General features: G+C 60.9%; 48 protein-coding genes (2 of these 48 running past the window's edge). 28 read left to right on the top strand and 20 right to left on the bottom strand.

Annotation, left to right across the window (positions count from 1 at the left end; all coding sequences use genetic code 11):
• Positions 1-2,366, bottom strand: partial view of a magnesium-translocating P-type ATPase gene (gene mgtA, locus DW211_RS01180; protein WP_118258728.1) — the 5' portion only. It extends 403 nt beyond the left edge of the window; 2,366 of the gene's 2,769 nt are visible here — the first part of the coding sequence; it begins with the start codon at positions 2,364-2,366; the stop codon falls past the left edge of the window.
• A gap of 435 nt (positions 2,367-2,801) precedes the next feature.
• Between mgtA and pyrE the strand changes: the two genes are divergently transcribed.
• Complete coding sequence (pyrE, locus tag DW211_RS01175; RefSeq protein WP_118258727.1) at positions 2,802-3,482, top strand: orotate phosphoribosyltransferase; 681 nt, start codon at positions 2,802-2,804, stop codon at positions 3,480-3,482.
• Between the two features lie 442 nt (positions 3,483-3,924).
• Here the strand turns inward: pyrE and DW211_RS01170 are convergent, their stop codons facing one another.
• Positions 3,925-4,779: a MurR/RpiR family transcriptional regulator gene (locus tag DW211_RS01170; RefSeq protein WP_118258725.1), complete on the bottom strand. Its 855-nt coding sequence runs from the start codon at positions 4,777-4,779 to the stop codon at positions 3,925-3,927.
• A 166-nt stretch (positions 4,780-4,945) separates the two neighbouring features.
• Complete coding sequence (locus DW211_RS01165) at positions 4,946-7,537, bottom strand: glycoside hydrolase family 2 (protein WP_118258724.1); 2,592 nt, start codon at positions 7,535-7,537, stop codon at positions 4,946-4,948.
• A gap of 114 nt (positions 7,538-7,651) precedes the next feature.
• Here DW211_RS01165 and DW211_RS01160 point away from each other — a divergent pair, with 114 nt between their 5' ends.
• From DW211_RS01160 to DW211_RS01145, 4 genes are all read left to right on the top strand, one after another.
• Complete coding sequence (locus DW211_RS01160) at positions 7,652-8,644, top strand: helix-turn-helix domain-containing protein (RefSeq protein ID WP_117766210.1); 993 nt, start codon at positions 7,652-7,654, stop codon at positions 8,642-8,644.
• A gap of 167 nt (positions 8,645-8,811) precedes the next feature.
• Positions 8,812-10,260 (top strand): glycoside hydrolase family 1 protein, encoded by a 1,449-nt coding sequence (locus DW211_RS01155; protein ID WP_118258722.1) that lies wholly within the window; start codon positions 8,812-8,814, stop codon positions 10,258-10,260.
• A 140-nt stretch (positions 10,261-10,400) separates the two neighbouring features.
• Positions 10,401-10,937, top strand: a complete 537-nt coding sequence (locus DW211_RS01150) for a PTS glucose transporter subunit IIA (RefSeq protein ID WP_117806548.1) — start codon at positions 10,401-10,403, stop codon at positions 10,935-10,937.
• Positions 10,938-11,172: 235 nt separating this feature from the next.
• On the top strand, positions 11,173-11,730 hold the full coding sequence (locus DW211_RS01145; RefSeq protein ID WP_117634513.1) for a hypothetical protein: 558 nt from the start codon (positions 11,173-11,175) through the stop codon (positions 11,728-11,730).
• Between the two features lie 491 nt (positions 11,731-12,221).
• Here the strand turns inward: DW211_RS01145 and DW211_RS01140 are convergent, their stop codons facing one another.
• Together DW211_RS01140 and DW211_RS01135 are read right to left on the bottom strand one after the other, a co-directional pair.
• Complete coding sequence (locus tag DW211_RS01140) at positions 12,222-12,890, bottom strand: HAD family hydrolase (RefSeq protein ID WP_233540912.1); 669 nt, start codon at positions 12,888-12,890, stop codon at positions 12,222-12,224.
• A gap of 181 nt (positions 12,891-13,071) precedes the next feature.
• Complete coding sequence (locus DW211_RS01135; protein WP_118258718.1) at positions 13,072-15,042, bottom strand: transcription antiterminator; 1,971 nt, start codon at positions 15,040-15,042, stop codon at positions 13,072-13,074.
• A 302-nt stretch (positions 15,043-15,344) separates the two neighbouring features.
• Between DW211_RS01135 and DW211_RS01130 the strand changes: the two genes are divergently transcribed.
• From DW211_RS01130 to DW211_RS01105, 6 genes are all read left to right on the top strand, one after another.
• Positions 15,345-15,674 (top strand): PTS sugar transporter subunit IIB, encoded by a 330-nt coding sequence (locus DW211_RS01130; RefSeq protein ID WP_117803548.1) that lies wholly within the window; start codon positions 15,345-15,347, stop codon positions 15,672-15,674.
• 11 nt (positions 15,675-15,685) lie between these two features.
• Positions 15,686-17,005 (top strand): PTS sugar transporter subunit IIC, encoded by a 1,320-nt coding sequence (locus DW211_RS01125; RefSeq protein WP_118238421.1) that lies wholly within the window; start codon positions 15,686-15,688, stop codon positions 17,003-17,005.
• Between the two features lie 96 nt (positions 17,006-17,101).
• Complete coding sequence (locus DW211_RS01120; RefSeq protein ID WP_199569964.1) at positions 17,102-17,428, top strand: PTS lactose/cellobiose transporter subunit IIA; 327 nt, start codon at positions 17,102-17,104, stop codon at positions 17,426-17,428.
• Between the two features lie 72 nt (positions 17,429-17,500).
• Positions 17,501-19,039: a glycoside hydrolase family 1 protein gene (locus DW211_RS01115; protein WP_117803551.1), complete on the top strand. Its 1,539-nt coding sequence runs from the start codon at positions 17,501-17,503 to the stop codon at positions 19,037-19,039.
• 9 nt (positions 19,040-19,048) lie between these two features.
• Positions 19,049-19,315, top strand: coding sequence for an HPr family phosphocarrier protein (locus tag DW211_RS01110; RefSeq protein ID WP_118238422.1), 267 nt, complete (start codon positions 19,049-19,051; stop codon positions 19,313-19,315).
• 184 nt (positions 19,316-19,499) lie between these two features.
• Positions 19,500-19,865 carry a hypothetical protein gene (locus DW211_RS01105; protein ID WP_147357227.1) on the top strand — a complete coding sequence of 122 codons (366 nt, stop codon included), beginning with the start codon at positions 19,500-19,502 and terminating at the stop codon, positions 19,863-19,865.
• 235 nt (positions 19,866-20,100) lie between these two features.
• Here DW211_RS01105 and hypE read toward each other — a convergent pair whose 3' ends face one another.
• The 7 genes from hypE to trxA all read right to left on the bottom strand — a co-directional run bounded on the left by hypE (position 20,101) and on the right by trxA (position 26,493).
• On the bottom strand, positions 20,101-21,135 hold the full coding sequence (hypE, locus tag DW211_RS01100; protein WP_118258714.1) for a hydrogenase expression/formation protein HypE: 1,035 nt from the start codon (positions 21,133-21,135) through the stop codon (positions 20,101-20,103).
• A gap of 48 nt (positions 21,136-21,183) precedes the next feature.
• Positions 21,184-22,296 (bottom strand): hydrogenase formation protein HypD, encoded by a 1,113-nt coding sequence (gene hypD, locus DW211_RS01095; protein ID WP_118258712.1) that lies wholly within the window; start codon positions 22,294-22,296, stop codon positions 21,184-21,186.
• A complete protein-coding gene (locus DW211_RS01090) occupies positions 22,296-22,556 on the bottom strand; it encodes a HypC/HybG/HupF family hydrogenase formation chaperone (RefSeq protein WP_055250830.1) in 261 nt (86 codons plus the stop codon). Before DW211_RS01090 ends, hypD begins: the two co-directional genes overlap by 1 nt.
• 130 nt (positions 22,557-22,686) lie before the next feature.
• The gene (gene hypF, locus DW211_RS01085; RefSeq protein WP_118258710.1) at positions 22,687-25,146 is read right to left on the bottom strand and encodes a carbamoyltransferase HypF; all 2,460 of its coding nucleotides are present in this window, start codon (positions 25,144-25,146) and stop codon (positions 22,687-22,689) included.
• Between the two features lie 42 nt (positions 25,147-25,188).
• On the bottom strand, positions 25,189-25,701 hold the full coding sequence (gene nikR / locus DW211_RS01080; protein WP_118205863.1) for a nickel-responsive transcriptional regulator NikR: 513 nt from the start codon (positions 25,699-25,701) through the stop codon (positions 25,189-25,191).
• Between the two features lies 1 nt (position 25,702).
• Positions 25,703-25,951, bottom strand: a complete 249-nt coding sequence (locus DW211_RS01075; protein WP_006235225.1) for a hypothetical protein — start codon at positions 25,949-25,951, stop codon at positions 25,703-25,705.
• Positions 25,952-26,172: 221 nt separating this feature from the next.
• Complete coding sequence (gene trxA, locus DW211_RS01070) at positions 26,173-26,493, bottom strand: thioredoxin (RefSeq protein WP_055250861.1); 321 nt, start codon at positions 26,491-26,493, stop codon at positions 26,173-26,175.
• Between the two features lie 136 nt (positions 26,494-26,629).
• Here trxA and DW211_RS01065 point away from each other — a divergent pair, with 136 nt between their 5' ends.
• Positions 26,630-27,205, top strand: a complete 576-nt coding sequence (locus DW211_RS01065) for a hypothetical protein (RefSeq protein ID WP_117778738.1) — start codon at positions 26,630-26,632, stop codon at positions 27,203-27,205.
• Positions 27,206-27,269: 64 nt separating this feature from the next.
• On the opposite strand, the gene DW211_RS01060 is transcribed toward DW211_RS01065, so the two are convergent.
• Together DW211_RS01060 and DW211_RS01055 are read right to left on the bottom strand one after the other, a co-directional pair.
• On the bottom strand, positions 27,270-28,547 hold the full coding sequence (locus tag DW211_RS01060) for a sensor histidine kinase (protein WP_118258708.1): 1,278 nt from the start codon (positions 28,545-28,547) through the stop codon (positions 27,270-27,272).
• Positions 28,547-29,269: a LytTR family DNA-binding domain-containing protein gene (locus tag DW211_RS01055; protein WP_118258706.1), complete on the bottom strand. Its 723-nt coding sequence runs from the start codon at positions 29,267-29,269 to the stop codon at positions 28,547-28,549. Before DW211_RS01055 ends, DW211_RS01060 begins: the two co-directional genes overlap by 1 nt.
• Before the next feature lie 293 nt (positions 29,270-29,562).
• On the opposite strand from DW211_RS01055, the gene nadA reads away from it, so the two are divergent.
• The 4 genes from nadA to DW211_RS01040 are packed head-to-tail and all read left to right on the top strand — an operon-like array spanning position 29,563 to position 33,429.
• Entirely contained in the window at positions 29,563-30,588 is a 1,026-nt protein-coding gene (nadA, locus tag DW211_RS01050) for a quinolinate synthase NadA (RefSeq protein WP_118258704.1), read from the top strand.
• Between the two features lie 28 nt (positions 30,589-30,616).
• A complete protein-coding gene (locus DW211_RS10180; RefSeq protein WP_199576621.1) occupies positions 30,617-32,020 on the top strand; it encodes an FAD-binding protein in 1,404 nt (467 codons plus the stop codon).
• Positions 32,021-32,023: 3 nt separating this feature from the next.
• Complete coding sequence (nadC, locus tag DW211_RS10175; protein WP_199576619.1) at positions 32,024-32,884, top strand: carboxylating nicotinate-nucleotide diphosphorylase; 861 nt, start codon at positions 32,024-32,026, stop codon at positions 32,882-32,884.
• The gene (locus DW211_RS01040) at positions 32,884-33,429 is read left to right on the top strand and encodes a transcription repressor NadR (protein ID WP_118258702.1); all 546 of its coding nucleotides are present in this window, start codon (positions 32,884-32,886) and stop codon (positions 33,427-33,429) included. Before nadC ends, DW211_RS01040 begins: the two co-directional genes overlap by 1 nt.
• 87 nt (positions 33,430-33,516) lie before the next feature.
• On the opposite strand, the gene DW211_RS01035 is transcribed toward DW211_RS01040, so the two are convergent.
• The gene (locus DW211_RS01035) at positions 33,517-33,702 is read right to left on the bottom strand and encodes a DUF362 domain-containing protein (RefSeq protein ID WP_006235216.1); all 186 of its coding nucleotides are present in this window, start codon (positions 33,700-33,702) and stop codon (positions 33,517-33,519) included.
• Positions 33,703-34,245: 543 nt separating this feature from the next.
• Between DW211_RS01035 and dnaK the strand changes: the two genes are divergently transcribed.
• From dnaK to DW211_RS01010, 5 genes are all read left to right on the top strand, one after another.
• Entirely contained in the window at positions 34,246-36,138 is a 1,893-nt protein-coding gene (gene dnaK / locus DW211_RS01030; RefSeq protein WP_118258700.1) for a molecular chaperone DnaK, read from the top strand.
• 2 nt (positions 36,139-36,140) lie between these two features.
• Complete coding sequence (locus DW211_RS01025; RefSeq protein WP_118258698.1) at positions 36,141-36,983, top strand: nucleotide exchange factor GrpE; 843 nt, start codon at positions 36,141-36,143, stop codon at positions 36,981-36,983.
• 107 nt (positions 36,984-37,090) lie between these two features.
• The gene (locus tag DW211_RS01020; RefSeq protein ID WP_118258697.1) at positions 37,091-38,056 is read left to right on the top strand and encodes a DnaJ C-terminal domain-containing protein; all 966 of its coding nucleotides are present in this window, start codon (positions 37,091-37,093) and stop codon (positions 38,054-38,056) included.
• Positions 38,057-38,128: 72 nt separating this feature from the next.
• Positions 38,129-38,545 (top strand): heat shock protein transcriptional repressor HspR, encoded by a 417-nt coding sequence (locus tag DW211_RS01015; protein ID WP_006235210.1) that lies wholly within the window; start codon positions 38,129-38,131, stop codon positions 38,543-38,545.
• A 389-nt stretch (positions 38,546-38,934) separates the two neighbouring features.
• Entirely contained in the window at positions 38,935-41,235 is a 2,301-nt protein-coding gene (locus DW211_RS01010; RefSeq protein ID WP_118258695.1) for a hydratase, read from the top strand.
• A 407-nt stretch (positions 41,236-41,642) separates the two neighbouring features.
• Here the strand turns inward: DW211_RS01010 and DW211_RS01005 are convergent, their stop codons facing one another.
• Positions 41,643-42,290, bottom strand: coding sequence for a hypothetical protein (locus DW211_RS01005; RefSeq protein WP_118258693.1), 648 nt, complete (start codon positions 42,288-42,290; stop codon positions 41,643-41,645).
• A 672-nt stretch (positions 42,291-42,962) separates the two neighbouring features.
• On the opposite strand from DW211_RS01005, the gene DW211_RS01000 reads away from it, so the two are divergent.
• Positions 42,963-44,078 carry an ATP-binding protein gene (locus DW211_RS01000; protein WP_158568459.1) on the top strand — a complete coding sequence of 372 codons (1,116 nt, stop codon included), beginning with the start codon at positions 42,963-42,965 and terminating at the stop codon, positions 44,076-44,078.
• 245 nt (positions 44,079-44,323) lie between these two features.
• On the opposite strand, the gene DW211_RS00995 is transcribed toward DW211_RS01000, so the two are convergent.
• Positions 44,324-44,992: a hypothetical protein gene (locus DW211_RS00995; protein ID WP_089573291.1), complete on the bottom strand. Its 669-nt coding sequence runs from the start codon at positions 44,990-44,992 to the stop codon at positions 44,324-44,326.
• Positions 44,993-45,473: 481 nt separating this feature from the next.
• Between DW211_RS00995 and clpB the strand changes: the two genes are divergently transcribed.
• The 3 genes from clpB to DW211_RS00980 all read left to right on the top strand — a co-directional run bounded on the left by clpB (position 45,474) and on the right by DW211_RS00980 (position 49,989).
• Positions 45,474-48,101, top strand: a complete 2,628-nt coding sequence (gene clpB / locus DW211_RS00990; protein ID WP_118258689.1) for an ATP-dependent chaperone ClpB — start codon at positions 45,474-45,476, stop codon at positions 48,099-48,101.
• A 130-nt stretch (positions 48,102-48,231) separates the two neighbouring features.
• The gene (locus tag DW211_RS00985) at positions 48,232-48,426 is read left to right on the top strand and encodes a hypothetical protein (RefSeq protein WP_232049598.1); all 195 of its coding nucleotides are present in this window, start codon (positions 48,232-48,234) and stop codon (positions 48,424-48,426) included.
• 210 nt (positions 48,427-48,636) lie between these two features.
• Positions 48,637-49,989 (top strand): ATP-binding protein, encoded by a 1,353-nt coding sequence (locus DW211_RS00980; protein WP_118258687.1) that lies wholly within the window; start codon positions 48,637-48,639, stop codon positions 49,987-49,989.
• A gap of 44 nt (positions 49,990-50,033) precedes the next feature.
• On the opposite strand, the gene DW211_RS00975 is transcribed toward DW211_RS00980, so the two are convergent.
• The 3 genes from DW211_RS00975 to DW211_RS00965 form a co-directional block, all read right to left on the bottom strand.
• Positions 50,034-51,530 carry a hypothetical protein gene (locus DW211_RS00975; RefSeq protein WP_118258685.1) on the bottom strand — a complete coding sequence of 499 codons (1,497 nt, stop codon included), beginning with the start codon at positions 51,528-51,530 and terminating at the stop codon, positions 50,034-50,036.
• A 239-nt stretch (positions 51,531-51,769) separates the two neighbouring features.
• Positions 51,770-52,777: a DUF5692 family protein gene (locus DW211_RS00970; protein WP_118258683.1), complete on the bottom strand. Its 1,008-nt coding sequence runs from the start codon at positions 52,775-52,777 to the stop codon at positions 51,770-51,772.
• Positions 52,778-52,840: 63 nt separating this feature from the next.
• The gene (locus DW211_RS00965; RefSeq protein ID WP_099432536.1) at positions 52,841-53,503 is read right to left on the bottom strand and encodes a TetR/AcrR family transcriptional regulator; all 663 of its coding nucleotides are present in this window, start codon (positions 53,501-53,503) and stop codon (positions 52,841-52,843) included.
• A 189-nt stretch (positions 53,504-53,692) separates the two neighbouring features.
• Here DW211_RS00965 and DW211_RS00960 point away from each other — a divergent pair, with 189 nt between their 5' ends.
• The 3 genes from DW211_RS00960 to DW211_RS00950 form a co-directional block, all read left to right on the top strand.
• Positions 53,693-56,470 (top strand): FAD-dependent oxidoreductase, encoded by a 2,778-nt coding sequence (locus DW211_RS00960; RefSeq protein ID WP_199576617.1) that lies wholly within the window; start codon positions 53,693-53,695, stop codon positions 56,468-56,470.
• Positions 56,471-56,500: 30 nt separating this feature from the next.
• Positions 56,501-56,926: a hydrogenase maturation nickel metallochaperone HypA gene (locus DW211_RS00955; protein ID WP_117803572.1), complete on the top strand. Its 426-nt coding sequence runs from the start codon at positions 56,501-56,503 to the stop codon at positions 56,924-56,926.
• 383 nt (positions 56,927-57,309) lie between these two features.
• Positions 57,310-57,671, top strand: the beginning of a protein-coding gene (locus DW211_RS00950; protein ID WP_117637934.1) for a PTS sugar transporter subunit IIB. It continues 628 nt past the right edge of the window; 362 of the gene's 990 nt are visible here — the first part of the coding sequence; it begins with the start codon at positions 57,310-57,312; its stop codon lies beyond the right edge, outside the window.

Genomic DNA, 57,671 nt, shown 5'->3' with positions numbered 1-57,671 from the left:
GTCGCGATATCAAACAGTGAGCTCACGGGGCCCAGCTCGAGCATAAAGCCCTTGATGGACGCGGCGTCCCAAGCACGCGGACGGGCAGTCCAGGCGTCGTCGACGGTGTCCCACGGCAGCGCGATGCACACGATCTCGTAGACCAGCGACAGCAGCACCAACTGCAGAGCGCTCATGGGCAAGAATGGCAAGAACAGGCTCGCGACGGTCACGGATAGCACGTTGCCAAAGTTGGAGCTCACCGTGGTCTTGAGGTACTTGAGCAGGTTGCCGTAGGTGCGGCGGCCTTCGATGATGCCGCGCTCGAGCACGCCCAGGTCTTTCTGGAGCAAGATGATATCGGCGGATTCCTTGGCGATGTCGACGGCCGAATCGACCGAGATGCCGCAGTCGCTCGCACGCATGGCGGCGGCGTCGTTGATGCCGTCGCCCATAAAGCCCACAGTGTGGTCGAGCAGCTCGCGCATGACGCGCACCAGGCGCGCCTTCTGCAGTGGCGAGAGCTTGGCGAAGAGGTGGGTGTGCTCGGCGCGCTCGGCAAGCTCGGCATCGTCGAGCGCATCGATCTCGGAGCCCAGCAAGACGTTGCTCGCGTCGATACCGATCTGCTCGCAGATGGTGGCGGCGACACGGTCGTTATCGCCGGTCAGGACCTTAACGGCGACGCCCTTGGCCTCGAGGGTGGCGACGGCGCCCGTGGCACTTGCTTTGGGCGGATCGAGGAAGGCCAAAAAGCCCATCAGCACCATGTCGCACTCGTCGGCGATGCCAAATTCGCCCACGCAGCGCGGATTGGTCTTCTGCGCCACGGCAATCACGCGCAGGCCCTCGGCGTTGAGCCCGGCGACCTGCTTGCGAATCTGGGCGAGCTTATCTTCGGTGAACGGCTGGGCGGCGCCGTCGACCTCGACAAAGGAGCAGATCTCGAGCATTTCCTCGGCAGCCCCCTTGGTGACCATCTGGGTTTTGCCCTGGGCGTCGGCGACAACTACGCTCAGGCGACGGCGCGAGAAATCGAAGGGCACCTCGTCGACCTTGGTATAGCGGTCGCGCAGGCTCTGGCCCAGCATAGAATCGGGCACGACGGTCGAGGGCGTCACATCGGCACGGTCGATGACGGCCAGGTCGATAAGGTTTTTGAGGCCGGTCTGGAAGAAGCTGTTCAAAAACGCATGGCGCAGCACGCGCGCATCCTCGTTGCCGTCGGTGTTGAGGTAGCGCTCGAGCACGATGCGGTCTTCGGTGAGGGTGCCGGTCTTGTCGCAGCACAGGACGTCCATCGCGCCGAGGTTTTGGATCGCCGGCAGCTCCTTGACGATAACCTGGCGGCGGGCGAGGTCCTTGGCGCCCTGCGACAGGCTCGTGGTCACGATGACGGGAAGCATCTGCGGCGTGATGCCCACGGCCACGCTCGTGGCGAACAACAGCGCATCGATGACGTTGCCCTTGGTGGCGGCGTTGATGGCAAAGACGGCCGGCGCCATAACGAGCATGAGGCGCACGAGCAGCATGGAGACGCTCGAGACGCCGCGGTCAAACGCGCTCTTCTCGCCGCGCCCGTTGAGCATCTTGGCGATGCCGCCCAGGTAGGTGTCCGAGCCGGTGGCAACGACAAGCGCCATGGCGGTGCCGTTTTGCACGGAGGTGCCGGTAAAGACGATGTTCTTGCAGGCAGAGAGTGGTAGCGCGGAGCCGTCGGCACCCTCGACGACGGTGATGGCAGCGGTCTTCTCGACGGCCTCGCTCTCGCCGGTGAGTGCGGACTCGATCACAAACAGGTCGCGCGCGGTGATGATGCGGGCATCGGCCGGCACCATGTCGCCGGCAGAGAGGCGGATTACATCGCCGGGGACGAGCTCGTCGAAGGGGATCTCGACGCGCTCGCCGTCGCGCAGGGCACAGCAGGTGTTGGAGACCAGGTCCTTAAGGGCCTCGGCCGCATTGCCGCTGCGGGCTTCCTGGATAAACTTCATGCCGCCCGATACCAGCAGCATGATGCCGATGACGATGACCGTGGAGGGGTCACGCTGCAGCTCGGGCACGGCGAGCACGTCGATGTAGAGCGAGACCAGTGCGAGGGCGGCGAGGATACCAGCGAAGGGATCGACGAACGCGTCGGCGATGCGGCGGGCGAGCGTCTTGGTCGGCGCTTCGATGGTGTTGGGGCCGACGGCGCTCAGGCGCTCGGCGGCGTGCTCGGCGGTGAGGCCGTCGGCTATGGCGTCGAGCAGCACGAGGGCATCCTCGGCGCTATGGGTGGCGGCGAATATGGTGTTCTTGGACATGCCGGTATGAGCGGCGGGGCGCGCCGTGTGGCGGCGCTTGGAGATGGCTTCGAGTACCGTGGCGGTTTTGAGCATCAGCATAGGGTCCTCCTTGTTGAAGGGAGTTAGCGTACGTGTCGTATGTGCTTCAAAAAACCTAGATGTCGCTCACGTCATGCTTTCGAACCGCCACAAAGGGACAGGCACCTTTGTGGTGGTTTTGACGATCGGCTGTTGGCGCTTATGCGTGCGCGGAATCCTCGCGGCGTGCCGAGGGCGACATGCAGGTTTTTCGACTATGACTGCCTTCCATGGCACACCTCCTTAAGGCCGGGCGCGGCGCGCTTTGGGTATCTCGTACCCGTTACAATCCGCCCGTATTCTTGATGAGGGGGTTTGCCGTGTCAACCCCAATGTTTGGAAAACCATTGCCCCTGACAAAGCCTTTACAGAATGCCGAGGCCCCAAAGCGCGCCCGCAACGCGCCCTGCCTGCGCTAAACTGGAAGGCACGTACGCGATTACGAGAGGAGCCCGCATGGAGGCTTACAAGCAAGAGTTCATCAAGTTCATGGTTGAGTCCGACGTTCTTAAATTCGGCAGCTTTACGCTCAAGAGCGGCCGTCAGTCCCCGTTCTTTATGAACGCCGGCGCCTATGTGACGGGCTATCAGCTCAAAAAGCTGGGCGAGTATTACGCCCAGGCCATCCACGATAACTATGGCGACGACTTTGACGTGCTGTTTGGACCGGCCTACAAGGGTATTCCGCTGGCCGTCGTGACCGCAATTGCCTACCACGAGCTGTACGGCAAGGAGGTCAAGTACTGCTGCGATCGCAAGGAGGCCAAGGACCACGGCGCCGACAAGGGCAACCTGCTGGGCTACGAGCCCCAGGACGGCGACCGCGTGGTCATGGTCGAGGACGTCACTACCAGCGGTAAGTCCATCGACGAGACTTATCCCAAGGTCAAGGCTGCTGCCGATGTCGAGATCAAGGGCCTCATCGTGTCCCTCAACCGCATGGAGGTCGGCAAGGGTGGCGTGACCACCGCGCAGAAGGAGATCGAGGCCAAGTACGGTTTCCCCGTCGCGAGCATCGTCTCCATGGCCGAGGTCGTCGAGACCCTCTACAACCACGAGATCGACGGCAAAGTCGTCATCGACGACGAGCTCAAGACCGCTATCGACGCCTACTACGAGCAGTACGGAGCCAAGTAGGTTCCGCGGTTTTACCAAACCGCGGAACCGGCCGACGCTACGCGGGCCGCATTTGGACAATCTGACGTTCAACTTCAAGGGCGCGACCAGAAGGTCAGCGCCCTTTCGTTTCACGTCACCTTGTCTCAAATGCGACCCGCTCGCTGTCCGTCCTCTACTTGCGGCGTCGTCTTGCTCCGGATGTGGCACCTGGGGACGTTCCTTTTCTGCCGGCACCTTGGGGACGTTCTTAAACGACTAGTCATTTAAGAACGCCCCCAATGACTAGTCGTGCAGGGGCAAGCTGCTTTTCGCCATGGTGCCACATGTGAGCCTGGTCTCCTGCGTCAGATTCTAATAACGAGTTTACGGAATAAATAGTTATTAGAGTTGATATGGCCGACCTAATGACGAGAAGTCGTTATTAGGTCGGCTGTTAGCCATCGGGGACGTTTTTAAATGGCTACTTGAGTCCGGGCAGGCGGGTGTAGGGGAACGAGCGCTCTAAGAACTCGGAGCAGCGGGCGAAATCTTTGGCAAAGTAGCTGCTATAGAGCGAATCGAGTACGTATTGCACGGCGATATGGCTGGCGAACTGCGTGATGCGGTGCGTCATGCTCTCGTGGTCGCTTACCGTGAGATAGGCGGCAAAGCCGGGGTGAATGCGGGCACAGTACGGCGTGCCGATGACGATGACCGGGACATGTCGACTGCTAAGGATCGGCAAGATCTCCTTGAGGTTGGGGGCAAGGCCGCTGTAGGAGATGATGATTGCCACATGGTCGGGACCCGAGGCGAGCGCCGTGCGCACCTGCGCCTCGACGCTGTCGTGGCACGTCGCGCTTTTGCCGGCGGAAAGCAGGCGATCGCGGAACATTCCCGCTGGATACAGGTTATGCGAGCCCGTGTAGATGTCCACGGTGCCGGCGCGCATGATGAGCTTGGCGGCGTGGTCGAGCTGTGCAGGGTCGAGCAGCTCCTGCGTTTCGGCCAAGGTGGTCTGGTAGAGCCCCTCCATGCGCTCCATCACCTGCGCAGGGGTGGAGGTGGCATCGAAGGGAAAGTTGATGTCCACGTCGCGCCGGTTGCCCGCCTCGGTCGCCTGGCGGATGAGCTCGACCTTGAGGTCTTTGAATCCCTCGAGGCCGAGCTTTTTGCAAAAGCGGTGCACGCTCGCGACCGAAACGTTGGCGCACGCGGCAAATTCCTTAATGGAAAGCCCGCGCACATCCTCGCCCATGGCGAGGGCCGTTCGCCCAAGTTGTTGCTCGGTGGGGGTGAGGCTTTTGCCCTGCGTGATCTTCCGCCTGATATCCATATGGCTCCTATGCGTTTGCGTCGCGATAAACCAATCATAGCGATAAATAAAACGTTCGGCTTGGCTGGGAGTTTTGGTCCGCCGGTCTATGAACGACGGACCGCTCGACGCTGCGCGGGCTCAACATAGGGGCGCTGTCCTTGTTGGGCCGTTTGCGCCCGGGGCGTTACCCGAGCACGCGTACGGGCCCCAAGAGACCGCTGGGCTCGGAGGGCTCGGTCATGCCGAACACGTCGGGGACGGCGTGGTCGAGGGTGTTGATGATATCGATCGTGAGCGCGTGCTCACTGGCTAAAAGTGCGGCGGCCTCAAAGCGGTAAGGCGGACAGATGCGGGTGCCGAGGGATTTGCCGTCGAGGGTGACGGTTGCGGTCTCAAAGACCTCCCCAAGGTCGATGACAGCGCGGCTGGCCGCTTCGCCCAGGACAAAGGAGGCCTGGTAGCGGAACGTGCCGGCCTTGCCGGGGAACTCGGCCGAGGAAAGGTCGTGCAGGTCTGCAAGCTCAACAGACTCGCCAAAGGCATCGGTACCAGGGGCAGAGAAGGCAACCGCCCAGGGCCCGTCGACGCATGTGGCTTCGTCTTCGGCGGTTGCCACAGCAACGGAACCTGTAGCCCCAAGGACCACGATGCAGCTCTCGTAGGGAGCCAGCTCGAGCGTGCCGTCAAAGGCGGCGGGCTCGGTGCCGTTGAGCAGATCGAGGCGCGCGCCTGCAACGGGTGTGCCGTCGGCAAGCGCAATCTGAGTGGAGATACCCTGCTTGGGATGCTCGTTGACGAGCATCAGATAGGTCTCGCCCGCCCGCTCGTAGCGCAGTGCGCGCAGCCAGGGCTGGGGCTCGGCGCAAACCACGGTCTGCATGCCGGTGTTGGCAAGTGTGTCTGCGAGCTCGGTGGTCGCCAGGAGCTTGATGCCGGCGACCGCGGCTGCATCCAGGGAGGCAAAGCCCTCGCGACCTGCAGTGTCACCGTCGTAGCGCTTGTTCGGCAACTCATCCAGCGCGTACACGGCAACACCTGCGGCTGCGGCACGCACGGCAAAGTCGAGCACGGCTTCGCCGACAAACTCGGCTCCGGGCATCACCAGGCAGCGGTATGCCTGGCCGTTCACGCTAAAGCCACTACCGTCTGCGGCAATTTCAACGGCATAGCGCCCTGCGTCCTCAAATGCCTCTGCCGGCACGATGTCAAAGTCGACCTGCGCGCGCATAAGCTTGGAGGCGGCATGCTGCATAAAGTTCGCCTCGCCTGCCCACTCGGCGTCCGCATGGTAGAGAAGCGCCACCGGGGTCGTTGCGCGCCCGCCGCTCAGCAGGCTCGCCGTACGGTTCATGTAGCTCATAAGCTGCCCAAAGTGTGCAAACTGGGGGTTTTGGCCATGCGCATAGAAATGCGGCGGGCAGTCCCAGTCGGGGAAGGCGGCCATGCTAAAGGCATGCGGCACAAACCAATTGACGCCGCGCACCAAAAAATGATCGGCGATCCACTTCATCTCGCGTAGGCCTTCGTGCCATCCAAATGCGCCAAAGACCTCGGCCATGCAGCGCCCCTGCTTTTTGGGGTCGAGGTGTGCTGCCGAGGAGCCCAGCTTGGGCAGCACGTAGTTATAGAACTCGAGGTCCCACACGCCGCGTCCGTAGCTGTGAAGGCCGCGGTCCATGCCGGGTACCAGCTGGTTGATCACGATGTCGACGCCCGCCATGTCCTGACCGCCCACGGCGCGGAAGTAGTGCCCGGCGCCCACGCCCAGGCGCGCGTGGCAGTCCTTGTCCTCGATAACGTGGCCGATGTACTGCACGCCGCGCGCGCGGCACCAGTCTCCGAGCTGGTCGCAGAAGCACTCCTTATAGAGGGTGCTCGCGATGTCCATATAGACGTGGCGTACGTGCGCGCCGGCCGGCTCGCGGTCCCACAGGTGCGGGAGCTCGGCCAGGTAGCGCTCGCCCAGTGCCGCGCGCAGGCGACGCTCAAGCTCGGCCGACCAGGGTAGGGGCGCGGTGGCCTTGCCGATGAGCGTGTCCGAGATGCCATCGGGGCCCGTGGTGCCCTTCTCGTTGGCAAATCCGGGCTCATCGGAGAAAAAGCCCAAGATGGTCTTGCCAAACTCATCGCCCAGATGCTCAAAATGCGGCTCGTAGACAGCATCGATGAGCTGCGCCACCGAGGCGCGGTCGACCATATTGATGTAGTCCTCGTTGTAGGAGGTCTTGCCGCTCGTGAACATCACGCATGCCTGCGTGAGGCCCGCAGGTGCATCGAAGACCAGGCGGCTGGGGTTGCCGTCTGCATCGTCGATTACTCGGTAAGCGACGTCGACGGGGCTGCCGTCCTGCATAAATGTCACGCCGTAGAAGCGCTCCGTTTTGTCGAGCATGTTGGCGAGCGCGATGCTCGCGGCGGACGTGGGGCCCACGATGTCGAACGTGCGGTGCGTGAGCACGATCTTGCGGAGCTCGGGCACGGCCTCCTTGACGGCGCCGTTGGCAAAGCCCGTGGGGAAGTGCGCGTCGTCCAAGATCCAGAGCTTAAGGCCCAGCTGCCTGCACTCGTCAATGACAAAGCGCAAGTTGCGCCACCAGCCCTCGCCGCAAAAATCGGGGTGTGGGCGGCTTTCGAGACAGACCTCGTGGATGTCGGCGCCGGCGATCTTCTCCAGATACTCGGCAATGGTCTTATGGCTCTCGCCCTTCATCCACAAAAACGGAAGCACATGGTTGTCGTATGTACCCTCGAGCACCTGCTGATAGTGCGCGGTCATGGATCCTCCTTGGCTCGATCGATCTGCTGCATAGCACAGATTATGGACGCGTCGGCGCGTTCTGCTAATATCTGAATCACGATGAACTATGACTAAATCAACGATTGGCAAGCCATGGAGATCGACGAGCTCGAGCGTAGGCTCAGCGAACTGAGCGCCAGTGAGATCGCTTATAAAGACGGCATGGCATTTGATTGGTCGATTATGACCGAGCATGTCGAAATCGACGGATGCCCAGTGCGCAAGATTGGGCAGCCAGGGTTTGCCTATGCCCAGCCCGGCATGCCGCGTGGCCTGACGATAAGGAAAAACTCGCGCTTTAATGCAGTTCCCGAGCACGTGCATGATTACGTGGAGATGAGCTATGTGTATCGCGGGCGCTGCCCGCAGACGGTGGCGGGGGAGAGGCTCGAGTTGCGCCGCAACGAGGTGCTTTTGCTCGACGCCCTTTGCCCTCATGCCGTGGCGGCGCTCGGCGAGGACGACATCATGCTGAGCATGACCGTTTCACGCTCTTTTTTGCGCCGGAGTCTCGAGTCGAGCCTCTCGCGCGAGAGCGCGGTCTCGCGGTTTTTGTTCAACGCGCTCAACAGCGAGACGGACCATCGGGGCCATGTCCGTTTTTACTGCGGCGAGAGCCGTCGGATTCGGCGCTACATGCAGGAGATGCTCTGCGAGCTGTACGACCCGAGCCCCAACGGTCCCGAGATCGTCTTGCGTCTGTTTCAGCTGTTTTTGGCCGAGCTCATGGATTGCTACGAGCGCGAGCTGGTGCGCGGCGCGGCGGACGGCACGGCGGGGCCCACTGCCCTGGTGACGGGAATGCTTGGCTATATCGATTGTGAATTCGCTGCATGCTCCCTCGAGGGGATGGCGGCGGAGTTTGGCTTGAGCCCTAATTATGCGACGGCGCTTCTCAAGCGCCATGTGGGCAAGACCTTTAGGCAGCTTGTGCAGGAGCGACGCCTGGTACGTGCGGCCGAGCTTCTGCGCGGCGGCGCCACGGCCGGGGCGGCTGCGCATGCGGTGGGCTATGAAAACATGAGCTTCTTCTACCGTAAGTTTCACGACAAGTATGGCTGCACCCCCGCGGCATACCGCCGGTAAGCGCGGGGCGGATCGTCTTCGCTCCTTCGGTGTCAAAAAGTTTCAGCTGCAGCGCTGTTGCAGCGCGCGTCTGCGAAAAGAAGTGTCGGGTTTGGCACCCCTGCCCCTGCCTGTCGCGTGCGTGGGCGATACTCGGCCTATCGACCCGCAATGCAAAGGAGATGCTCATGGCAAACATCAAGTTCCCCGAGGGTTTCTATTGGGGCGGCGCCACGGCCGCCAATCAGTTTGAGGGCGCTTGGAACGTTGACGGCCGCGGTCCGTCGGTCGACGACCACTTCTTGGGTGGCAGCTACAAGGAGCCGCGCCAGATTACGATCGACATCGACCCTAACCGCTTCTACCCCAACCATGACGGTATCGACTTTTACCATCACTACGAGGAGGACATCGCGCTGTTCGCCGAGATGGGCTTTACCATGTTCCGCATGTCCATCTCTTGGAGCCGCATCTTCCCCAACGGTGACGACGCCGAGCCCAACGAGGCCGGCCTCGCCTTCTACGACCGCGTCTTCGACTGCCTGCGCGCTCACAATATCGAGCCGCTCGTGACCCTGTCGCACTACGAGATGCCCTATCACCTGGTCGAGAAATACAACGGCTGGGCGAGCCGCGAGCTCATCGGCTTCTTTGAGAAGTACTGCCAGACCGTCTTCGACCGCTATCAGGACAAGGTCAAGTTCTGGCTCACCTTCAACGAGATCAACTGCGGCACTCAGGACATGGGCAACCTCTTTGAGACCAGCATGATTCAGGGCTTTGAGGGCCCGGCTTCGGCGGTCCATGCTACGCCGCAGGCTCGTATGCAGGCGCTGCATCACCAGTTTGTCGCCAGCGGCCGCGTCGTGCGCTATGCCCACGAGCATTACCCGCAGTTTAAGATGGGCAACATGGACTGCTTCATCCTTTCCTATGCCGCCACGTGCGATCCGGCCGACGTGTTCGCCGCGCAGCAGGAGATGAATACCATGAACTGGTACTGCTCCGACGTGCAGGTGCGCGGCAAGTATCCGTTCTATGCCAAGCGCTTCTGGGCCGAGAACGATGTCGAGCTTGTGATGGAGGACGGCGACCTGCAGGATATCGCCGACGGCAAGGTCGATTTCTACACCTTTAGCTACTACATGTCCGGCACCGTGGGCACCCACAAGGATCACGAGATGACCGAGGGCAACATGACCTTTGGCGGCAAGAATCCCTATCTGGAGTCCACAGACTGGGGCTGGCAGATCGATCCGCTGGGTCTGCGCATCGCCCTCAACGAGATTTACGCCCGCTACGAGATTCCGCTGATGGTGGTCGAGAATGGCATGGGCGCCTACGATGAGGTCGAGGAGGACGGCTCCATCCACGACCCGTATCGTATCGCCTACTTGCAGAGCCACGTCAAGGCCATGGGCGAGGCCATTGCCGACGGCGTCGACCTGATCGCCTACACCTGGTGGGGCCCCATCGACCTGGTTTCCGCCGGCACCGGCGAGATGCGCAAGCGCTACGGCTTTATCCACGTCGATAAGTACGATGACGGCACCGGTACCTACGAGCGCCGCCGCAAGGACAGCTTCTACGCCTACCAGAAGATCATCAAGTCCAACGGTGCCGAGGGCCTGGATTAATCGACAATATGAGTGCCACCGGGGAAAAGCGTTGGGATGGGCTCGCGATTCGAGTCCCCACCTTAGCATTTGAACCATTTGGCACTATAATCACCATAGGCATGCGCACAACGTTGCGCTTAATCAAGAGGAGAAAACGTATGGGTCTGTTTGACATGTTCAAGAAGAAGGCTGAGCCCGCGACTGCCGCTGCTCCGTCCTCCATCTCTGCTTCTGCCGGCGCCGACGTGCTGTGCTCGCCCGTCAAGGGCAAGGTCATCAAGATGGCCGACGTGCCCGATCCCGTCTTTGGCGGCGAGGTCCTGGGCAAGGGCTGCGCCGTGTGGCCCGAGGACGATCTGGTCTACGCTCCCTGCGACGGCAAGGTGACCGTCACCATGGGTCACGCCGTGGGCCTGCAGTCCGATAGCGGCATCGAGGTTCTGGTGCACGTTGGCGTCGATACCGTCAACATGAACGGCGACGGCTTCGAGGGCTTCGTCAAGGCCGACGACGTCGTGAAGGCCGGCCAGCCCATGCTCAAGATCGACCGCGCCAAGATCGCCGCTGCCGGCTACAAGGACTGCGTCGTCGTTGCTGTGTCCAACACCGCCGAGTTTGCCGATGTCGAACTCGCCGTCGAGGCCGACTCCGCTGTCGCCGCCGGTGACGCCATCGTTAAGGTCGTCCGCAAGTAAACTTCGGCATCCAAAGGATGTGCAAGGGTGGTCGGGTTATCCGGCCGCCCTTTTTTATTACGATGCGGCGGAACGTTTTATTGCGCGTTGGGCGCACCGGTAAACCGTTCGGACGTTAAATCGAGCCGATTGCGCCTTTGCTTTCCCGGGGGTGTTCGTTATCGGCTAGTATGGCCTTATTGTTACGACGTGCACCGCGTCGGGAAGCGCGGTGCCGCTTGTTGGGAGGAATGTCATGAAGAAGAAGCTGCTGCTTGCGCCCCTGATGGCTGTTCTGGTCGCGTGCGTGGTTGTGCTTTCCGGCTGCGGAGGTCCTTCGGTTGAGGAGCTCATCACCGAGGATCTTACGACGCAGTTTGACGAGGTCAAGAACGGTGGCGACGACTTCCTCGCCGGCCTGGAAGAGGCCTCGGGCGACGAGTTCGAGCAGCTGGGCATCGATCCCAAGGAGTACGCCAAGAGCTATCTCGAGGGTTTTGACTACAAGATCGGTGACGTGACGGTCGACGAGGACAAGGGCACCGCAACTGCCGAGGTCACCATCACCTGCAAGTCCATGAACCAGATCGTTGAGGATTTTGCCACCCAGTACCAGGAGAAGGTCGCCGCGCTCGATTCGATGCCTTCCGATGACGAGCTGTACAAGATGGCCGGTCAGGTTATGGTCGATGTGACCAAGGCTGCTAAGACCAAGGACACCAAGGTCACCTTCAAGTATTCCTGCAATGACGACGGCGAGTGGTCTGCCGACGATTCCGCAACCAACGAGATGATGAATGCCATGATGAGCTAGGGGAGTTACGCGGTAGTTCGTTACGTCGTTTTACCAAACGCCGTAACTGCCCGACGCTGCGCGGGCACCAGAGCGACAACTTGTCATTCAAAGAGGACGGCATGACCAGAAGGTCTATGCCGTCCTCTTTTCATGCCAATTTGTTCGCTCTGGTGCCCGCTCGCTGCCCGTCCTCTACCTGCGGCGTTGCCATGGTAGTCATTGAGGTGGCACTTGGGGACGTTCCTTTTCTGCCGGCAGTTGGGGACACTCCTTGTATCAACGCCGCATCAAATGCTCGGGAAAATGCGACCCGGTTTTTGGCCGAATTCCGGGTCGCGGTTTCCGGATGGGGTGGGTTGCGGAAAGTGCGACCCGGAATATTGCTCCACAACGGGATGCTGTTTCCCCGACAAGGCTCAACCGGAAAGCGCATCCCATTCTGAGGCGGCAAAACGGGATGCGCTTTCCGCGCGACAGAATCTATCCAGCCGTGTTGAGCGACAGCCCCGCTACTCGCCCAGAATCAGCGCCGAGAGCTCGTCTTGGGTGTCCACCACGTAGTCGGCGCCGGCGGACTCCAGCTCTGCGCGGCCGCGGAAGCCCCAGCTGACACCGGCGCTCTTGAGGCCGGCATTGTGACCGGTCAGGACGTCGACATTGGAATCGCCCACATAGAGTGTGGTTGCCGGGTCGGCGCCTAGCTCTTTCATCACATGCAGCGTAACAGGTGCCTCGGGCTTGGGAGGAAGCGCATCGACGCGGCCCTGCACCAGCGCAAAGCGCTCGGAACCAAAGTATTTCTCGATAAGCGGAGCGGCCGAGACGTGGTCCTTGTTAGTGAGCACGGCAAGCTGCACACCCGCGGCGCGCAGGCGGTCGAGCATCTCGATCGTGCCGGCGTACGGTGCGGTGTGGTCCTCCTTGTGCTCGCCGTAGTAAGCCCTAAACTCGGCAAGCGTCTGCTCAAACATACGGCTGTCGCCCGCGTACTCGGCGGGCATAAAGCGCTCAACCAGCTTGAGCATGCCGTTTCCCACCTTGTAGCGGTACTCGTCTACGGCAAACGTGGGCCAGCCGTGCATCTCGCAGGTATGGTTGCCGGCGGCCGCCAGGTCCTCGAGCGTGTTGAGGATGGTGCCGTCAAGGTCAAAGATCACGGTGGAAAAAGCTGCTGCCATGAAAGCTCCCGTCATTGGGTTTAAAACGCACCTCATAATACTGGGCTTACGCGTCTGGCGTGGCTGGAATCTGAACATCTCCAGGGATATCAAGCCACATCGCGCCAGCCGTGCAATTCCGCCCTAGTAAATTCTCGGCAGCTGCTCTCCCACGAGCATGTCGAGGATGCGGGTCGAGCCTTTATCCGATATCGTGCGTAAACGCAGCCAGAAACTCTTCGAAGGTGTCGGTCTGCATGAGCCTCATCGTGGTCTCTACCGAGGAGAACACTTCGATAATCAGGTCGAGCACATCTCTAAAGAGCCCCATGTCTTCCTGCGCGGTACCTATAAGCAGCACAAATCGCACGTCGTGGCGTCCCCAAGGAATCGGGGCGTCATTGTGGACCACGGCAATAAACGAGCGCTTGGGATACACCGAGATCGCATGGGGTATGGCAAGGCAGTCAGTAAACGCTGTCGATGAGACGTTCTCGCGCAGATGCACGTTGGCGATAAATTCGGGCGTTACGAGCTCCTGAGCAGCCAAAAGCTCTCCCATTCGGTCGATGCAGCTTGTGGCGTCAACCGCGTCTATGTTGCGTATAAATAGCTCCGGCCGCAGCAGGTGCCCCAAAAGGCCCTGAGCGTAGAGGCGCCGTCGCCGCTCTTGGATGGCACAAAGCCGGTCGCGGATCTTTCGCACGTTCTGTTTAGTGAGGATGGGCCCGATCAAGATCTTGGTGCTACCGCCACAAACCGGCACGTCGACCGTAGTGACCACCACATCGCTCTCGGGAGGATCGGCCAGGTAGCTATCACAGCTTCTCACGGCAACAACGCTGATGTCGTCTCCAAACTCGGCCTTAAGGTCGTCGACAAGCCTGCGCGCAAAGTCGTGATACTCCTCGATGATGACCGTGCAGGTGATGGCGCCGTCGGGTGCGGAGAACTTCTCAAAATAGGCGCCGATGTGAAAGGCGATAAACGCGATTTCGTTCTCGCCTACCTCGATATCCATGGCCGTCGAGAAGCGATGGGCGATATAGACCGCCATATCGTAGACCGGTGCGTACTCGCTTTTGATCTGCGCAGCGAGCGGGTTGGGGTAGCTTACGTGGTAGACGGCTCGTTGGTAGGCGTTAAACATATGCAGGACGAGCTGCAGGCGCATGGGCTCGTCGATAAAGCGCGGTAGGTTGTAGCGCTTGCCGCACTCGTCGAGAATCCCCAGAACCATGTCTACAAAATCGCGGTCAATGATGCTTGAGAGCTTCTCGCGGTTGAGCTCGTCAAAATCGCAACGTTCGACGGAAAGCGCCAAAAGCAGCAGGATTTGCTGAAAATCGGCGCATGGGATGGCGCAACCAAACTCCTTCTCAAAGTAGGCGGCGATGCGCTGGGCGCAGCGTACGATCTGCTCGCGCTGCCCGAGTTGTGCCACTAGGCCGTCTGCATCGATGGGGCCGTCCACCTCGCTGAGCTCGTTGTTCGAGGTGAGCCTGATGATGATCACTAACAGGTGCACGAGCAGGTTGGAGAGCGCGTAGTCGTTGATAAATAGATCCGAGCGCTGGCAGATCGCGACCAAGCTCGAGAGGGTTGCCTGCACGTCAAAGTCGGGAAACATGTTTTCGAGCGTTTTGGTTGAGGTGAAATAGCCATAGGAGTTGTGGGTGGCTATGCGGCCGAGAAGCTTGCGCTTGTCGGCCTCTCGCCCCGTGAGTTTCATGCGGTAGTCGTGTGTCTCGACATTGAGGTCGAACTGCCGAACGAGCGCGCGCACCTGCGGCATCACGGAGCTCTGAAACGTGCTCTCGCTGATAAAGAGCTCATCGGCGATATCAAAGACGGAGAGTCCATCGCATGCGTTGACAAGGCGGGAGATAGTAAAGTCGCGCCTGGAGTCCGCGTTCGCGGGGAGGGTATTGACACCTTCGCAAGGACTAGCGGAAGCGCTGGCGGCAGCCGGCGCCGCCGTGGCAAGGCGATAGCCCTCTTTAGACGATTCGATATGTCGCGTACCGGTCTCGTTGACCTCTGCAACATAGTTGCGGATGCTTCGCTCACTCGCGCCCAAAAGGCCGGCAAGCATCGAGGAAGACACCCATGAGCTGCTGTTTTCGAGCACGTCGATCATGCGGTTGATGCGGTTCTGCTTGGCGCTCGCCATGGCTTTCCTCCAAGAGATGAACGGCAGACAGGGTGTACCGCCCCATGGTATCTCAGGTTAAGAAAGGGTGTCTTTTCTAATTTGCCGCCCAAGCGGAAAATCGCCCGGCTTGCCGTGCGGGCGGAAAATCTGCTGCCTTGCCGCTATGCGGCAAAAAGTCGGTTGGCGGCAAGAGCCCTCCGCCGCGTATAGTGCAGTCACGGTCAAGGGCGGCCGGGTCGACACGGGCGCCCAAGAACACAGCGGGGATCGCAGCGGCATCGGAGCTGCCTCGAGCCCGCTTATTGGGAAAGGAGTACCCCATGGCAGATGAGAACGGCACCGTTCGCATTCTCCTCGCTTGCGGCATCGGTGCCTCGACCGGCTTTATGGCGGCAGGCATGCGCAAGGTCGCAAAGTCCAAGGGTCTTGACTGCACCATCAAGGCAGTCAGTAAGTCTGAGATTATGGACTACGCCGACAAGATCGACGTCCTCCTGCTCGGTCCGCACTTCGCCTCCGAGGTGCCCGAGATCCAGTCTCAAGTGGCATCTCACGGCGTGAAGGTCATGGCCATCGACCCCGACTATTACGCGGCACTCGACGGCGAGAGCATCCTCGAGGATGCCTACGACCTGCTTGACGAAGACTAGGAGGGGACAACATGCTGCAAAAGTTCATGGAAGCGATCCAGGCGTGGATTACCGAGCATGTCGTCCCCGTGATGAACAAGCTTACCTCAACCTACTGGTTTGGCGTTATCTCCGACGCAGTTCTCTACATCGTCCCCTTCTCCATGGTCTCGGCCATCCCGAGCCTGTGGAACATTATCCGTCGCTTTGTCCCGGCCCTGCCCGACCTGTCGCCGCTCACTACGTTCTCGTTTGGCCTCGTGGGCATGTTCATGGCGTTTATCATCCCGCATAACGTTGCGGTCAAGGAAGATCGCAAAGACCGCAGCATGATTGCCGGTTTTACCGGTATAGGCGCTTTTATGCTGTGCATGAACCCCACCATCACCGATCAGGGCTATGTCTTCCAGATGGCCAAGTTTGGCGCGGGTGGCATGTTCACCGCGATGGTCGTGGGATTTGTCGTTGGCTTTATCTACAAGCGCATGGCGCGCATGACGTTCTTTTCCGAGGACAGCCTCGTGCCCGACTTCGTCAAGAACTGGTTCGATAACATCATTGCGGTGCTGCTGTCGCTTTTTGTGGCTTGGCTCTTTACCAACATGCTCCAGGTCGACGTTTTTAGCGCGGTCGCGATCATCCTTTCGCCCGTTACCGGCTTTGCCCAGACGCTGCCCGGCACCATCGCCATCCCGCTTGTCATGGACACCTTCTACTTCTTTGGCATCTCCGGCTGGGTGTTCTCGCCGATCCAGCAGTCCATCCAAAAGTCTGCTCTTGCCGAGAACATGGCCGCCTATGCCGCAGGCCTCGCTCCCACTAACATTAACGCGTACGGCATTACTCGCTACATCATGATCGGCGGCGAGGGCGCAACGCTTCCGTTGGCCTTCTACATGCTCTTTGCCAAGTCCAAGAAGAACAAGACGCTCGGCCGTGCAACGATTATCCCGTCGCTGTTCAACATTAACGAGCCGCTGGTCTTCTCCACGATCGTTGCCAACCCCTTTATGTTCATCCCCATGGTGCTGCAGTCTATCCTGCTGTCTGCCAACGCCTACCTCTGGATGAGCATGGGCTGGGCGAGCCTGCACGTCGAGAATTTCGATATGAACTTCCTGCCCAATGCGGTCTCGGCGTTCTTTATGTCGGGCGGAGACGTGCGCAATATCGCACTTGTCTGCGTCAACCTGCTGATCGCCGCGATTCTGTGGTTCCCGTTCTTTAAGGCTGCCGATAACTACCAGTGCAAGATCGAGGAAGAGCAGGCTGCCGAGAAGGCTGCAAAGAAAGCGGCCAAGAAGGCTGCCAAGGAAGCCGCCAAGGCCGCTGCCGCAGCTGCTGTCGAGTAAACCTCTACGGGCGACTCAGAGTTCGTCGCCTAGTTGCTACCAGATGTTTCAGTACCGGCCGTGGAGGCGGCCGGTACCCAAGAATAGGAGGCCATGATGGCTGATGAGACAATCAACGTTCCTGCGGTCGCGATGAACGTCATCATCAACGCTGGCGACGGCCGCGCCTGCATCGACAAGGCGATGGATGCCCTGGCGGAGTTCGATTTCGATGCGGCAGACGCGCATCTTGCCGAGGCTGATGCCAAGATCCTTGAGGCGCACAAAGCGCAGACCGAGATGATCCAGCGCCAGGCGGGCGGCGAGGAGGTCGAGTACTCCCTGCTGTTCGTGCACGCCCAGGATACGCTTATGACCATCAGCGCCGAGCTGCACATGGCCAAGAAGATGATGCCCGTAGTGCGCGCGCTGACCGCCCGCTAACGCGTCTCCCGATTGCGGGTCGCGCCCTGCGGCTCGCATCCCCAACCCAACCAAGAGAGATGAGGACATACCATGATCGACCTTTCTACCTATGACTTTGGTGAGACTTTTCCCGAGGGTTTTCTATGGGGCGGCGCTACCGCTGCCAACCAGATCGAGGGCGCATGGGACGAGGGCGGTCGCGGCCCTGCGGTCTCCGACTATGTGATTCTGCTCGACCGCGAGACCTGCGCCCGCGAGGGCATCGTCGAGGGCGGCCCGCTCAACTCCGTTACGCGACAGTCACTCGCAGCTCGCAAGGCAGACGAGATGGCCTATGATTTTCCCAAACGACGCGGCATCGACTTCTACCACACCTACAAGGAGGACATTGCGCTTTTGGGCGAGATGGGCTTCGGCGTCTTTCGCATGAGCATTTCCTGGAGCCGTATCTTCCCCAACGGCGACGACGCCCTGCCCAACGAGGAGGGTCTGGCCTTCTACGATAAAGTCTTTGACGAGTGCCATAAGCACGGGATCGAGCCCATGGTCACCCTCAACCACTTTGATATGCCGCTTCACCTGGCCGAGGAGTACAACGGCTTTGCGAGCCGTCACGTGGTCGACGCCTTTGAGCACTATGCTGAGACGCTTTTCCGCCGCTACAAGGGCAAGGTCAAGTATTGGATGACCTTCAACGAAATCAACCACGTCTACGCCAACCCCTGCACCTGCTGCGGCGTGATTTGGGACGAGAAAGAAGACGGCTCCAACCCCTATGCCGGCCGTTGGCCCGAGAAGTTCCAGGTCGCTCACAACCAGCTCGTGGCTTCCGCCAAGGCGGTTATCAAACTGCGCGAGATTGACCCCGAGGCTCACATCGGCAACATGCTCTGCCGTCTTGAGAACTACGCTGAGACCTCCAAGCCCGAGGATCAGCTCCAGGTGCTTTTTGAGGACCACTTCAACTGGTTCTTCACCGATATCCAGGCCAAGGGCGAGTACCCCTACTACGTGAAGCGTTTCTTACGCGACTACGGCGTCGATATCAAGATGGAGGACGGCGACCTCGAAACCCTCAAGGCCGGCGTGGTTGACTACATCTCCATCAGCTACTACATGACCTACATCATGCGCTACAAGGGCAAAATTTCCCCCGAGCCGAGCGGCAAGCTGGTTACCGAGATCAAGAACCAATACCTCGAGATGACCGAGTGGGGCTGGCCGATCGATCCCGTGGGATTCCGCATCACGCTCAACCACATCTACGATCGCTACCACCTACCGATCTTCATCGCCGAGAATGGTAACGGCATGACCGAGAACCGCGATGAGAACGGCTTCTGCGACGACGACGCGCACATCGAGTATATGAAGGAGCACGTCGAGCAGATGCACCAGGCGATTCTCGACGGTGTCGACGTCTTTGGTTACGCCTGGTGGGGCCCTATCGACCTGATCAGCTCCGGCACCTCCGAGATGACCAAGCGCTACGGCCAGATCTCGGTCGACCAGGACGACCACGGCAACGGCACCGGCAAACGCGGTAAGAAGAAGAGCTTCTTCTACTATAAGAAACTTATCGCTAGCAATGGTGCCGATACCGCAACCGACAACATCGTGGTGGAGTAAGGAGCAGAGATGGTTTCCAAGACGACGGTCGTCAAGAATCCGAGCGGTATCCACGCGCGTCCTGCGTCGCTGTTTGTGCAGGAGGCAAGCAAGTACGAGAGCTCGATCACCGTTGGCAAGGTGGGCGGAGACGCCAAGGACGCCAAGTCTATCTTGATGGTCATGAGCCTGGGGATGATCTGCGGTTGCGAGATTGTGATTGCGGCCGACGGCGCCGACGAGGCGGCCGCCGTCGATGCCCTCGTGGCGCTTGTCGAGAGTGGCTGCGGGGAGTAGGCGGGCAAAAGCCGCGCCGATGCGCTTTGGGCCACCCAAGGTGGGCTGGCTCCAGAAAGATTGGCCCGCCGGTGCGCGCCGGCGGGCCCTTTGCTTAGGGAGGTTAACGATGACGGCAAGAAACGTTGGCGCTAGGGGCGCGGGGCGCGTTGGGGCGCGTTCGGCGCTTACGACCCTGGGGGTCATGTCACTGATTTATGCGGTGGGCGTTCTACTTATGGATGCGACTGTGGGCGAGCTTACGGGCTCTGCGGCGTCCTCTGCATCGATCGCGTCGATGCTCGTTACCTTGCTGCTCATCGTGGCGTTGATCTTCCTTGAGGTGCGAGCGTATCGGGCGGTGGTGGCCTCGGTGCCCTTTGAGCCTGATATGGGTGACAAGGTGCTGCTAAGTCTTTCGCTCTGGTTTGGCGGCGGCATGCCACTCGGCGTCGCCAATCTGGTTCGCGCCGCGGCGTTAGGAGGTGCCGGCGACGTGCGCCAGATTCTCATGCAGCTGGGCGTGAGCGTCGCGCTCATGCTGCTGACGTATCCAAAGTTCAGAGCGTAGACAACAGCAAAGCTTGAAAATGCAAAGCCCCGCGACCGATTTCAGCCCGGTCGCGGGGCTATTTGATATTTGGGGGAAATGCATTCGTCGATTTACATGCTCTCTGCCGCACGTGTGCCCCGCTCATTTCCAGGGTGAACATTTGGCTCGCTCAATCTTGGGGTGGCAGCGGGTCGGGCAGGGCGGGACGACGGCCTGGTGGCGGAGCGAAGCCGCGCCGGCCGGCGCTCGCCCGCTAGCAAATCCTCGGCAGCTGCTCTCCTACGAGCATGTCGAGGATACGGGTCGAGCCCCAGCCGGTGCGCACGCGCACGGCGGGACGGGCGCCCTCGGCAAGCGGCAGCACGCGACCGATGATGGCGGCGTTCTCGCCGTAGCGCGCGGCGCGCATGGCCGTCAGTGCGGCATCGGCCTGCTCGGCCGGCACCACGGCAACCATCTTGCCCTCGTTTGCTACCTGCAGCACATCGTAGCCGAGCATCGCACATGCCGCCTGCACGTCGGGGCGCACGGGCACAGCATCCTCGTCGATCTCCATGGCAACGCCGCTGGCCTGGGCAAACTCGTTGAGCGTGGATGCCAGACCGCCGCGCGTGGGGTCGCGGAAGCAGCGGGTGTCGGGGGCGGCGGCGAGCACGTCGGCAATCAGATGATTGAGCGGTGCGGCGTCGCTTTCGATGGTGCTCGAAAACGCCAGGCCCTCGCGCTGGCTCATGATGGCGATGCCGTGGTCGCCTAGCGTACCCGATACCAGGATGGCGTCGCCGGGCCGGCAGTTGGCACCGCTGAGCGTCACGCCTGCGGGCACCTCGCCCACGCCGGCGGTATTGATGTAGACGCCGTCGGCACCTCCACGCTCGACCACCTTGGTGTCGCCGGTGATAATCTTCACGCCTGCCTCATGTGCCGTTTCGGCCATGGTCTGAACGATCTGGCGGAGCTTGTCCATGGGATAGCCCTCTTCGAGGATAAAACCGCACGATAGGTAGCGTACGTTGGCGCCCGAGGTCGCGACGTCGTTGACGGTTCCACATACGGCGAGGCGGCCGATATTGCCGCCGGGGAAGAACTGCGGCGTTACCACAAAGCTGTCGGTCGACATGGCGATTCGCCCGCTTGCGGGCAGCGCGGCGACGCCGGCATCGTTGCCCGCAAGCAGCTCGGGCGACCCAAAGGCATCCAGAAAGACCTCATCGATAATGCGCTTCATCATCTGGCCGCCGGAGCCGTGGCCCAGCAGGACAGTGCTATCGGTGGCGGTACGGGACATATCGAAAACTCCAATCGTGGGTGGTGCCGGTACGCGGGGGCGTCCGGGCTAGTCGCGGTATCTAAAGTACGCCGCGCAGCTGCCTTCGGAGCTCACCATGCAGGGGCCGACGGGGTGTTCGGGCGTACATGCGTGGCCGAACAGCGGGCAGTCGCTCGGCGTGATGGCTCCGCGCAGCACGTCGCCGCAGCGGCACCCGCGTGGCTCGACCGTCGCCTCAACGGGCACATCAAAGCGGGCGCCGGCATCAAAGCGCGCGAATTCGGGCCGGATGGAAAGACCCGAATTCACAATCGGTCCCAGCCCGCGCCACGTGGTGTCGCACGGCTCAAACACCTGCTCGACCAGCTGGCGCGCCACGGGGTTGCCGTCAGCGTTGACGCCACGGCGGTAGGCGTTGTCGATTGCGGGCCTGTGCTCGACAACCATCTGGACCAGCATACAGATGCCCTGCAAGATATCGACCGGTTCAAATCCCGTGACCACGCCGGGGGTCTCGAACTCGTCGACCAAAAACCCAAAGGGTGCCAGGCCTGTGATGGTGGCGACGTGACCCGGCAGGATAAAGCCGTCGATGGCGGTCTCGGGGTCGTTGGAGATCGCACGCAGAGCCGGCGGCGTGGTCTTGTGAGCACAGTAGACCGAGAAGTTCTGGAGCCCGCGCGCGTCGGCCTCCAGGATAGCGGCGGCGATGGTGGGCGTCGTGGTCTCAAAGCCGACGCCCATAAAGATGACCGGGCGATCGGGGTTGTGTTCGGCGATATCGAGTGCATCGAGCGGGGAGTACACAATGCGAATATCGCGCCCCGCCGCCTTTTGCGCGGCGAGCGAGGTAGACGACCCGGGCACGCGCATCATGTCGCCAAAGGTGGTGATGATGGCGCCGTCCATCTTGGCGAGCGCGATTGCATGGTCGATATCGCGGTTGGCGGTAACACAGACGGGGCAACCCGGACCGCTCAGCAGTTTGAGCCCGGCAGGCATAATGGAGCGAAAGCCATAGCGACCGATGCTCACGGTATGCGTACCGCAGACTTCCATAAGGTTGATGCTGCGGTTGCCGACAAGCTCATGAATACGATCGATGAGCTCGCGAGCCAGCTTGGGGTCGCGAAATGCCGAAAAGTCGATACCGGAGCGAACCGGCTGCGCCGCCGCCACTAGTATGCCTCGGCCGGGTTAGTGGCGAGCTGGTCCTCTTCGGCCAGCTCGGTCATGGTATTGACGAGCTCGAGTGTCTCTTGGGCTTCCTGCTCGTCGACAATCTGAATGCCAAAGCCGGCGTGCACGAGAATATAGTCGCCTACCTGTGCCGTCGGCACGAGGCGCAGCGAAACGGGGCGCTCGATGCCCATCATGTCGACGGTCGCCTTAAGGTCGTCGTCGCGTTTGACCACTTTACCGGGAACGGCAAGGCACATAATGTTCCCCTTTTATACGTTTTGCGCTGGATAGGCGCCTAATTACCCATCAGTTGATGGTAGCGCTCGCGGGAGTCACGAGCAAACGCGTTACACCTGTGAGACGGCGGCGCGCAGGCTGGCAAAACGCCTATCGCGATGCTGTCTGCGCGAGGCGAGCGCGAGCGATGGCGGCCTGACCGTAGGCGATGCAGCCGTCGTTAACGGGCACGGTTTGGGGAATCAAGACAGTGAGACCCATGCTTTTGAGCTCGCGGGTGAGGAGCTGGAGCAAAAGTCGGTTCATGAACACACCGCCCGAGAGCGCGACGGTATCGAGGTTTTCGCGATTGCAGATCTCGCACGCGATGTGGGTCGTAGCGTGCGTAATGGCGATGTGAAACTCGAGGGCGAGCCTGTCGGCCGGCGTGCCTGCCTCAATTCCATTCAGAAGAGATTCGATGAGCGGTTGGGGGTCCAAGATGGGGGAGTCGTCGGCAGACGTGAATACGCCTGCATGATTGCCGTCGAGACGAACGGTCTTACCGCCGAGCGCGGGCCAGGCGGCGGCTTCGAGTTCGATGGCGGGCTCGCCCTCGTAGGTTGCCTTGTCGCAGATGCCCAGAATTGCCGCCGCGGCATCAAAGAGACGCCCCATGCTGCTGGTACGCGGGCTGTTGATGCCGCGCTCGATCATGGTGGCTGTCACGCTGCGCGTTTGCTCGTCGAGGGCGCCCAATAGCCCCGCGGCACCCGGGTGCTCGAGCAGGCCGAGCTCGCTCAGCAGGGCAAAGGCATTGCGGCGGGCGTCGCGCACGGAGGCCGCCCCGCCGGGGAGCGCCCAGGTGCGCAGGTGCGCGGCGCGTTCAAAATCGGCAAGGCCGGCAACAAGAAACTCGCCGCCCCAAATGGTCCCATCGGTGCCGGCGCCGGTGCCGTCAAAGGCGATGCCAAGGACACGCGCGTCGGTTGTAAGCTGGCCCGCGGCGATGGCCTCGGCCATCACGCTCGCGATATGTGCATGATGATGTTGGACTTCGATAAGCGGCAGATTGTGCTTCCGTGCCAGTTCACGCGCCCACTGGCTCGACAGATAGCTGGGATGCATGTCACATGCCAAGGCGGCAGGCGCCAGGTCAAAGAGGTTTTCCAAGCGCGTGCGCGCGGCGTTCCAGGCATCGAAGGTCTCGCCGTTTTCGACATCGCCGATATGCTGCGACACAAAACAGGCCACATGGCCGTCGGCGTCCTCGCGCGTGAGCGCGATCGTAGCTTTTTGCTGCGGCCCGCAGGCGAGCACGCAGGGTGCAGTGCCGTCGAGCGCCGGCAGCGCTAACGGCTGCGGCGCATATCCGCGTGCGCGACGCACAGGCATGGCGGCGCCATCGACCACGCGTACCACGGAGTCGTCGTAGCGCGAGAGAATCGCGCGGTCGTTGCCGAGCAGCGCGTCGGCAATGCCGGCGGCAACGAGGCGCTCCCAGGCAAGATCGTCATCGGTCTCGATGGGCTCTTCGCTCAGGTTTCCGCTGGTCATGACGAGCGCGTGCATACCGCGGGCTTCTGCCGCGGCAAGCAACAGATGCTGAAGCGGGGTGTAGGGGAGCATAACGCCAAGCTCGGGCAGGTCGTGCGCGATGGACGGTACGAGTACGAGGGCGTCGGGAGAATCGCCGTCGCTCCCGCAAACAGCACGCCGGCGCAGCAGCACAATGGGGCGAATGCTGCCGGTCAGCAAGCCGCGTGCAACGTCGCTGACATGGCACAGGCGTTCAACGTCGGCAAGGTCGCGCACCATAACGGCAAGCGGCTTGTTACTGCGGCGTTTGCGGCGGCGAAGCTCGGCTACCGCCTGCTCGTTGGAGGCGTCGCATGCCAAGTGAAATCCGCCCAGCCCCTTGATGGCGACGATACCGCCACCGGCCAGCAACTCAACACAGCGGTCGATAATGGCGTCGCTGGCCTCGCGTGTGGTGCCGACGGCCGGTGTCGCGGACGAATTCCCGCACGCATTGCCGTTCACAGCCTCGCGCCACGTAATATGCGGCCCGCAATCAAAGCAGGCATCGGGCTGCGCGTGAAAACGCCGGTCGAGTGGGTCGGCATACTCCGCGGCGCACTTGGGACACATGGGAAAACAATCCATCGAGGTGGCCGCTCGATCGTAAGGCAGCGAGCGGATGATGGTAAAGCGCGGCCCGCAGTTAGTGCAGTTAATAAAGGGGTAGTGATAGCGCCGATCGGCGGGGTTGAACAACTCGCGCAGACAATCATCGCAGGTGGCGATATCGGGCGAGACGAGCGTCGTGTGCGCGGTCTGGTCCTGCGATGCCACAATACGAAAGCCCTGCTCATCGGTAGCGCTCCAGCCGCCAGGCTTCAAATCCGCAATATCGACTCGCTCAACGCGAGCCGCCGCGGGCGCATGCTCAGAAAGAGCAGCGACAAATCCGTCAACCGCCTCGGCACGGGCGTGCGCCTCGATATGCACGCCGTCGCCCGCGTTGAGCACCCATCCGCAAATGCCATGCGCCATGGCCTCGCGATACACAAACGGCCGCATGCCAACGCCCTGCACAATGCCCGTTACATGAATATGCACATGTCGCATGCGACACCCCTCATCAAAACCGACCAAATAGGGACAGGTGCGCTACAGCCCCAGGCTCTGCTTGGTGGCGGCACACGTGAGCTCGCCGTGCTTAACGCCGCGCAGGCCCAGCAGACGGTCGGCTAGTTCGTAGACGCGCTCGCCGCGACCCTTGAGCGCCAGAATCTCCAAGCAGTTGTGGTGATCCAGATGCACGTGCATGGTCGATACGATCTCGTCGGTGTAGTCGTGCTGCACTTCGTCCAGACGGCGCGTCAGGTCGCCGGTATGGTGGTCGTAGATCATGGTGAGCGACCCGATAACATGCTCATCGGGCGTGCGCATCTGCTCCTTGGCGATCGAGGCGCGAATCAGGTCGCGCACGGCCTCGGAGCGGTTGGCCACGTCGCCGCGGCGCGCGATCTGTTCGTCAAAACGGCGCAGCAGGTCGTCCGGTGCGGTAACCGAAAAGCGGACCAGCTCGGAGCCGGAACCACTACAGTGGCAGCCCGCGTCACCGTCCGCCCCGTGCGGATGCTCGTGCTCGTACCCGCAGCCGTGCTCGTGTTCGGCCACGTTACACCAGCTTCACGGAGCCGACGGAGTTGTGGTCGGCCTCGATGGCCTCTTCGTAGCCCTCGAGTGCGTCGTGGGCCTCGTGCAGCGCGGCCATGGCTGCCTCGAGCTTGGCGCCGATGCGCTCCATGTCAAAATTCTCGGTCGCATGCAGCAGCTGATGGCTCCACTCGTGGGCGAGCTCGATGGTGTCGTCGACCTGCTTGACGCTCATGGCAAGCTGGCTCATGTTCATTCCAACATCATGCATGGGAAATCTCCTTGTGTGGACGGTAATCCAGTGGTTCAGATTTTACTACGCCCGCTCTGCGCGCCGCTGCATAAGAAAACGGGTGCGAGTCTGTGCGACTCGCACCCGTTCACTGGGGGCTTTTTGTAACTACCATACTATCCGTGGTCGCACGCGCCGCACCCGGCAGTCCGGCGAGCGGTGCAAAACCGCTCATGGACGGCGGGCAAGTAACAAGCGTATTACAGATGCTTCTCCAGCAGCGCCTGCAGCCTCGCCTTGGGCAGAGCGCCAACCGAGCGGTCAATCTCCTCGCCGTTCTTAAACACAATCAGCGTGGGGATGCTCATGACGCCATACTTCATGGCCAGGTCCTGGTTGTCGTCGACGTTGCATTTGGCAACGGCAAGCTTGCCCGCCAGCTCATCGGCTACCTCGTCCACGATGGGCGAGAGCGATCGGCAGGGCCCGCACCAGGGCGCCCAAAAATCGACCAGCACGGGCAGGCTGTCGTTAACGATGGAATCGAAGTTCTCGGGGGTAATCTGCTTAATGTCAGCCATGGTGACCTCCATAATACGACGCGGTTCGGCCGCGTAAAACTCAGTACGACCGTGCTTATACCCAGCCGCCCGCAAAGCAACCACTCGCGGGCAGCTCTTTTATATAATGGTGGGCACGCAAACGATTGGAGAGCGCATGTCCACGTCACAAAGCCAGAAAAAAGAAGCCATCGCCCAGGCGGCCGAGCAGGAGCTCACATCGCTTGCGGTCCGTGGCGTGCGCATCGTGGGCAACGCGTGCTCGCCGATCGTGCTGGTCAAAGGCGATTTGGACGAGGCCGAGCGTTCGGGCGGCGAGCTGGCTGCCGGTCCGGACGGTGCTGCGCTGCGCAAGGCGCTTGGGGCCATCGGCTACGCGCCCGAGGATTTTTGCGTGCTGGCAAGCGTCGCCGGCGCAGGCGACGGAGCGGTCGCGGTGGGCGAGACTCTGCCGTGCGAGCTGTTCCGCGAGGCGCTTGAGGCTCTGGATCCCGAGGCGGTGCTGCTGCTCGATAACAGCGCGGCCGATGTCATGCGCGAAACCTACGCCGATATGCTCGTGGCGATTGATGACTTCGACACCGCCATGCTCAAGCCCGGCCTGGTCGCCCATGTGCAGGGCCGCCGCGTGCTCGCGCTCGATGGCTTTGAGGCGGCGCTGACCGACAAAGCGGCCAAGCAGCGCATGTGGGCCTACATCAAGCAGCTGACCCCGGCGGTCGCTCCACTGTAGCGGATCGGCACCGGCGAGCGATTGCCTGGCGGGCGAGGCGCGCCGCGAGATCGGCGCCGTACTTCTACATCACAGCGCGCAGCTCAAACCGATCGCCGTTAATGCGGAACTGGCAATTGCCGTTCATGCGCTCGACGGCGAGTTTGATGCTCTTGGTGCCAAAGCCGTGTCCCGCATGCTGGGTCACGGGCATACCGTCGACCATGCGCGGCGCGCGGTCAAACGTGTTGGAAACTAACAGCAGCAGCTGCCCGTCCTCAAACCGCAGGTCAAGATCGACAAAGCGCTTGCCCTCGGGGGCGGCGCTCGCCGCGGCAATGGCGTTTTCCAAGGCATTTGAGAGCACGCTAAACAGGTCGGCGTCGCCTACGTGGATGGTTTCGGGTACGGCGGCGCGCAGGTTGGCGGTAATGCCGTTTCTATTGATATCCGAGTTAAATGACGAAAGCGCGATGTTGACGGTTTCGTTGGCGCAGAAGCGGCGTACGGCGGTGCGGTCGCCGGCTTCGCAGAGTTCGTCGATGCGTTTGAGCGCCTCGTCGGTGTGGCCCTCCTCAATTAAGACGGCCAGACCGCGCAAGAAGTGGCGCATATCGTGGCGAAGAATCGACAGCTCGCGCCCGGATTGACGCCAAGCCTCGAGCTCTTTGATGGCGGCGCTGTCGCGTGTCTCAAGCATCCAGCGTTCACGCTCGGCGGTTTCCTTTTCTTCGTATTCACGCAGGTAGACGGCGAGGAACATAAGATAGAAGGCGCAGAGTGCAAAGGCCAAAAACTCAACCGTCACCACCGAGCCCGAGTGGAACAGCGTGGTGTAGACGTTGGTGGCATAGTCAAAGACGTAATAGACGAGCGGCAGGATTAAAAGGATGCCCAGCTCGGTGGGGCTTTTAATCGCCAGGCGGGGTCCAATGTCGCCGGCCCAATGCAGCAGGACGGCAAAGACGCCGAGCGTGGTAGCGATGCGTGCCAGATAGTACGCAATCTGAGAATCGGTTGCGGCAAATGCGGCGATACCCATCCAATTGCTGAACTGGCAGCTCAGATAGGCACTCGTAATGCCGAGCGCGGCAAGCAGTGGACTCAGGCGGTAGCGCGCGCACAGGTAGACGATAAGCGGCAGGTGCACGACAAGCGGATAAGCCTGGCGGGCAAATAGTTCGCCGCCAACGACATTGGCGATCGAGAAGGCGGCGCCGGTCAGAATGGTAACGACCACCAGCTCGAACGCATGGCGTCGGTTGATTTCGACACCGCACAGCGCTGCCGAGGCAAAAACGCCAAAGAGTAGCGTCGTGGCGTGGTGGATTGCCCAAAGGGCCATTTCGACCGAGGAGACCATCAGTGTCTCCCACCTTCGAAGCGCACCGCAAAGTAGGCGTCTTGGAATCCCTGCTTGCAGCTGCGCGAAAGCGGGATGCACGCGCCCGAGCGCATGACGATGTCCGTGCGATCGAAGTGGTCGATGTTGCGCAAGTTGACCTGGTAGCTGCGGTGGCATTTAAAGAAGACCGCGTTTTGCTCCAAGCGGTCCTCGACGCTGCGGAACGACTCGAGTGCCTCGATATCGCGTCCGTCGCGCAGATGGAAGACCACGTGCTTGTTGCGCGCCTCGGCATATTCGATGTCGGACAGGCGCAGGGCGTGGTAGCCAAAGGACGTTTTGATCACGAGCTCGTCGGTCGCTGCCGGACGCATGCTCGAAAGCTCGTCGAGCAGTTGCGCCAGGCGCTCGTAGGCCACGGGCTTGAGCAGATAGTCGAAGGCGCGGACCTCGTAGGACTCCAGTGCAAACTCGGGCGACGAGGTAAGGAACACCAGGCGCACGGCGGTGTCGGCCTGGCGCAATTCGCGTGCGGTGTCCATGCCGTTGACGAGCGGCATGATCATGTCGAGCAGGATGATGTCGGCGCGCGACGCGGCATGGCGCGCCAGCAGGTCCTCGCCGCGCGTGACGAGCGCAACATCGACCGCCGTGCCCGTCTCGATCGACCAACGGTCGATCATCCGGTGCAGTCTATCTAGAAAAGCGACGTCATCGTCGCAGGCAATAATCTTGAGCATTCTGAGCCCCCTTAGTAGTTCGATTTTGCCACATTGGGTGCGGACCGCTCGCGGAGGCGTGTCCCGTTTGCGCCCCACGGCGTGCAACTCGCGCCGAGCGGAATTGCGGTGGCGAAAGATGCCTCCTGCGCTATCGAGAGCTCGGCTATCCTCAGCTTGCCAGTTCGAATATGGACTTGCCGCATGGTCGAATCTTTATTTCAACTTTACACCTAGGTTTACAGCTGTCTTGTCAGTTGTAAACCTAGGTGTCATACTACAGCCCCAAGATTCGCCAAAAGAGAGGGGCCTTGATGGCACAGAGCGCGAACATGGATGCGTCGGAGCTTGCACGCGATATTGCGGCTGGCCTCGCATCGGCAACGACGGCAACGGAGCGCGCGGCATTGGTGCCCGCAGAGCTCGTCGAGGCCATTCAGCAACTAAAAACCCAACGTGATGCGGTGATCCTGGCGCACTACTATGTGGCGCCCGAGGTTCAGGCTGTTGCCGATTACGTCGGCGACAGCTTCTACCTGGCAAAGCTCGCCAAGAGCCTGCCGCAGCAGACTATCGTGCTGTGCGGCGTGGAGTTTATGGGCGAGAGCGCCAAGCTGCTCAATCCCACCAAGACCGTGCTGCTGCCCGAGCCGGGCGCGGACTGTCCCATGGCGCACATGGTCAAGCGCGAGACGGTCGATGCGGCGCGCGCCGAGTACGGCGACGACCTGGCCGTGGTCTGCTACGTCAACTCCACGGTCGAGATCAAGAGCTGGAGTGACGTGTGCGTTACCAGCTCAAACGCCGTCAAGATCGTCTCCGAGCTGCCGCAGCAGCACATCTTGTTCATTCCCGACCAAAACCTCGGCCGCTTCGTAGCCGAGCAGGTGCCGCAAAAGCACGTCATTCTCAACAACGGCTACTGCCCGCGCCATCACATCATCACCGTCGAGCAGATCGTCGACGCGACGGAGACCCACCCCGACGCGCTCGTGCTGGCGCATCCTGAGTGCAAGGCCGACGTTTTGGCCGAGGCCGACTACATCGGCTCCACCGCCGGCATCATCAAGTACGCCGAGGAGTCCGACGCGAGCGAGTTCATCATCGTGACGGTCCGCGGCGTGCTCTACGAGCTCGAGCGCCGCTGCCAGGGCACCGGCAAGAAGTTCTACTTCCCCGCGGTGCAGCCCACCTGCGTCAACATGGATCTCATCACGCTCGAAAAGCTCGTGCGCTGCCTGGAGACGGGCGAGGGCGAGGTGCAGATTGGCGTGTCGGACAAGGCCGCCGATCAGGCCAAGCTCACGCTCGACCGCATGCTCGAGTACGCAGTGCGCTAGAACAATGCGGCATGAGGGACGGTCCCTTATGTCACATTCAAGGGAGAGGATTCCTGTGGAAACCAAGCAATACCCCGATATGGAGTGCGACGTCGTTATTGCCGGCTGCGGTGTAGCGGGCCTGTATGCGGCTCTCAACCTGCCGACGAGCATGCGCGTGATCATGCTCTCCAAGGGCGCTGTCGACGAGTGCGATTCGATGCTCGCGCAGGGCGGCATTTGCGTGCTGCCCGAGGGCTCGGACTACGATGCCTTCTTTGAGGACACCATGCACGCCGGCCATTACGAGAACCGCCGCGAGAGCGTCGACATCATGATCCGCTCGAGCCGCTCGGTCATCAACGACCTGCTAGCGATGGGCGTGGATTTTGAGCGCAAGGCCGATGGCGGCCTCGACTTTACCCGCGAGGGCGCGCACAGCCGTCCGCGCATTGCCTTCCATGCCGACATTACGGGCAAGGAGATTACGACCAAGCTGCTTCAGGCCGTTCGCAAACTGGATAACGTGCAGATTTTGGAGCACGTGGCCATGACCGACATCCTGACGGGCGAGCGTGACGGCGCCACGGTGTGTGCCGGTGTCGTCGCCGTTCCCGTGGACGAGGACAACTCGGTTCGTCCCGCCGACGAGCTGGTAAATGCCGCCGAGGGCGCGCATGCCGGCGAGCCGTTTAAGATCCATGCCCGTCACACGCTGTGGGCAACGGGCGGCATCGGCGGCGTATACGACCACTCGACCAACTATCCGCAGCTTACGGGCGATGCCTGCTACATCGCTCAGGAGCATGGCATTAAGATGGAGCACCTGGACTACGTGCAGATTCACCCCACGGGCCTGTTCTCGCCGCAGCCAGGCCGCACGTTCCTGATCAGCGAGAGCTGCCGCGGCGAGGGCGCGATTCTGCTCAATGCCGCCGGTGAGCGCTTTACCGACGAGCTTCAGCCGCGCGATGTGGTCGCCGCCGCTATTCGCGAGCAGATGAAGCAGGACGGTACTGAGCACGAGTGGCTGAGCTTTGCCCCCGTCGAGCGCGATGTAGTGACCGGGCACTTTGCCAACATTCGCGCACGCTGCTTGGAGGACGGCCGCGACATCTTGGACGAGCCCATCCCCGTTACGCCTACGCAGCACTACTTTATGGGCGGCGTGTGGGTCGACAAGGACGGCCGCACCTCGATGCCCGAGCTCTACGCAGCCGGCGAGACGGCTTGCAATGGCGTGCACGGCAAGAATCGCCTTGCATCAAACAGCCTGCTCGAGGCGCTGGTCTGGGGTCGTCGCGCCGCGTGGTACATGCGCACCGGCGAGTCGCTCGCCGTGGAGCGGGCGGGCGAGCCCGCGCTCGACGGGCGTCATCGCGCCCTGAGCGCCGACTCCCTGGCGATCGATGATTTGGCCCGTGCCGCCGGCACGCAGGCCGTGGAGGAGTAGACCATGAATCCCATTACCATGAAGCTCGTCGTCGATGATCTGATTCTGCAGGCTCTACGCGAGGACATTACGTTTGAGGACGTGAGCACGGCGAGCGTGTGCCCCACGGCGCGCCCCGCCACGGTGGAGCTCATCGCCAAGGCCGATGGCATCATCGCGGGCTTGGATGTGTTCGCCCGCACCTTTGAGCTGCTGGATTCGCAGAGCTCGGTGCTGTTTGATGTTGCCGACGGTGACGAGGTGCACGCTGGCGACCACGTGGGCCAGGTGCGCGGCGATGCGCGCGTGCTGCTTTCGGGCGAGCGCGTGGCGCTCAACTACCTGCAGCGCATGAGCGGTATCGCTACCTATACGCACAGAATGGCAGCGGCGCTCGAGGGTACCAAGACCGTGCTTGTCGACACACGCAAGACCACGCCGGGCATGCGCGTTTTCGAGAAGGCGGCGGTTGAGATCGGCGGCGGCAGCAACCATCGCTACAACCTGTCGACAGCCGTCATGCTCAAGGACAACCACATCGATGCCGCCGGTGGCGTGACGCGCGCGATCGAGATGGCGCGCGCCCACGCGTCGTTTACCACGACGGTCGAGATTGAGTGCGAGAACCTGGACATGGTACGCGAAGCCGTGGAGGCCGGCGCCGATATCATCATGTTCGACAACATGACCCACGATGACATGGCTACTGCGATTGAGCTTATCGCCGGTCGTGCCAAGACCGAGTGCTCGGGCAACGTAGACGCCGACAACATTCGCGCCCTGGCCGGCCTGGGTGTTGACTATATTAGTTCGGGCGCTCTGACGCACTCTGCGCCGATTCTCGACCTCTCGCTTAAGCACCTGCGTCTACTGGACGGTAAATAATGGACGCCCGCGAGCGTCGCCGTTCCATCATGGCCGTGCTCGAGGAAGCCAAAGATCCTGTCTCGGGCAGTGCGCTTGCCCGCGAGGTGGGCGTGAGCCGTCAGGTTGTGGTGCAGGACATCGCCCTGCTGCGCGCCGACGGGCACGATATTGTCGCCACCAATCGCGGCTATGTGCTACAGGAGGCAGCGAGCAGCCCGGCTGTGCCCACGCGTCTGGTCAAGGTACGCCACGGCGTGGAGCAGGCGGGCGATGAGCTCACGAGCATCGTCGACGCGGGCGGCGCCGTGCTCAACGTGATCGTCAACCACCGCGTGTACGGTAAGATCACAGCCGACCTGGACATCCGCAATCGTCGCGATGTCGAGCGCTACCTACACGATATCGAGAGTGGCAAGAGCTTTCCGCTATTAACGGTGACGAGTGGCTATCACTTCCATCGCATTGCGGCAGAAGACGAGCAAACCCTCGACGAGATCGAGGCCATGCTCAGGGAGAAGGGCTACCTTGCCGATTTAATGCCCTACGAGGATGATTTGTCCTAGAACACATGCAAAAGGAGGCCTCCGCGGCGATGCGGAGGCCTCCTTTTTGTGCACGGTGTACTTTTGAGTGTGCAGGTGGGGGAGCTGTTACTCCTCGACGATCTCGGTGATCGCGCCGGCGGGGCAAGCGTCCTGGCAAGCGCCACAGGCGACGCAGGAATCCTCGTCAGCGACGGTAGCGACGTCCTGGAGCTCCAGAACGCCAGCGGGGCAGGAGTCGACGCAAACGCCACAAGCGATGCACTCGTCGGCATCAATTACGGGATGAGCCATGGTAGTTTCCTCTCTGTTGACCGACGCTACAGGCGATGCGCGCCGGTTTGATTCGGGCAAAAACATACCACGGGAGCGACCGTTTGCAATACCCTCTGACCGGCATCTTCATACCGTTCGCCGAGTATGCCACGGCTTACTAAAAAACATGCAGGTGAGGCCGTTGAGCTGCGCAAATGTTAGCTACAGGTGACTTGAAATATAGGGCGATTGAGCGTGCTTGTGGAAAGCGCATCCCATTATTTGGCCGAAAAACGGGTCGAACTTTCCCCAGGGAAGCCCGGGGCCGCCATGTGCGCTCCCGAGCCCAAACCTCAGTCAACTCTACATAGATCTCAATAGATCTGCCGAGAACTCAAACAGTGCATCTACCTGCGCATTTAAGAACCTAAACTCTCAGAGATAAGAAATCTTATATGAATTGACTTAGATTTTGTATATTCCGGCCCATAAGGGGATACACTACATCCTGAAAGACAAGCCGAAGCGCCGTGCGACAGACCGTCGAGGTGGCGCGAACGCAAAAGAGAGAGGGAATTTCTAATGAGTAAGATTCTTGGTATCGACCTTGGTACTACTAACTCCGCAATGGCCGTTCTCGAGGGCGGTTCTCCGACCATCATCGTGAACGCCGAGGGCGACCGCACCACCCCGTCCGTCGTGGGCTTCCGTGCTGACGGCGACCGCGTCGTGGGTAAGGCCGCTAAGAACCAGGCTGTCACCAACCCCAAGAACACCGTGTTTTCCATCAAGCGTTTCATGGGTCGCAAGTACTCCGAGTGCACCTCCGAGATCAAGACCGTGCCGTATGAGGTCAAGGAGGGCCAGGGTGGCCGTGCCGTCGTCGACATCGAGGGCAAGGATTACACCGCCGAGCAGGTGAGCGCCATGACGCTCGCAAAGATGAAGGCCGACGCCGAGAAGTATCTGGGCGAGACCGTCACCGACGCCGTCATCACCGTCCCGGCCTACTTCAACGACGCCCAGCGTCAGGCCACCAAGGACGCCGGTAAGATCGCCGGCCTCAACGTCAAGCGTATCGTCAACGAGCCGACCGCTGCTGCTCTTGCCTATGGCCTGGACAAGCAGGGTACCGACCAGCGCATCCTGGTCTTCGACCTGGGCGGCGGCACCTTCGACGTCTCCATCCTCGACCTCGCCGATGGCGTGTTTGAGGTTCTGTCCACCTCGGGCGACAACCGCCTGGGCGGCGACGACTGGGATCAGCGCGTCATCGACTGGATGGCCGATAAGTTCCAGCAGGAGAACGGTGTCGACCTGCGTCAGGACCCCATGGCCCTGCAGCGTCTGAAGGAGGCCGCCGAGAACGCCAAGAAGGAGCTCTCCGCCGCCCAGCAGTCCACCATCAACCTGCCGTTCATTACCATGAACCAGTCCGGCCCGCTGCACCTCAACTACACGCTGACCCGCGCCGAGTTCGAGAAGATCACCCGCGACCTGCTCGAGCGCTGCAAGCAGCCTGTCACCAACGCCCTGCGCGACGCTAAGCTCAAGCTCTCCGATCTGACCGAGGTCATCCTCGTCGGCGGCTCCACCCGTATGCCCGCCGTCCAGGAGCTCGTCAAGACCATGACCGGCAAGCAGCCCAACATGTCCGTGAACCCCGACGAGGTCGTTGCCGACGGCGCTGCCGTCCAGGGCGGCGTGCTCACCGGCGACGTCGAGGGCATCCTGCTGCTCGATGTTACCCCGCTGTCGCTGGGCGTCGAGACTATGGGCGGCATCATGACCAAGATGATCGACCGCAACACCACGATCCCGACCTCCAAGACCGAGGTCTACTCCACCGCTGCCGACAACCAGACCAGCGTCGAGATCAACGTGCTCCAGGGCGAGCGCGAGCTTGCCCGCGACAACAAGTCGCTCGGTAAGTTCCAGCTGACCGGTATCCCGGCTGCCCGCCGCGGTGTGCCGCAGATCGAGGTCACCTTCGACATCGACGCCAACGGCATCGTCAAGGTCTCCGCTAAGGACAAGGGCACCGGCAAGGAGCAGCAGATCACCATTTCCGGCTCCACCGCTCTGTCCGACGACGAAGTCGATCGTATGGTCAAGGACGCCGAGGCTCATGCCGAGGAGGACAAGAAGCAGAAGGAAGAGGTCGAGGTCCGCAACCAGACCGATAGCCTGTGCTACTCCACCGAGCAGACCCTCAACGAGCTGGGCGACAAGGTTTCCGCCGATGTGAAGTCCAAGGCCGAGACCGCTATCGCCGACGCCAAGAAGGCGCTCGAGGGCTCTGACGTCGAGGCCATCAAGGCCGCTGGCGAGTCCCTGCAGTCCGTGGCCTACGAGCTGGCCCAGGTTGTCTACGCCGACGCTCAGCAGCAGACCGACGGTGCCGCCGGCGCCCAGCCTGCCGACGATGACGTGGTCGACGCCGACTACGAGGTTGTGGACGACGAGGACAAGTAATCATGTCCGCCCGTAAAGCTCGCACGGAGGCGGCCGCCACTGGCGCCGCCCCCGTTGACTCTGAGGAGAAGGACGTGAAGATTCCCGTAGAGGCCGTCGACGATACCGAGGCCAACGAGGCCCCGGCCGCCGAGGCTGCCGAGAACCAGGTAGAGGATTCCAACAAGGAGGCGACGATGACCGAGGACGAGATGGTGGAAGCCGCTATCCGCGCCGGTGAGGAAGCCGCCGACAACGACTTTAAGCTCAAGTTCGAGCAGGCCCAAAAGGAGCTTACCGACGTGCGCAGCGAGCTCGATGCTGCGGCAGAGGCTCAGAAGGCCGCCGAGGACAAGGCAAAGGACGCCACCGAGCGCACTGCCCGTCTACAGGCCGACTGGGAGAACTTTCGTCGCCGCACCGCCAACGAGCGCATCGCTGAGCGCGAGCGCGCGACCGAGAAGCTTGTCACCGCGCTGTTGCCGGTGGTTGACGATATCGAGCGTGCAATCGACCATGCCCGTAGCCAGGAGCTTTCCGAGGACTTTAAGCAGTTCGTCGATGGCGTTGACGCGGTACATGCCAAGCTGCTCGATGTGTTTGCGCACGAGGGCGTTGAGCCCATCGACCCCAAGGGCGAGGCGTTCGATCCGCTCGAGCACCAGGCTGTGGGTCGCGTCGAGGACGCATCGCAGTACGACGAGACCGTCAACGACGTGTACCAGAAGGGCTACCGCATGGCGGATCGCATCCTGCGCTCCGCGATGGTGACGGTGACCTACGGTGGCGAGAAGCGCCCCGCACCGGAGCCCGAAGCGGCGCCCGAGGATGCTGCGGCCGATACGGCTGAGAGCACCGAGGAGTAATTGAGAAGGGCCCCGGGGCAACACCCGGGGCCCTTTCTGGCCTAGTGCCATATGAAAGCATGAGCCGCCGTCTGCTGGGCGACGGATGAAACAGGAGAGGAGCTACGATGGCTGCAGGCAAAACCTTCTATGACATCCTGGGCGTATCCAAGAGCGCCTCCGACAAAGAGATCAAGAGCGCGTTTCGCAAGCTCGCGCAAAAATATCACCCCGATGCCGGCGGCGACGAGGCCAAGTTTAAGGAGATTAGCGAGGCCTACGAGACGCTTTCGGACGAGAAGAAGCGCAAAGAGTACGACCAGATGCTCATGTTCGGCGGCATGCCGGGCACGGGCGGAGCGTATGGCGGCGGCTACGGTGCCGGCGCGGGCGCCAGCGGCTGGGGCGATATCTTCGACAGCATCTTTAGCGGCAACGGCGCCTGGGGCAGCGATTGGGGCTCGGGCTTTGCCGGGGCCGCGGGCGCTGCCGGTGCGGGCGCGGGCCGCAACCGTGCGCGCAAGGGCGGCGACCTGTCGCTGACTGTCGACGTAACAGCCGAGGACGCGTTTCGCGGCGTGACGCACAAGGTCACCTACCGCATTCCCTCGACGGGCGAGCAGCAGACCATCACGGTCTCGGTGCCTGCGGGTGCGGTCGACGGCGGCAAGCTACGCTACAAGCGTCGCGGCGAGTATGGCGTTGCCGGAGGCGAGCGCGGCGACCTGGTCGTGACCACGCATGTGGAGGATCATCCGCTGTTTAAGCGTAAAGGTGCCGACGTGACCATGGAGGTGCCGATCTCGGTCTATGAGGCGGCGCTCGGCTGCACGGTGGATGTGCCGACGCCCGGCGGTGCGACGGTTCGTCTGAAGGTGCCCGCGGGTACCCAGACGGGCAAGAAGTTCCGCTTTAAGGAGATGGGCGCGCCCGATGTTAAGCACCGTGGCCGCACGGGCGCGCTGCTCGTCGAGATCAAGGTGCAGGTTCCCACGAACCTGTCCGACGATGAGCGCGATGCCATGACCAAGCTGCGCGAGGCCGACACGCGCGACTATCGCGAGAAGGTCAATCGTTACAAGGCGACGTACTAGGGCGGTCGCGGCGCACGCCCACGCCCGCGGGCTTATGATGGACGATAACGAGACGGAAAGGGGTCAGGTAGCATGGCCGAGGACAATAGGAACAAACCGCTGTACATGATCAGCGTGGCGGCCGAGCTGACCGGCATGCACCCGCAGACTCTACGCGTCTACGAGTCCAAGGGCCTGGTGAACCCCCAGCGCTCGGGCGGTAACACGCGCCTGTATTCGCGCGCCGATATCGAGCGTCTGGAACTCATCAACCAACTGACCGATGAGGGCATCAACCTCGCCGGCGTGGTGCGCATCCTCGATATGAAGGAGCGTGCTGAGGAGCGCGAGCGCGAGAACGAGAAGCTCCGCGCCCGCGTACGCCAGCTCGAGGACGAGCTGCACGAGTATAAGATGCAGAAGAAGATCACCGCCCTGGCCCCGCGCGACGGCTCAGTCAACCCCGAGCAAGTCATGCGCAAGCTTTTGGGCGCCGGCGGGGACTTGTAGGTTACGCCGTTCTACCGAACGGCGTAACGGCTCGACGCTGCGCGCCGCCCAGAGCGACAATTTGTCATTCAAAAGGCAAGGCATGACCAGAAGGTCTATGCCTTGCCTTTTTCATGCCAACTTGTTCGCTCTGGACGTCGCTCGCTGTCCGTCCTCTACCTGCGGCGTTGCCTTGCTCCGGATGCGGTAGTCATTGGGGACGTTCTTAAATGACTAGTCGAAAGGGACACTCTTGCACCAAATCTGCCGGCCCACGCTGGGCTCGTCCTTTACTTTACTGAGATAAAGTGAACGTGCAGATTCGTAGCCCACTGGCAACCGTTCTATGGCACGATATTGAACGAATGTATGCTATGCGCCCAAATCGTTTGGGCAGAGTGGGAGACAGTATGGTCAAGCTGTACGAGGACGGCATCTACCTGCGCCGTGGCAGCGAGGTTGTGCCTGCGGCCGAGGCTGCCGAGCGCGGTATTACGCAGACGCCCGAGGATGCCAAGCGCGGCACCATCGCGTATTCGATCCTTCAAGCACACAACACGTCCGGCGATCCCGAGGCGCTCAAGATTCGCTTCGACGCCATGGCAAGCCACGACATCACCTTCGTCGGCATCATCCAGACGGCGCGCGCCTCGGGCATGGAGCAGTTCCCGCTGCCTTACGTGCTCACCAACTGCCATAATTCGCTGTGCGCCGTGGGCGGCACCATCAACGAGGACGACCACGTCTTTGGCCTCTCGGCTGCCAAGAAGTACGGTGGCATCTTCGTTCCGCCGCATATCGCCGTTATCCACTCCTTTATGCGTGAGAACTTCGCGGGCTGCGGCAAGATGATCCTGGGCTCCGACTCGCACACCCGCTACGGCGCTCTGGGCACCATGGCCGTGGGCGAGGGCGGCGGCGAGCTGGCAAAGCAGCTGCTGCGCGACACCTACGATGTCGCCTATCCCGGCGTCGTCGCCATCTACCTCACGGGCGCCCCGCGCCCCGGCGTTGGCCCGCACGATGTGGCACTCGCCATCATCCGTGCCGTCTTTGCCAAGGGCTACGTCAAGAATAAGGTCATGGAGTTTGTGGGCCCCGGCATCGCGAGCATGACGACCGACTACCGCAACGGCGTCGACGTCATGACCACCGAGACCACCTGTCTGTCGAGCATCTGGGCTACCGACGAGGACACACACGCGTTTTTGACCATGCACGGCCGCGGTGACGACTACCGCGAGCTCAGGCCCGCCGATGTCGCCTACTATGACGGCTGCGTCGAGGTCGACCTGTCGAGCGTCAAGCCCATGATCGCGCTGCCGTTCCATCCTTCCAACGGCTTTGAGATTGACGAGCTCAACGAGAACCTCGAGGACATCCTGCACGAGGTCGAGCTCGAGGCCGCCAAGATCGGCGAGGGCAAGACGCACTTTAGCCTGCTCGACAAAATCGTCGACGGCAAGCTGCACGTGCAGCAGGGCGTTATCGCCGGCTGCTCGGGCGGCAACTACGACTCCGTGGTCCAGGCTGCCCGCGTGCTCAAGGGCGCCAACACCGGCTGCGGTGAGTTCTCGCTGTCGGTCTATCCCACGAGCCAGCCTGTGGCGCTCGAGCTCACGCGTCGCGGCTATATCTACGACCTCATGGAGGCCGGCGCGATCGTGCGCACGGCGTTCTGCGGCCCGTGCTTCGGCGCCGGCGACACGCCCGCCAACAACGGCCTGTCCATTCGCCACACCACGCGCAACTTCCCCAACCGCGAGGGTTCCAAGCCGGGCAATGGCCAGCTGAGCGCCGTGGCCCTGATGGACGCCCGCTCCATTGCGGCGACGGCTGCCAACGGCGGCGTTCTGACGCCGGCGACCGACCTGCCCGAGGAGACTTGGGACGAGGCCTGCGAGTACACCTTTGATGACGCACCGTACAAAAAGCGTGTGTACTGGGGCTTTGGCAAGGCGGAGCCTGCCGACGAGCTGGTCGAGGGTCCCAACATCAAGCCGTGGCCCGCGATGGAGCCCCTCGGCGACGATATCCTGCTCAAGGTGTGCTCCAAGATCATGGACCCGGTCACCACGACCGACGAGCTCATTCCCTCGGGCGAGACGAGCTCCTTCCGCTCCAACCCGCTGGGTCTGGCCGAGTTTACGCTCAGCCGCCGCGATCCGGCCTACGTGGGCCGCTCCAAGGAGGTCGACGCGGTGGAAAAGCGCCGCGTGGCCGGAGAGGCCGCGGGCGACCTGGCGGCGCTCGATGCCGAGCTTGCAGGCGTGTTTGAAGCACTGGCCGGCGCGGGTGTCGCGGCCGATGCCAAGGCGACCGAGTACGGCTCCGTGCTCTATGCCAAGAAGCCAGGTGACGGTTCTGCCCGCGAGCAGGCCGCGAGCTGCCAGCGAGTGATCGGCGGCCTGGCCAACATCGTTCACGAGTACGCTACCAAGCGCTATCGCTCCAACGTGATGAACTGGGGCATGGTGCCCTTCCAGATGGAGGCCGAGCCCAACTTTGAGGTGGGCGATTACGTCTTTGTGCCGGGTATCCGCGCCGCGCTCGATGGCGACCTGAAGAACATCGCTGCCTACGTGGTGCGCGCCGACGGTGCGGTCGAGCAGATCGAGCTCTACATTGCCGATATGACGGCCGAGGAGCGTGCCATCGTCAAGGCCGGCTGCCTCATCAACTACAACAAGTTCAAGACCGCTGCCGAGTAACGCTGCTGTACGCCCCGGCCACACCGTTCCCTCGTGCTCACGCGCTTCGCGAGGGTCGCCCGAGGGAAAGGTGTGGTCGGGGCTACCGCGACGTTCTCGTTGGGTCTTGAGGGACGCTAATAAATAGACTTGCTTGATGCCGCCCCTTTTTATTGGGGCGGCTTCTTTTTTGTCGAAAACCACCACATTGGGGACAGGCACCTTTGTGGTGGTTCTTGGTTTGTCTCGATCTGTAACATCTGGACCCCAATTTGCCGAGTAGTTGTTACAGATCAAGACAAACGTCCGCAGCCGATCATTTCATCTCAATCTGTAACACCTGGGACCGAAAAGGGCCGCTAGATGTTACAGATCAAGACAGTGGAACATCGGAGCCGAAAACCATCACAAAGGTGCCCGGTGACACCCTATTTCGATGGGGTCCAGGTTATTTCATCGTCAAATAGCCAAGTGCGTGCCGAGCCACTGTCGCGCGCTGTCTGCGGATCGGGCTCGCAGGTTTGTTCGTAGGCATCCTCGGTACACCGATCCATAAAATCGACGACTGCTGTCTGGTCGCCCTCCATGACGTAGATTACGTCGCCATCCGATATATAGACCCCCGGCCCTTCATTGTCCACATAGCCGGGGTCGTATGAGACGTTACACAGTCTGCTCCCGTTTGCCGCATCGAGCTCAAGGGTCGAATAATACCCGCCAACCATTTGGCCATTCTTGGCTCGATATGTTGCGGCGCCGTACCACCGCTTAAACGTCTTGCCTTTGAGCAACTCGGCTGCCTTACCGATAAGCTGCTCATCTTTGGTATAGCGCGTGGCCCCAAGTTCGATACGGGGATAGTTGCTGACCCCAAGCGCTGCGGGCGTACCGTCAAAATCGACGGTGATCGAATCGGGTTTGACGATATCGGTGAGGACCTCGATGGGATAGCTTACGGTCTCAATCGCCGCCTGCGTCGCAGAGGCGGGGAGAAATGCGAGATAGATAATTCCTACGCCGACTGCGGTAATCGCAAACGCTAAGACGAGTAGGCCGATATAGGTGGAGCGTTTCACGGCGAGTACCTCGCAAACAGTATGCATTCATTAAGATAAGTGATACCAGCTTACGACAATATCCAAAAGAAAGCGACCGCCCGGAATGAGGGGGCTGAAAGGCCCCATTGGGCTTCGATTTGGGGTCGCCAAACGTAGGCTGGGCTTGATGCCGCCTCTTTTTATTGGGGCGGCTTCTTTTTGTCGAAAACCACCACAAAGGTGCCTGTCCCCTTTGTGGTGGTTTCATTTGTCTCAATCTGTAACAGCTGGGCTGCAAAAAGCGGGTTTGGTGTTACAGGTTGAGATTTTCGGACGGGGCTCCGCGGTTAATCTCGATCTGTAACATCTGGACCCCAATTTGCCGAGTAGTTGTTACAGATTGAGACAAACGGTTGCCGTCGATCGCTTCATCTAAATCTGTAACACCTGGGACCGAAAAGGGCCGCTGGATGTTACAGGTTGAGACAGCGGGGTGTGTTGGAGCGAAAACCACCACAAAGGCCCCTTGCGGTGGTTTTTGAGGGGCCAAATGTTTTCCTGTTAGAGTCCAACGCGGACTGTTGGCACCTTTAGTTGTTAGCGGCGGGAAACGGCCGCATGATTAAATAGTTGAACTATTCTCACTACTTTCACTATTTGCACTATTGATACTATAATCACGATAACGACGACGGTAGGAAGGTGGGGACATTGAAGCGCACGATAATCAACCCGTTTAAGCCGACCGCTGGCGCTGAACCTCCGGTCCTTATCGGACGCGAGCGGGTTATTGATGATTTTAGGGACGGCATCGAAGAAGGCGTGGGCGCCCCCGGAAGGCTCATGCGCATTACCGGCCCGCGCGGGTCGGGCAAGACGGCGCTGTTGACAGAGCTCGGCGATATTGCGAAGTCGTATGGTTGGCGCGTGGTTGACGTGACTGCGGCGGGCAGTATCGTCGACGCCATCCAACATGAGCTCGCACGCACCTCGGACAATACCGAGCTTCATTTAGAAGCAAGTCTTGGTGTGGTGAAAGCGGGCGTATCTAAGTCCTCGACCGGGCCTGAGACGTTGCGGGGCGTCTTGACGCGCGTGGCGTCGCAGGAAACGCAACATGGTGCCGGTCTGCTGGTGACGGTCGATGAAATACAGGATGCGGATGCTGATGACGTGCGGCTCGTTGCAGCGGCCGTGCAGCACCTTATCCGCGAACGCAAGAATATCGCGTTTGTATTTGCTGGCTTGACCATGGGCGTAATGGACCTCATCAACGGCCGTGCCCTTACATTTCTACAACGAGCTAAGGCTGAGGAGCTCGCCTCGATTCCGCTGTCGGATGTTTCGGATTCGATGGCTTCAACCGTGGAAGGTGCCGGTTTGCACTTGGATGGCAAGGCGCTTGAAATGACGGCTTGTGCTACGAGGGGATATGCGTATCTCGTGCAACTCGTGGGCTATCGCGTATTCGCGAATGCGCGCAGGCATGCCGACCGCGATGCGTCGATTTCACTTGAGGATGCCCAGAAGGGCATTGAAGATGCGTATGGGGAGTTTGAGGGCTCCGTGCTCGACGTTGCCCTTGCCGATTTGCCGCTTCGCGCGATTGAGTACCTCATTGCCATGGCCAAGCATGAGGGGAATGTGCCGACCAAAGAGATCGCAGCGGGGCTCTCCTTGCCCCCCGCGAGCCTGACAGCGACACGACGGCAACTTATCAAGGCACAGGTTATCGATGCGCCCTCACGCGGCATGGTGAGGTTCTCGATTCCATTGCTGCGCGAATATCTGCTTAAGAGCTCGAATGAAATCCTATCAAGATATTGATATTTGTCGGATAGCTTGAAGGGGCCAAAAGCCAACGTCAGAGACTAAAAACGGCCTTCAACGCCGGCGATTGGTCCCTGCCAACCCAAAGAAGCCGCCGCAGGGATGGTTCCTGCGGCGGCTTCTTGCATCGTAGGGCGGAAATGATCGCCGAAAACCACCACAAAGGGGACGGGCACCTTTGTGGTGGTGGGGAGCGAGCTCGATGTCGCCGTTCGGGTTGAGCAACATTTCGATGAAAACCTCTACAGGATTTCGTCCGGGCTGGCGGATTTGGTCGTTTTGGGGATGCCGAGTTTGGACGATGCGAAATCGTCAACATTGTCCTTGATTCCATCTTTAGTGAAGACGGTGACCGTATAGGTGCTGTGCCCAAATTCGCTTTTGTCGCGTATCGCCCAGGCCTGCCAGTAGGCAGCTCTGCCTCGCTCTCTGATTTTTCCAATGCGGCGGAGTTCTGTCCGCTTTAATTTCTGGTCGCTGTCGACGGTTCGGCCGACCTCATCGGTGAGCCCGCACTGTTCAAGCAGTTTGTCGAGGACTTGGTTCATGTGACGCTCATCGGTGTTTGGAGCATAGTCGTAAGCGAGGGTGATGGAGGCAAGGGGTTGGTCATCGATCAGATAGTTCATCGCTTGAGGTTCAAGGTTGAAGTAGGGAGAACGTCCGTCGACCTGACCGAGCAGCGGCAGCTTTGACCGCCAAAGCCCGGTGGGAATTGCATCTTCGTAGAGCACACCGCGGCAGATAAAGGAGAGCGAGGTGGCACGCGAGCCGGCGTCGACCATCCCGCACAAATCGAAGGGCGAGGCGATACCCAGGGAAAAGGGTGTGACGACGATAAGAAAGAGCATCACGATGGGTATGGCGAGAATGGCAATGACGTTGCGAGCAGTAGAATAAGACGACTTCATATCTGCTCCTTGAGACGAAGAGCTATCAAGAACGAGAGAAATGAATATGCTTTAATCACAGTTCATTTTAACCTCAATACGAGCAGGAATAACGGATATTAGGAGCGAGCTCGATGTTGATGTGGACCACCACAAAGGTGCCTGTCCCCTTTGTGGTGGTTCCGTTTGTCTCGATCTGTAACAGCTGGGCTGTTAAAAGCGTGCCTGGTGTTACAGATTGAGATTTTTGGGCGGGGCTCCGCGCTCCATCTCAATCTGTAACACCTGGGACCGAAAAGGGCGGCCAGATGTTACAGATTGAGACAGTTGGGTTCCACGGTCGCGCCGGACCGACACTCTCAAGTCCTATCTTTCAATCACTCAGAAAATCTTATATATAGAGACTTAGATTTGTGTATAAGATCGTACAAAGCTGGCAACAATACTTCTCGAACAACGTGAAGCCGCCCCGTAGGGCGGCCGCCCCAAGAGAGGTGATTCCATGAGAATCGATAAGCTAGCAATGACGTCGCGCGAGGCGCTGCAGACCGCCATGAGCACGGCTGCCGACGCGCAGGCCGGCGCGGTGGAGCCGATTCACCTGCTGTCCGCCCTGCTCGGTGCCGGCGAGCGCAATATCTCCGTGATCATCGAGCGCATCGGCGCCGATCCGGCCCAGCTTGCACGCTCCACACAAGATGCCATCGACCGCGCGCCCAAGGTTTCGGGCGAGGGCCAGCAGATGGGCCTGTCCAATGAGCTCGTCCGCGTGATCGAGAAGGCCGAGAAGAAGGCCACCAAGATGGGCGACAGCTTTGTGGTGACCGAGCATTTGCTGATGGCGCTTGCCGAGGACAAGGGCGAGGCTGGTCGTGTACTGCGTGACGCCGGCGTCACCAAGGAGCGCATCGAGCAGGTCTACGAGGAGCTGCGTGGCGATGACCGCGTGACGTCTGCCGAGGATAAGACCCAGTTTGAGGCGCTGGAGCAGTACGGTCGCAACATCTGCGATCTGGCCCGCGCCGGCAAGCTCGACCCGGTCATCGGCCGTACCGACGAGATCCGCCGTACCATCCAGGTTCTGTCCCGCCGCACCAAGAACAACCCCGTGCTCATCGGCGAGCCGGGCGTCGGCAAGACGGCCATCGTCGAGGGCATCGCCCAGCGTATCGTGGCCGGCGACGTGCCGAGCACCCTGCGCGACCGCGACCTCATCGAGCTCGACATGAGCGCGCTGGTCGCCGGCGCCAAGTATCGCGGCGAGTTCGAGGACCGCTTGAAGGCCGTGCTCAAGGAAGTGCAAAAGTCCGAGGGCAAGGTCATCCTGTTCATCGATGAGCTCCACACCATCGTGGGCGCGGGTGCCACCGAGGGCTCCATGGATGCCGGCAACATCCTGAAGCCGGCGCTCGCCCGTGGCGACTTGCACGCAATCGGCGCGACTACGCTCGACGAGTATCGCAAGTACATCGAGAAGGACGCGGCACTCGCCCGTCGTTTCCAGACCGTTATGGTGAGCGAGCCTACCGTCGAGGACACCATCTCGATCCTGCGTGGCCTCAAGGAGAAGTACGAGATCTTCCACGGCGTGCATATCACCGATAGCGCGCTCGTGGCAGCTGCCGACCTCTCCGATCGCTACATTGCCGACCGCTTCCTGCCCGACAAGGCCATCGACTTGGTCGATGAGGCCGCAAGCCGCCTGCGCATGGAGCTCGACAGCATGCCGGTCGAGATTGACGCCACCACGCGTCAGCTCACCCAGCTGCAGATCGAGGAGCAGGCGCTCATGAAGGAGACCGACGACGCCTCCAAGGAGCGTCTGGAGGCCCTGCGCCAGGAGATTGCCGAGGTCCAAGAAAAGCTCAACGTGCAAAAGGCCGGCTGGCTCAACCAGAAGAACGCCATCGACCACGTGCAGGAGCTTAAAGGCCAGCTCGACGAGGCCAAGAGTGAAGAGGAGCGCGCGACGCGCAACGGAAACTTGGGCCGTGCGTCCGAGCTGCGCTATTCCGTGATCCCGGGTCTGCAGCAGCAGATTCAGGATTCCGAGGCTGCGCTCGAGGCACAAAAGCAGCAGGACGGCGAGGGCCTCAACGAGCAGGTGACCTCCGATGAGATCGCCGAGGTCGTGAGCGCCTGGACCGGCGTGCCCGTGTCCAAGATGATGCAGGGCGAGCTCGACAAACTGAAGGGCTTGGAGGACGAGCTGCATAAGCGCGTCATCGGCCAGGACGAGGCGGTCTCCGCCGTGGCCGCGGCCGTGCGCCGCAGCCGTGCGGGCCTCTCCGATCCGGACAAGCCCATCGGCAGCTTCTTCTTCCTGGGCCCCACCGGCGTGGGCAAGACCGAGCTCGCCAAGGCACTGGCCGAGTGCCTGTTCGACGACGAGCGCGCGCTCGTGCGTATCGACATGTCCGAGTACATGGAGAAGTTCAGCGTCCAGCGTCTGATCGGTGCGCCTCCGGGATACGTGGGCTACGACGAGGGCGGCCAGCTCACCGAGGCCGTGCGCCGTCGTCCGTACTCCGTGATCTTGCTCGACGAGATGGAGAAGGCTCATCCGGATGTTTTTAACGTGCTATTGCAGGTGCTCGACGACGGCCGTCTGACCGATGGCCAGGGTCGCCAAGTGTCCTTCAAGAACACGATTATCATCATGACGTCCAACGTGGGTTCCAAGGCTATCGCCGATCTGTCCGGCAAGGACGAGGAGGAGATGCGCCATCAGGTCGACGCGGCCATGGCTCAAACCTTCCGCCCCGAGTTTCTCAACCGTATCGACGATATCGTGGTGTTCCATCCGCTCGGCATGGCGCAGATCGAAAAGATCGTCGATATTCAGCTCGCCGACGTCCGCGCACGTCTGGCCAAGGAGCGCATGACGCTTGCCATCACCCCGGCGGCCAAGCAGATGCTCGCCGTGGGCGGCCTGGACCCGGTCTTTGGCGCCCGTCCGCTCAAGCGTCTCGTGCAGCGCGAGGTCGTGGATGCCATTGCCGCCGCTATTATCGACGGTACGGTGCGCGAGGGCGATCAGGTGACGGTCGATGCCGACAAGGACGGCGGCTTTACCGTCGTGTGCGACAACACGCCGACGGCCACCTACGAGGTTCCCGATGCCGAGTAGATTTTGGGGCCGGCTTTAAAACCGCCCCCCATCGCAAAACGCCAAGGGCGGCGGATCCAATTGGATCCGCCGCCCTTTTTCGTGCGACAATCGATGATGTTGAACGGATGCGATGCAAGGAGATGCGCAGATGACAGACAAGAACAAGACGAACACGCCGGCGACCGATGCCGCACCCGCCGCACCCAAGCCTGCGCCTAAGCCGGCACCCAAGCCGCGCGACCCCTATATTCGCGCCGAGAACGAGGATGACGACGGCTACGATCCTTATAGCGATCGTCGCCCCGAGCGCGAGCCCCTCTTCGAAGCTGACCCCTGGCGTTAAGTAGCTCATTTGGGACGGGGCTTTTTTAGCTACTTTGTTTTCGGCTAGAGGCGTTCATGCCTGCCCCCCCCTCGGCCGCTCGATATCCTCCGAGAGGGGCCACTAATAGAAAACTTGCTTATCCATTAATCAAGATACGCATAATCTGGCTCTCCTGCTAATCAAGAATCGTTATAATCTTGATTAGCAGGAGAGCAAGATTGGAGAATTATGGCATTCAGCGACTTGGTGGCTCAAAAAATAAAGGACTTTGAGCAACAGGGGATTCCGCAGGTCTTTGAGCGCGACCTTGATCTGGGCAACCCGCAGGAGCCAAAGCGCGACAACATCGTATATGTGATTGTGGGCGCCCGTCGTTGTGGAAAGACGTATCGCCTGTATCAGGAGATGCGGCGGCTTCAGGGCCAAGGCGTCGAGCTTGACCGGATGCTATATTTCAATTTTGAGGATGAGCGCTTGCGTCCGTATGAGCCATCGCTACTAGCGGACGTGCTCGATACATTCTATGCACTATATCCTGCTGCTCGAGGCGAGGGCGCCTACCTTTTCTTTGACGAGATCCAAGAAATACCCGAATGGGGTGCGTTTCTGCGACGCGTGGTCGATACGGAGAAGGCGACCGTTTACGTGACGGGATCTTCTTCTAAGATGCTGTCCTCAGAACTTAAGAGCGAGTTCAGGGGCCGTTCTCTTGTGCGAGAGCTTTTTCCGTTGAGTTTTTCGGAATACGTTCGATATAAGACGGGGAGTGTTCCCGAGCCAGATGCGACCTTTTCCCCGAGCGATGCAGCGCTGCTTCGACACCATCTGGTCGGATATCTCGAGCGAGGGGGATTCATCGCGACACTTGAGCAGACGCCCGCAGACGCGATTCAGCTGCTACAGGAATATGCGTCGCGAACGGTCGCCATGGACGTCGTTGAACGTTACGACGTCAAGAACCCCCGTTTGGCCTCGCTGTTTCTGGCGCGGTGCATGGCATCTTCGGGACGAGAGCTGTCAGTGAACAAGGTGTACAACGAGTTCAAGAGCAGGCAGATACCCGTCAGTCGTAATTCGCTCAGCGACTTACTTGAGTATTACGAGGACGCCTACCTGCTGTTTTCTGTGCCGGAGTTTACGCGTTCACTTGCAAATAATACGCGGTCTGCATCTAAAGTCTACGCTGTCGATCCTGCGATGTTCGGGGCGTTCTCCCCCGCATCGGCATTGGATCAGGGTCAGAGGCTAGAGACCGCGGTGTTCAATGCGCTCAGAAGAAGGACCCCCGCCGTGCGGCCCGGTTCGGTTTGCCGCCTGCTGATTAAAGATAAGAATAAAAGCCATGAGGTTGACTTTGTGGCTGGGGATGCACTTCTCATGCAGGCTTATAGCCTGACTCAGGTGAGTGTGGATATGGCAAGCGAGAAAACGCGCGAACGCGAAATTGCCGCGCTCGATGCCTCGATGGCCCAGTTTGATCTTGGCGAGTCGGTAATCGTTACCATGGATGAGCAGGCCGATATTCCATGCAAACACGGCGTGGTACATGCTGTGCCCGCATGGAAGTGGCTCCTTTCCTAATCGTCTATGGATTTGCGAGGCCAGGACTCAGGTGTCATGGTCCGCTAGTCCTGGGCCTTGATGCTCGGCAGGAGAATCTGGGCGAGATAGTCGGTCTCGAGTTTGGTCGCGGCGTCGGCTTTGCCGTCTTTGCCGACCAGTACGTTCTTGATCTGGCTATAGGTGTAGCGGTTGCCGGTCGTAAGCTCGACAAGCTCAATGGCCGTGTCCATGGGGTAGGTTGACACGGGATTCTGCGTCCGTCCGTTGATGGTCTGGGGCACCACGTACGGATAGACGGGGCCGCTGGCGTAGACGGTATAACCGTTGCCTAGATTGGCCGCACCCAAAACCGTATCGCCCTCATCGGGCGTAAAGCTCTCGCCCTCGCGCACCGCGACGAGCGTCACGATCGGCGTATTGCTGTCGCCGGCAAGATAGATGCATAGCGTGCTGCCATTCTGCCAAGTCTCGACCTTGCCGTACCACTCGACGGGGATATCGAGCTGGTAAAGGTCGGTTGCCTTGTGGCGAGCGTCAGCATCGCGGGCTGCCTGTGCCTTTTGCGCGCTCACGGCATTGACGGCGGCGTCGCGCCACGCGGTTGCCGCCTGCTGGAGCACCTTGGCGGTGGCGGCGGAGCTCGCGCCTCCCTCCTCGGCATACTTGGCGGCGGTATCGATCTGGTCGGCAGTGACCGTGTCGGCCGAGGGCACCTTAAGCTTAAAGGTGGCCTGGGCGCTCAGGTCCTGCCCGTCGCTCTTAATGGTGACCTGGGCCTTGGTGGTCGGGACGGTGTAGATGGTGCCGTCGGCCGCGATGGGGGAGGCAGCGATGGAGAGCGTGTAATCGCCGGGCAGCAGTTTGATGCCGTGGCCGTGCTCGTCAACATAGAGCGTTTCGCTCACGGAGGAGCCGTCAGAATCCTGGCCACTCACTTGTACGGGAATCTTGGAGCCGGCGGAACAGTCGAGCCCCGCGGCATGTACGCCAATCTGCACCGACATCATCGTGTGGGCATTGGCGGCGGTGATGGCAGCCTGCTCTTGCCGGTATCCGTTCCAGGCGGCATAGCCTGCGCCGCCGGCGACAAGCGCGACGGCCACGACACCGGCGACCATCAGATTGCGGCGCTTGGGCGACATCTTGCGATGGCGGATCTCAGCTTCGCGTGCCGAGGGAACGGACGGCAGGGGAATATCGCCCATGGCGATGGTCTCGTCCACGGCTGGTGCGGAACCTAGGCCAGGAAGCTCACGGGTCAGCGAATCCTCGACCGGCAAGCTGTTGAGCAAGACGGTTTCCTCGCCTGTGTCGGATTCGGGCTGGTTGTCGGCCTCGCTTTCGGTGTCTTCGTGATCCGCCTCATCCTCGGCAGGCTCAACGTCGTCTGCATCCTGATCATCGGACTGCGCCTCGGCTTCCGGCTCATCCTGCACGTCAACGCCCGAATCGTCAAACGCAATCTCGCCAAGCGAAACTCGGTCTAGGCTCTCCAGGGCCTCGGCACACGCCTCTGCATCTTGGGCCGCGTCTTCTTGGCCCCTCGTTTCATCTTTCATACATCCCCCAAGCTCAATATCGGGACAACAATGTACCCAAAATTGGGGCCAGATAGAGCTGGCATGCGGTCGGAAATATGATTTTATCTGCGCGATACATTGTGAATATGTGCGTGAATGCACGCGCGGCAGCAAAAAGCCCCCGGAAAGCGGACGAATCGCTTTCCGGGGGCTGCGCATAGCGCGAGATCGCGGTGCCAACGGGGCGTGCCTACATACAAATGTGGGCGACGAGCGCGTTACTCGGCGTGCGCGTAATCGACCTTGGCGCGGCGGGCGGTAGCCTTCTCCCAATCGCTGGTGCCCTCAAAGACATCCTGCTTGTAGGGATTGCGGCCGAGCTTCTTGGCGCGGTAGGCGATGTAGATGATCGCGGCGATGTTGGCGACCAGTGCGGCGATCGAGACCGCGGTGGCGGCGCCTGCGTCGAGCGTGGAGTGGGTCACAAAGATGGACTCTCCCTGGAAGTAGGGGAACACCTGCGCAAACATGCACCAAATGGCAAGCGTAAAGGCGCGGTTCTGGATCCAACCGCCCTTGTTCCAGATAAAGGCGGCGACGGTGGGCGCCAGCAGCAGTGCAAAGCCGCAGAACCAGGAGTGGGTGGGCAGGCAGTTGTAGGTGTAGCAGAAGTTCCAGATATCGTAGGCGATGATGTAGACCCAGGTCATATCGGGCCACAGCATGTCGGTCTGATCCTCGGAGGCGTAGACGCTCCACCAACCGGTCATGCAGAAGATGTTGATGATGCCGGCGATGCCGTTGAACACGTTGTTCCAGCCGGCCAGCTGCATAGCACCTTCGGAGGTGACCCAGGTGGACTCGCCCAGGACAAAGAAGTGATAGGCACTCTCGAAGTCGGACACGACGGCGATCATGATGTTGATGGCGACGATCACAAACGGCCACGCGCGGAACCAATGCGCCTTGCCGATCTTTCCCCACTGGTACTTAATGGCAATGAAGCCCCAGCAGCCGGCGAGCGCCGCGTATACCTTGGCGTAGTGGAACCAGCTGTTCTGGTACACATGGGTGGGGTTGGTGAGCGCCCACTCGGCACCCTGTGAAACGCCGATGGCGATGGCGACGCAGTAGATGGTCATGGCCAGCGGAGCCACGCCAAAGATGATGGCCGCGCCGAGCTTGGTGCGGCGGCCGACCTCGTTGAGCACGATGAGGCCGATAAAGACCATGGCCCAGCCGGCCCAGTGGATAAGGGTATTGCTACCCCAAACATCGAACAGCATGCTGCTCTCCTTTCACACGCCCGCGGCCCCTCTTCCGATCGCGGGCAGTTTGGCCAAATGTCGTCAGTTCTGGGGCTTGCGCTCGGGATACTTGGCGGTATAGCCCTCGATGTGGAGTGTCGAGGCGATGATTTCCTTGACCGTCTCGTCGGGCACATCGGGGTGCGTGCGGATATACATTAACAACCCCATGATGAGGGTGTAGAACGTCTCGTAGACATGGTCGATGCGTAGCTCATGATGGGCGACAAAATCCACCACGGTGGTGTCGCAGATATACTGCGCCACGCGTTGGACCACGTTGTGCAAAAAGCCGCCGTAGAGCGCGCCGCTGCTGGAGGTCAGGGTGCTCGGCAGTTCGTGGCCGCTGGCGACCAGGCGCTTAAAGAGCGGGGCGACGGTGTCGAGCGCCCCCTCGATGTCGCCAACCGTGCGGCTGGCATTCCACTGCTCGAGCTCGGTAATGAAGCCGTCGATTGCCTCGTCCATGACAGCGGTGACGGCGGCGTCCATATCGGCAAAGTAGTGGTAGAACAATGAACGCGTGCAGCCGGCTCGCTTGGTCACAGCCGATACCGATAGGTGGGACACGCCCAGCTCGGAGCTTACGGTGCGCACGGCATCGAGAATCTCGCGACGGCGTTCGTCGCCCGTCAAGCGCTTTGCCGCGCTATCGGATGCGGGGACGGCATCGACCGCAGAGGTACCTGCTGCGTTGTTGCCCATGTTTTGCCGCCTTTCATCCTCTTTTGCCGGACCGTTCGCCTAACAGTCTTGAATATTGTTGACGGTTCGTCAATACTATTTTTGACACAATGTCAACAATGGCGGGTGAACGGCATGGGGGCATGCCCGGCCTGCAAAAAAAGAGGGGCGCTGCGGCCTCGTTGGGCTGCGGCAAGAGAAGGGACAACCATGATTCTCAACGGACCGGGGATTAGTTACACCGAGCCCGATATCGGCGCGGAGTTTGTGCCGCCGCTGCCGGAGCATCCGCGCGAGGCAATCGTCAAGCTGTGCGAGCACTGCACCAACCGTCTGCTGCATCGCGACGAGCTGCTGGGCTACGAGTACTGGTCGTTTGCCGAGGCCGCAACCGACGAGCAGGCCGAGGTACTCTGCAAGATGAAGATGCGCCGTCCCTATACGCTGCCCGAGATGGTCAAGCTCACCGGCATGCCCGAGGCCGATATCGAGAAGATGCTCGACAATATGAGCTACACGGGTCTGCTCGAGTACAACTGGGAAAACCTCGAGCGCGCCAAGCAGTGGGTGCTGCCCATGCTGGTGCCGGGTTCTGCCGAGTTCCTCAACATGCGCGTGAGCCAGCTCGAGGAACACCCGGTCTACGCCAAGTTCTTTGAACAGGCATCCAAAGGCCCGCTGTCCCGTGCTACGCCGATGGTGCCACCCGGAGGCGCCGGCATCGGCATGCACGTCATTCCGGTCGAGAAGGCCATTGACGCCGCGAGCACGTCGGTGCCGATCGAGCATATCGAGCATTGGCTCGACAAATACGATGGCAAGTATGCCGCTAGCACCTGCAGCTGCCGCGCGAGCCGTCGTGTGATGGGCGAGGGCTGCGCCGACGACCCCGCCGACTGGTGCATTGCCGTGGGCGATATGGCCGACTACGTGGTCGAGACCGACCGCGGCCACTATGTGACGCGCGAGGAGGTCTACGACATTTTGCGCCAGGCCGAGGACAACGGCTTTGTGCACCAGATCACCAATATCGACGGCGAGAACAAGATCTTCGCCATCTGCAACTGCAACGTCAACGTGTGCTACGCCCTGCGCACCTCGCAGCTGTTCAACACGCCCAACCTGTCGCGCTCGGCCTATGTCGCCAAGGTCGAGAAGGACAAGTGCGTGGCCTGCGGTCGCTGCGTTGAGGTGTGCCCTGCCGGTGCCGCCAAGCTCGGCCAGAAGCTCTGCAGCAAAAAGGCCGGCGGACAGGTGCCTGAGTATCCGCGCCAGGAGCTGCCCGATGCCACCAAGTGGGACCACACCAAGTGGTCGCCCAACTACCGCAACGATAACCGTATCGAGACGCACGAGTCCGGCACCGCGCCCTGCAAGACGGCTTGCCCCGCGCACGTTGCCGTTCAGGGCTATCTGAAGCTTGCGGCACAGGGGCGCTATGACGAGGCGCTGGCGCTCATCAAGCGCGAGAACCCGCTGCCCGCTATCTGCGGCCGCGTGTGCAACCACCGCTGCGAGGATGCCTGCACCCGCGGCCGTGTGGACGCCGCCGTGGCTATCGACGAGGTCAAGAAGTTTATCGCCCAGCGCGATCTTGATGCCGCGACCCGCTATGTCCCGCCCGTGGTGACGCCGACACGCGCTGGCGGCTTCGATCAGAAGATCGCCATCATCGGTGCCGGCCCGGCCGGTCTGTCCTGCGCCTTCTATCTGGCCGAGAAGGGCTACAAGCCCGTCGTGTTCGAGAAGAACGAGCGCCCGGGCGGCATGCTCACCTACGGTATTCCCAGCTTTAAGCTGGAGAAGGACGTTATCGAGGCAGAGGTCGAGATCATTCGCCTGATGGGCGCCGAGTTCCGCTATGGCGTGGAGGTCGGTCGCGATGTGACGCTCGACGAGCTGCGCGCGCAGGGCTTTAAGGCCTTTTATGTTGCCATCGGCTGCCAGGGCGGCCGCCTCGCCGGTATTCCGGGCGAGGCGGCCGAGGACGTGACCGTGGCCGTCGACTTTTTGCGCGAGGTCAACAGTGGCAAGATCGACGCGCTGCCCGGCCGCACCATCGTGGTGGGCGGCGGCAACGTGGCCATCGACGTCGCGCGCAACGCCTGCCGTCTGGGTTCCGAGCACGTTGAGATGTTCTGCCTGGAGAGTGAGGCCCAGATGCCCGCCAGCGAGGAGGAGCGTCGCGAGGCCATCGAGGACGGCGCGCACATCAGCTGCGGTTGGGGCCCCAAGGAGGTTCACCTGGACGAGGCCGGTCATGTGCGCGGCATCACCTTCAAGCGCTGCACGCGTGTCTTTGACGACGAGGGCCGTTTTGCGCCCGAGTACGACGAGAACGACCTGCGTCGTGTCGATGCCGACCGCGTGGTCATGTCCATCGGCCAGTCCATTGTGTGGGGCAACCTGCTGGCTGGCTCCAAGGTGGAGCTTGGCCGCGGTCAGGGTGCCCTTGCCGATCCTCAGACCTACCAGACCGCCGAGCCAGACATCTTTGTGGGCGGCGACGTCTACACCGGCCCCAGCTTTGCCATCGACGCCATCGCCGCCGGTCATGAGGCCGCGGTGTCCATCCATCGCTTTGTGCAGCCGGGCTCCACGCTCACCATCGGCCGCAACCAGCGCCGCTACACCGCGCTCGACCGCGACGACGTTGTGCTCGAGAGCTACGACAACGCGAGCCGCGAGGTTGCGCATGTGGACCGCGAACGCGAGAAGGCCGCGCCGTTTAGCGAGTACGTCGAGACCTTTACCGAGGAACAGGTGCGCGCCGAGACCGCTCGCTGCCTGGGCTGCGGCGCCTCGATCGTCGACCCCAACAAGTGTATCGGCTGCGGTCTGTGCACCACCAAGTGCGCGTTCGACGCCATCCATCTGGATCGCGACCGCCCCGAGTGCTCAACGATGGTCAAATACGAGCAAAAGCTCCCCAGCTTGGGCAAGTACGCACTCAAGCGTGCCATCAAGATTAAATTCGGTCGCAAGTAAGTAGTCATAACGGGAACGGCGGAGGAAAAAGTGCACGAGCTCGGAATCGTCTATCACATTATTCGCGATGTCGAGAACGTGGCGCGCGCTCATGGCGTGCGTCGCGTTTCGAGCGTGACGTTGCTGTTGGGCGAGGTCTCGGGCGTCGTTCCCGACTTGCTGCTCGACGCTTGGCGCTGGGCAGCAGATAAAAAGCCTATCACCGAGGGCTCGGAGCTTATCGTGGAGCCCGTTGAAGCCGTGACACATTGCGGTGCGTGCGGCCGCGACTACGCGACGGTCGAGCACGGCAAGACCTGCCCTTATTGCGGCAGCGGCGAGACATACCTGCTGCAGGGCCAGGAGGTCATGATCAAGCAGATCGAGACCCCCGACGAGGACCCGGCAGACGCTGCCCCTGATGGTCCCGCTGCTCCTGACGCCGTCGACGCCGCCAACCCCCTCCACATCGCCTAACTTAGTCATGGACGTTCTTAAACGACTAGTCATTAAAGAACGTCCCCAATGACTATTCTTTTTTGACGGTTTGCTAGAGCATAACTAACGAAATTAGTCAAGTCACGTCTGTTTAAACAAAATATCGAAGAGTAAAGCAGGTTCTTATCCGATTTAAATCGGTATTAATGAATGCTGTGCTTGTATCTGTTTTCTAAGATGGTCAAACTAATTATGTTTAGCGAGGAATAGCTGAAAACCAGCGATGTAACCAATTTGTAACAAAGCAGGACGTTTAAACAAATAATCCAACCGTTCACATTTTTTCCTATAATTTTGCCACGCTTGCGGCTATACTCTTTTTTGTCGTGTAGGAAATACGTAGACAAAAAGGAGGTTATGTGATGGTAAGTATTGTTCTTGCTAGCCATGGTGACTTGGCGGCTGGAATCAAGCAGACGGGCTCGATGGTCTTTGGCGATCAGCCGTCTGTAGCCGTGGTCTCGCTCGAGCCGAGCATGGGCCCCGACGACTTCCGAGCCAAGGTCGAGGAAGCAGTCGCTTCCTTCGAGGACCAGGAGCAGGTGCTCTTCCTCGTTGATCTGTGGGGCGGCACGCCCTTCAACCAGATCAGCGGTCTCATCGAGGGCCATGATTCCTGGGCTATCGTCACCGGTGTCAACCTGCCTATGCTCATCGAGGCATATTCGCAGCGCTTTGACGCAAAGAACACTGCACATGCGATCGCAAAACATCTCGTGACTGA

Origin of the sequence: Collinsella sp. AM18-10 (assembly GCF_003471585.1) — a bacterium.
Lineage (GTDB): Bacteria > Actinomycetota > Coriobacteriia > Coriobacteriales > Coriobacteriaceae > Collinsella.
Note: the sequence above shows the minus strand (reverse complement) of the source record. Positions and strands in the feature narration are given on the sequence as shown.

Coding starts and splice junctions, on each gene's coding strand:
- DW211_RS01155 (WP_118258722.1), top strand. CDS start 8,812: ATGGCAAACATCAAGTTCCCCGAGGGTTTCTATTGGGGCGGCGCCACG.
- DW211_RS01130 (WP_117803548.1), top strand. CDS start 15,345: ATGGCAGATGAGAACGGCACCGTTCGCATTCTCCTCGCTTGCGGCATC.
- pyrE (WP_118258727.1), top strand. CDS start 2,802: ATGGAGGCTTACAAGCAAGAGTTCATCAAGTTCATGGTTGAGTCCGAC.
- DW211_RS01015 (WP_006235210.1), top strand. CDS start 38,129: ATGGCCGAGGACAATAGGAACAAACCGCTGTACATGATCAGCGTGGCG.
- DW211_RS01125 (WP_118238421.1), top strand. CDS start 15,686: ATGCTGCAAAAGTTCATGGAAGCGATCCAGGCGTGGATTACCGAGCAT.
- DW211_RS01065 (WP_117778738.1), top strand. CDS start 26,630: ATGTCCACGTCACAAAGCCAGAAAAAAGAAGCCATCGCCCAGGCGGCC.
- DW211_RS01170 (WP_118258725.1), bottom strand. CDS start 4,779: ATGGATATCAGGCGGAAGATCACGCAGGGCAAAAGCCTCACCCCCACC.
- DW211_RS01150 (WP_117806548.1), top strand. CDS start 10,401: ATGGGTCTGTTTGACATGTTCAAGAAGAAGGCTGAGCCCGCGACTGCC.
- DW211_RS00995 (WP_089573291.1), bottom strand. CDS start 44,992: ATGAAGTCGTCTTATTCTACTGCTCGCAACGTCATTGCCATTCTCGCC.
- DW211_RS01145 (WP_117634513.1), top strand. CDS start 11,173: ATGAAGAAGAAGCTGCTGCTTGCGCCCCTGATGGCTGTTCTGGTCGCG.
- DW211_RS01160 (WP_117766210.1), top strand. CDS start 7,652: ATGGAGATCGACGAGCTCGAGCGTAGGCTCAGCGAACTGAGCGCCAGT.
- DW211_RS00980 (WP_118258687.1), top strand. CDS start 48,637: ATGGCATTCAGCGACTTGGTGGCTCAAAAAATAAAGGACTTTGAGCAA.
- dnaK (WP_118258700.1), top strand. CDS start 34,246: ATGAGTAAGATTCTTGGTATCGACCTTGGTACTACTAACTCCGCAATG.
- DW211_RS00965 (WP_099432536.1), bottom strand. CDS start 53,503: ATGGGCAACAACGCAGCAGGTACCTCTGCGGTCGATGCCGTCCCCGCA.
- nadC (WP_199576619.1), top strand. CDS start 32,024: ATGAATCCCATTACCATGAAGCTCGTCGTCGATGATCTGATTCTGCAG.
- DW211_RS01105 (WP_147357227.1), top strand. CDS start 19,500: ATGTCACTGATTTATGCGGTGGGCGTTCTACTTATGGATGCGACTGTG.
- clpB (WP_118258689.1), top strand. CDS start 45,474: ATGAGAATCGATAAGCTAGCAATGACGTCGCGCGAGGCGCTGCAGACC.
- DW211_RS00985 (WP_232049598.1), top strand. CDS start 48,232: ATGACAGACAAGAACAAGACGAACACGCCGGCGACCGATGCCGCACCC.
- DW211_RS01115 (WP_117803551.1), top strand. CDS start 17,501: ATGATCGACCTTTCTACCTATGACTTTGGTGAGACTTTTCCCGAGGGT.
- DW211_RS01020 (WP_118258697.1), top strand. CDS start 37,091: ATGGCTGCAGGCAAAACCTTCTATGACATCCTGGGCGTATCCAAGAGC.
- hypE (WP_118258714.1), bottom strand. CDS start 21,135: ATGTCCCGTACCGCCACCGATAGCACTGTCCTGCTGGGCCACGGCTCC.
- trxA (WP_055250861.1), bottom strand. CDS start 26,493: ATGGCTGACATTAAGCAGATTACCCCCGAGAACTTCGATTCCATCGTT.
- DW211_RS01120 (WP_199569964.1), top strand. CDS start 17,102: ATGGCTGATGAGACAATCAACGTTCCTGCGGTCGCGATGAACGTCATC.
- DW211_RS01140 (WP_233540912.1), bottom strand. CDS start 12,890: ATGGCAGCAGCTTTTTCCACCGTGATCTTTGACCTTGACGGCACCATC.
- DW211_RS01135 (WP_118258718.1), bottom strand. CDS start 15,042: ATGGCGAGCGCCAAGCAGAACCGCATCAACCGCATGATCGACGTGCTC.
- DW211_RS00970 (WP_118258683.1), bottom strand. CDS start 52,777: ATGCTGTTCGATGTTTGGGGTAGCAATACCCTTATCCACTGGGCCGGC.
- DW211_RS01010 (WP_118258695.1), top strand. CDS start 38,935: ATGGTCAAGCTGTACGAGGACGGCATCTACCTGCGCCGTGGCAGCGAG.
- DW211_RS01040 (WP_118258702.1), top strand. CDS start 32,884: ATGGACGCCCGCGAGCGTCGCCGTTCCATCATGGCCGTGCTCGAGGAA.
- DW211_RS01110 (WP_118238422.1), top strand. CDS start 19,049: ATGGTTTCCAAGACGACGGTCGTCAAGAATCCGAGCGGTATCCACGCG.
- DW211_RS01090 (WP_055250830.1), bottom strand. CDS start 22,556: ATGTGCCTTGCCGTTCCCGGTAAAGTGGTCAAACGCGACGACGACCTT.
- DW211_RS01055 (WP_118258706.1), bottom strand. CDS start 29,269: ATGCTCAAGATTATTGCCTGCGACGATGACGTCGCTTTTCTAGATAGA.
- DW211_RS00960 (WP_199576617.1), top strand. CDS start 53,693: ATGATTCTCAACGGACCGGGGATTAGTTACACCGAGCCCGATATCGGC.
- DW211_RS01060 (WP_118258708.1), bottom strand. CDS start 28,547: ATGGTCTCCTCGGTCGAAATGGCCCTTTGGGCAATCCACCACGCCACG.
- hypF (WP_118258710.1), bottom strand. CDS start 25,146: ATGCGACATGTGCATATTCATGTAACGGGCATTGTGCAGGGCGTTGGC.
- DW211_RS01165 (WP_118258724.1), bottom strand. CDS start 7,537: ATGACCGCGCACTATCAGCAGGTGCTCGAGGGTACATACGACAACCAT.
- DW211_RS01035 (WP_006235216.1), bottom strand. CDS start 33,702: ATGGCTCATCCCGTAATTGATGCCGACGAGTGCATCGCTTGTGGCGTT.
- DW211_RS01025 (WP_118258698.1), top strand. CDS start 36,141: ATGTCCGCCCGTAAAGCTCGCACGGAGGCGGCCGCCACTGGCGCCGCC.
- DW211_RS10180 (WP_199576621.1), top strand. CDS start 30,617: ATGTCACATTCAAGGGAGAGGATTCCTGTGGAAACCAAGCAATACCCC.
- nadA (WP_118258704.1), top strand. CDS start 29,563: ATGGCACAGAGCGCGAACATGGATGCGTCGGAGCTTGCACGCGATATT.
- DW211_RS01075 (WP_006235225.1), bottom strand. CDS start 25,951: ATGCATGATGTTGGAATGAACATGAGCCAGCTTGCCATGAGCGTCAAG.
- DW211_RS00975 (WP_118258685.1), bottom strand. CDS start 51,530: ATGAAAGATGAAACGAGGGGCCAAGAAGACGCGGCCCAAGATGCAGAG.